We start from the raw sequence: 56,777 nt of genomic DNA on the forward strand, positions 1-56,777 counted from the left end.
GCGCGCAAGGTGCGCGCCTCGGCGGCCAAGCTCGCCTTCGCCGCGGGCGGTGAGCCCCTGCGCACCCTGGACGACGCCCGCGCGGACGACGGCCTCACCCACGACATCACCGGCGCGCAGGCCCGCGCCCACGGACTGTCCATCCCCCTGCGCACGCCCGAGGAGGCCGCCGCCCTCTTCTGGCGCATCTCCGAAGGCGCGGACTTCACCTTCTTCGAGCACTACCTCGCCGACGAGGCCGGGCACGCCCAGGACTTCACCGCCGCGCGGGCCGCGTTGGACACGTTCGATGCGTTCACCCGCGCCATCGCCGCCACCCGCCCCGCCGACGCGCGCGTGCTGGTGTGCAGTGACCACGGCAACGTGGAGGACCTGTCGGTTCGCGGACACACCGTGCACCCGGTGCCCATGCTCTACTTCGGGCCCTCCGCCCCGGAGGTAGCGTCCTTCACCACGGTCGCGGACGTGGGTCGCGCCGTGATGCGCTGGCTTGGGGCCAACGGAGGGGCTCGGGATGCGGGTGGGTGGTAGCGCGGGACGATGGAGCGTCATGCTCGTGGCGCTCGCCCTGCTGTCGGCGTGCGCCTCCATGACCCGCAAGCCCCCCGTGGACGCCGACGCCTCGCTGGAGCTGCCCGGCGGTCAGTTCCGCTTCGCCCACGCCCCCCGGGAAGCCCAGGCCGCGGACATGGTGCGCCGGGCCGTGGAGAACGCCGCCCCCCGCCTCGACCGCTGGGGCACCTTCCACGAGCCTGTCACCCTGGTCATCCACCCCAACCACGCCGCCCTGGAGCGCGCCGCCAACCGCCCCGACCACGACTTCCTGCGCGCCTGGGCCCGCTTCGAACAGGTGGAGCTCCAGAGCCCCCGCACCTGGACGCGCGCCGGGGCCTCCCAGAAGCAGGTGGACGAGCTGCTCCTGCACGAGCTCACCCACAGCCTCATGTACCAGGCGTCCGCCACCCGCATGACCTGGACGAAGAAGGGCATCCCCCTGTGGTTCAGCGAAGGCATGGCCTCCTACACCGCGGCCCAGGGCTACCGCGTCCCCAGCCTGGAGGACCTGTCCCGCTTCCTCCACGACCACCCCCAGGCCGATCCGCTCGCCCGCGCCGAGTCGCTCTACGAGTCCGAGAACGCCACCGTCTACGGCGCCGCCCACCACGCCTTCGACTTCCTCATCAGCCGCTACGGCGAGGAGCGCGTCCGGGGCACCCTCCAGGCCATGCGCCAGGGCCAGGACTTCACGCCTGCCTTCCAGGAGGCCGTCGGAATCCCCGTGGACGCCTTCCTGCGCGACTTCCGCCGTTACGTGTACCTGCGCGGCTTCAAGGGGGGTCGCATCAACCCACCCGAGCCCGAAACAGGTCGGTTTCGCGGCGAAAACCGGGGGCTTCCCTGGATTCCATTGATCTCCAAACCATTGCCCCCACCTTCGGGCCCTCCAGACACAACTCTGGAGGGCACAAGCCCGAAAAGATGAAGACGCCCGCTATGCGTGGGCCGTCGGAGGATTCCCCCCGTGAGTGACTCCAAGATCAACCGCCCGACCAGCGCCCCGGCCCCCGCCAAGGCGTCCCCCACGGTCGACGCCGAAAAGGTGCTTGCCCAGCAGAAGGCCGCCGCCGCCAAGGCCGCCGCCGCCCGCCGGAACACCTCCGCCTTTGAATCCACGCCGGCCGCGGGCGCGAAGGCCCCGGTCGCGGGTTCTGGAACCCTGGCCCGTTCGGGCAACACGGAGGCCCTGCTGGGCGCCGCTCCCACCGCCCCGGTGCGTCCGGGCGCCACGGTGGAGAAGCCCGTCACCCGCACCATCACGTTCACGTACGACGCGGGCCCGCACAACCAACTCACCAACCCGCAGCTCAAGGGGAGCTGGGACGCGGACGGCCGCTTCAGCGCCCAGTGGAGCGGGGGCGGCATCCCCATGAAGCCCCTGGGCAATGGCAAGTACGAGGCCTCCGTGAAGGTGGCGGACGACGGCCTGGCCCGCAACTGGGAGTGGGGCGTCAGCGTGGACGGCCCGTCCGGCAAGGACCAGTGGGCGGTGATGGGCGAGGGCAACCTCAAGCTGGATCTGTCCAAGCCCACCGCGTCCTATTCGCCGACGACGTACCACCAGATGGGCGCGCAGCGCTCCGGCCAGGACGTGTCCTTCAAGTTCTGGGCGCCGGATGCACGCGCCGTCCAGGTGAAGGTCACCGACAAGCAGGGCCAGCAGCAGACAATCCCCCTGACGCGCGACGAGGGCGGCAACTGGACCGCCCAGGCGAAGGGCGCCTGGAGCAACCTGGAGGGCAAGTCCTACGTCTACGAGGTCGTGGACTCCACGGGCGCCGTCAGCGACCGGCCGGACCCGTACGCGCGCCGGATGATGGGCGAGCAGCGCGGCCTGGACCGCCTCTTCCTGGACCCCATGCGCGGCAAGGAGGTGGACCGCTACTTCCCCGGCGCCACGCCCCTCATGCGCTTCGACGTGGACGACGCCGAGGACGCGGACAGCGCGTACCTGGTCCTCAAGGACGGCGACGGCAACCCGCTCAACAAGGCGCAGCTCCAGGAGCGCCTGGGCAAGTTCGACGAGACGCTCATCGACAAGTTCCGGGGCGGCGCGGCGAACAGCGACTTCTGGTCGCGCAACGTCACGGACGACGGCCGCATCAAGATGACGAACCAGGGCGGCGCGTGGACGACGCTCGTCAATGATCCGTCGAAGCTCGAAGGCCTGCGCTACGAGTTCCAGGTGTTCGACAAGGACGCGCAGGGAAAGCTGCACCTGCGCGACGACGTGAACAACGATGGGAAGCTGTCCCAGACGGAGCGCATCTCCTCGTCGGAGAACGACCCCTGGAGCGACCTCATCACCGTGGGCAGCGGCGTGGACTTCCGCGGCTCCGTCTTCACGGACCCCACGGCGTTCGTGTTCAAGAACGACAACGTGCCGCGTGAGAAGGACCCGTCCAAGTGGACGGTGTACCAGCTCCACGCGGGCAGCTTCCTGGGCCAGGCGGGCAACTCCAACCGCTCCACCATGGAGGACCTGCTCAAGAAGCTGGATTACTTCAAGGAGCTGGGCGTCACCACGCTGGAGCTGCTGCCCACGAACGAAGTGGAAGGCAGCCGCAACTGGGGCTACCTGGGCGTCAACAGCCTCGCGGCGGAGAGCTCGCTGGGCTTCGAGGACGACACGGGCCAGTGGGTGGAGGGGGATGAAGCCCTCAAGCGCTTCATCGACGCGGCCCACGGCAAGGGCCTCAACGTGGTGTCGGACGTCGTCTACAACCACGTCTTCGGCGACCACAACGGCCTGTGGAACGTGGGCGGCCCCAGCAATCCGTACTTCAACTGGTCCAAGGAGCCGGGCAAGTTCGAACAGCGCGACACGCCCTGGGGCGCGGTCCCCGCGTACAACACGCCGCAGGTGAAGCAGCTCTTCATCGACCACGCCGTGCAGCAGGTGCAGGAGCTGAAGTTCGACGGACTGAGATTCGACTTCACGGAGCCCATCAAGGGCGTGGGTGGCAAGGACGGCTGGGAGATGCTCCGGGAGATCAACCGCCAGGTGCACTTCGTGAACCCCAACGTGTGGACCGTGGCGGAGCAGTTCGACTACGAGCCGGACATCTCGCGCCCGGCGAAGTCGGACGGCACCGGCGGCGGCTTCGACGCGCAGTGGTACACGGAGTTCCAGCACCGGCTCGTCAACGACAACAGCAAGCCGGGCCTGGTGCAGGCGGCCGCGCGCGGGCTGAAGACGGACATGGACGCGTTCGTCAACCTCATGACGGCGCCGCGCGGGTTGGACAGTTGGCAGAAGGCGCTGTCCATCATCTCCAACCACGACGAAGTGGGTAACGCGCAGCGCACGATGAACACCGCGGAGGGCGAGAAGGCCACCGACTTCCCGGACCAGTGGACGCGCGGCGCGGCCCGCTTCACCGGCGGCATGGGCATGGCCGGTCCCGGCATTCCGATGTTCTTCCAGGGTGACGAGTTCGGCGCGCAGAACGACTTCCGCTGGGGCAACCCCTCCACCTGGGACAGCGACTGGAGCTGGCAGGACGTGGGCAAGGACGTGGACTTCGGCAAGGTCACGTTCAACGACGCGACGAAGGCCACCTACGAGCGCCTCTTCACGCTCTCCCCCGACGCGCAGACGAAGGACGCGGCCTACAAGTCCTTCTCCGCGGACGACAAGAAGCTCTTCCAGGAGATCTCCAGCCTGCCCGCCTCCGAGCGCAAGGACGCGATGCTGGACGTCACCCGCCGGCAGAGCTTCAGCTTCTACAAGGACGCCATCGGCCTCAGGAACAGCAGCCCGGCCTTCAGCGCGGCGGCGGAGGTGAAGCGCGTCTACACCCACAACGACGACAGCGTGATGGCCTTCACGCGCAAGTCGGGCAACGAGGAGTTCCTCGTCGTGGGCAGCCTGAACAAGAAGAACCTGGACGGCTACACCCTGCCGCTGCCTCCCGGGCAGTGGAAGGAAGTGCTCAACAGCGACGCCTCCGCGTACGGCGGCGGCAACTTCGGCAACTTCGGCGCCACGCTGAACGGCGGGAACACCAAGGTGAACATCCCCGCCGCCGGCTACGTGGTGATGAAGCGGGTCGGTTAGTTCGTCCCCTTCGCTTCCGGTCCGGCCGCCGCCTGCTTCGGGGCCGCCGGACTGGGAAGCAGGGGCGGCCGGTCCTTGCCCTCCATCGCCCGCTGGAGCTCCAGTTCCTGGAGCAGCACCGCGGGCGCCACGGTGGACACCGGCACGTTGCCGCTCTCCGCGCCGCAGAAGCCGTTGAACACGCCCAACCGCTGGCCCGTGGCGAGGATGCGGTTCACCGACGACAGCGGCGTGCCGACGATCTCCACGCCTCGCACCAGCGTCTCCTCGCCCGTCTTCACGTCCACGCGGTACACCATGCGCGGCACGCCCTTGAAGGCCTGGTAGCCGTAGCTGGACGTGTTGGTGTTGCCCCCGGTGATGTCGCGGATGATGAGCCCGTACGGCTTGCCCTGCCGCTTCGCCTCCGCGACGAGCATCTTCTTCAGCTCCGCGTCGCTCACCTGCTTCGTGCTGTCCACCAGGAGGTTGCCCATGCGCGCCACCGGCTGGAGCGTGCCCTGGCCGCGCCCATGGCCGTTGGACTTCGCGAAGCCTTCCACCGGGTGACGGCTCATCAGGTAGCCCTTGAGCACGCCCTTCTCCACCAGCGACACCGGCTGCCCCTTCACGCCCTCTTCGTCATAGAGGTAGTAGCCGTTGAGCGGCTCGCCGTTCACCTCGCGCCTGGACGGATCATCCCGCAGCGACAGGAAGGACGGGAGGATCTGCTTGCCCTCCTGGCCCTTGAACGTCTTGCCATCGCTGTCGCCGTCCTGCCGGTCCGCTTCCAGCCGGTGGCCCAGCGTCTCGTGGAAGAGCACGCCCGCGGCCTCCGGCGCCAGGATGGCAGGCCCCGCGTACGGGACGATGGCCGGCGCCTGCCTGAGCGCGAGCAGTTCGTCGATGACCTTCTGCGCCGCCGCGTGCACCTTCACCACGTCCGGCATCCCGGCTTCCGTGGGCAGGTAGAAGCTGCGCGAGTCATCCAGCAACTGCCCGTCCGGCGCGCGCGTCACCGCGGAGACGTGCAGCGCGTACAGCGTCTCCTCGGTGATGAGCTTCGTGCCTTCGGAGGAGACGAACAGCCGCGTCGCCTTGTCCGCGGTGATGCGCACCTCCGAATCGAACAGCTCCGGGTGCGCGTTGAAGCGCGCGGAGACCTCCCGGGCCAGCTTGCGCCACTTCTCGCGGTCAAAGGGAAAGGCCACCGGCGGCTGCACGTAGGTGGAGGGCGTCTCGCGGGAGAAGGACGCCGCCCGCTTGGGGTCCTCCACCGCGTAGACGTCCTCGCCCTTCTTCTTCAGGAACTGGAAGAGCGCGGCCTTGTACTTCTCATCCGTGACGAGCCATAGCGCCGTGCGCAGCGCGAGCGGCGAGTCATCCAGCGGCCCCTCCTTGCGCGCGCTGAAGCTCGAGCCCTTGCTGGTGCTGAAGCCGAAGTCGAGCGAGTCCGCGACGGAGCTGTCGAAGTCGTAGCTGCCCACGCGCACGTCCACGCCCAGCTTGCGCTCGCGGTAGTCGTCGTCCTGGAACACCGCCCCGTAGCGCGCGACGAGCAGCCGCGACTCGTAGTCCTTCACCAGGTAGCTGATGAAGTACGGCGCCTCATGGCCGTTCACCTTGAGCTGCTGCTGGTTGCGCGTCAGCTCCGTGGACATCGCCTCCAGCAATTGGGAGCGGGGGCCTGGCGCGGGCGTCGCGCCCATCAGCAGCGACGCAGCCATGAACAGCGGGAACAAGGGACGAAAGGCGTTGGGCACGGCGCGCACTGTAGCCAGAAACGGGCAAGGGTCCTCCCCTCACGCGCAGCCCCTCCCGGCGGCGCGTGAAGCGAGGACCCTCTCGCCTGGAAGCCTTGCGGCCTCCAGGCGCATGTCGCCTGTCTGTACCTTGAAGCCTTCGGGAAGCCTTACGCCTTGACGATCTTCTCGCGGCCCTCCGTGACGGCCTTCGTCGCGTTGCGCGTGTCGATGACGATGTTCGAGCGCTGGACCAGCTCGTTGTAATCGATGTGCGAGTGGTCGGTCAGGATGATGACCGCGTCGTACTGGTTGAGCGTCTCCGGGTCGAGCGGGACGGACGTCATCTCCATGTTGAAGCCGTGGCCCTTGTGCAGCTCCTTCACGAACGGGTCGTGGTAGCTGATGTCCGCGCCCTTCTCCTTCAGGAGCGTCATCACGCGCAGCGACGGGGACTCACGGAAGTCGTCAATGTCCTTCTTGTACGCCGCGCCCAGGCAGAGGACCTTCGCGCCGTTGAGGACCTTCTTGCCCGCGTTGAGCGCCTCCATCGTGCGCTGCACCACGTAGTAGGGCATCTGCCAGTTCACTTCGCCGGCCAGCTCGATGAACTTGGTGTGGAACTCGAACTCGCGCGCCTTCCACGTCAGGTAGAACGGGTCGATGGGGATGCAGTGCCCGCCCAGGCCGGGGCCCGGGTAGAACGGCTGGAAGCCGAAGGGCTTCGTGCTGGCGGCCTGGATGACTTCCCAGACATCCACGTTCATGCGGTCGCAGAGCATCTTCATCTCGTTGACCATCGCGATGTTCACGCAGCGGTAGATGTTCTCCAAGAGCTTGGAGAGCTCCGCCACGCGCGTGGAGGACACCGGGACGACTTCCTTCAGCGCGCTGCCGTAGAGAGCGACCGCGACCTCGAGGCACGCGGGCGAGTAGCCGCCGACGACCTTCGGAATCGTCTTGGTGTTGAAGCCCTTGTTGCCCGGGTCCTCGCGCTCGGGGCTGAAGGCCAGGAAGAAGTCCACGCCCGCCTTGAGGCCGCCCTTCTCCAGCAGGGGCTTGAGGATCTCCTCGGTGGTGCCCGGGTAGGTGGTGGACTCCAGGATGAAGAGCTGGCCGGGACGCACGTACGGCGCCAGCGCCTCGCCCGTGGCGATGATGAAGCTCATGTCCGGCTCACGCGACGCGGTCAGCGGCGTGGGCACGCAGATGATGACGCAGTCCAGCTCACGCGACTTGGCGAACTCATTGCTCGCCGTGAGCTTTCCCGCCTGGGTGAGCTTCGCCAGCGGCTCGCTGGGGATGTGCTTGATGTAGCTCTCACCCTTCGTAATCTTGTCAATCTTGCGCTGATCCACGTCCAGGCCGGTCACCATGAAGCCGGCGTCCGCGAACGCCATGCCCAGGGGAAGACCGACATAACCGAGACCCACCACGCCAACCTTCGCCTCCCGATTGCTGATCCGCTCCAGCAAGGGGTTGCCAACCATCACGCGCATTGTCGTTACTCCCAGCAATTGACAGGCGGCCTCGCCGGCTCACCTGTCCCGACCCACACCGTTCACCTGAAGACGAACACCCACCCCAGCCTCGCCGGAGGCGTCATCTGCCTCCGGAACTCCACCGACACCGCCGACACCACCCGCCCATACCCGGGCGAATACTGCGACGGAACGAGCGAGGTCTCCAACCCCCGCCCCAGCAACACCCAACCCACGGGCGCTTCCGCCGGTCCAATCTCCACCGCGCGTGCCTCGAAGGAACCAGGTCCTTCTTGCACACGCTGGGCCCGCGCCAGCACCACCGCGTCAGCCTCACACCACCGCGCCTGCCCATCGGGCAGATGCAAACGTCCCACCACCTCATGACGGCCCGTACCGACGAGCCGGTCTTCCACGGCCAGCGCGCGCACGTGCCGGTCCAGGAAGAAAGTCCTCTCAATGCCTACCGGCGACGCCAGGTGCCGGTAGCCGTCGTGCCGCACCACCAGCCGGTCGTGCCGCGCGCCGGGCTGGAAGGCCAGGACGCGAGCCCTTGCATCCTCCGGCAGCGCGAACAGCCGCGCCGGATCCAACGGGGCCTGCTCCGCCCCATCCACCTGAAGCGTGTTGTGCGCCGCGGTACTCCGCATCGCGTTGCGCAGCGCCGGATCCCGCGTGTACGAACCGGTTCCCGGGTCGACGATGACGGGGCGGCCATGAACATGAAGCTCGAAGGAGAGTTTGTCGTTGTGACTGTGTCCCCCGACGCCCCGTTGCCCTTGCTTACCGGCCGACACAGTGAGCACGACTCCCGGGCCGCGCAAGGTGTGAAATCCACCTTCCGGAAAGCTCACCGAAGCAGCTTCCGGCGCCACGGACAGCGCAGCGAAACGCTCCAGGCCCGCGGTGCCCAACAGCCACGCCGCCTCGTCCGGAAACACGCCGTCACGGAGGCCCGAATCATTGAAGAGCGCCGCGCCCAGCCCGGACAGGTAGCCCTGCTCGCGATCATCCCGGTCCTGGAAGGGAAAAGCGCGGCCTGAATCATTGTCGCCCATCTGCGGCGCCAAGCCTGCTTCGGAAGACCAGGCGCGGGACGCGACATACATCAATCGCAGACGCGACTCGTACGCGGGCCCCAGGGACACGCCCGCGCCGCGAGCGACGACATAGGCCAGCGTGAACAGCTCCACCGACAGGCGGTGGTAGGGAATGGAGCCCTCGAAGGACGTGCCTTCCGGATGCACCTGCGCATCCATCTGCGCGCGCAGCCCGTTGGCGGCGAGCGCCACCTGCCGGGGCGCGCCCGGCAGTTCCGGGAAGAGCAGGCCCACCACGGCCAGCCCCACGTAATTGGAGACGAGGTGGTTGTTGGGCACCGCGCCGTGGTCCTCCAGGTGGGCCTCCACCCACGCGGAGTGCTCGGTGAGCGCGCCCAGCACGGGCACCAGGAACTCCGGACGGCGCACCTCCGGCGCGTCCGCGAACATCACCAGCGCCTGCGCGAGGTTGGCCGCGCGCAGGGCAATCTCCATGGGGCACGTCCAGTGGGCGCCCATGCCCACGGGGTTCGCCTGGAGGAAGTCCAGCGTCTGCGCGACGAACGCCGTCGCCAGCCGCGAGCGTCCCACCGGCGAGTTCGTCACCCAGGCGCCCTGCGCCAGCGCCACCAGGCTGTCCAGCCGGCCCATCACCCACGGGTACTTCGGATCCATGCCCTTCACGAGCAGCCGCAGGGTCTCCACGGGCTCGACGGGGTAGCGCTTGCCACTGAGCGGATCCAACGACCAGTCCACCGGACGGCCCTCGCCGAAGGACACCGGCGTGCCGAAGACATTCCACGCCTGGGCGAGCGCCTGCGCCGCTCGGGCCTGCGTGCGCTGCTTCGCGCCCGGAAGCTTCTCGATGGCGGCGCGAACGGACGCGCGCTGGGACACCTCGCACCAGGCCCGCGAGGAGCGGTGGTCGAGCGCCAGCGACACCAGTTCTCCGGCCGACGTGGCACCGAAGGACTCCAGGAGCTGGGCCTCGTCGACCTGCTCACGGCGGCGGTAGAGGGCCTGCCGCGCGACACCCTGGACACGGCGGACCGCGCTCTTCGCCAGTGCTCCTGGCGCCATCCGAGCGATCGCCGCGTAGTACTCGAGAGTTCCCATCCGCCCCTTCCCGAACCGCTTGACGAGGAGGAGCGATAGCAAGTGCTCGGCCAAAACCTTTTCCCAGTGGGAGCAAGGGTTTGGCCAGGGTGTCCTGCCCCCGCGACGGTAAAAATGTCCTCCCGCCGCCGATCACGGTGGGTAAAGAATTCCTGATCGCCGGAGAAGGATTTGCCCAGCGCGGGAGCCGTTGCGCCTCCACCGAGGCATGCCCATTCCTTGGCACGTGCGGGCTGGGGCTTGGATGGGGCGGCGCATCGAGGACGACCTCGATGCCAGGGTGGAAACGACGCTGACGGCGGTGGCCGAGCAGGCGCTGCGCAGAGGAACGCGCGCGGGCCTGGAGGCTCTGCTCAAGGCGACATTGCGGCTGACCGGTGCGACCGGCGCGGCCCTCCATGAAGGACATGCGTGCGTGATGAAGGTGGGGCGAGTGCCCGCCCATCGCGACGGAGACACCGACAAGGCAGCGCGAAGCCCCGTCCTCCAGGTCTGGCCGGCGCCGCTGACGACATCGCAGCGGCACGTGGTGGCGCGCTTCGGTGCGTTCGCCCCTGCCCTGCTGAAGGCGCATGCGCGGGAAGTGGCGCAGCGCGAGAGGCAGTCGCGACTCCTGGAAGCGAAGCTGCGCCTGGAGCGCACCGTGCTGGCGCTGGAGAAGCGTCGCTCGCGCGCGGCCCATGACTTGCGCACGCCCCTGATGGTCATCCGGGGCTACGTGGACATGATGCTCAAGGGCACCGCGGGCCCGCTCAACGCGCAGATGCAGCGCTACCTGGAGCGGCTCGCGAAGTCGGGCACGGACCAGAAGGAGCTCATCGACCGGCGCCTGTCGCCCCTGGTCCCGGGCCTGGACGACCTGCGCCCCGTGCTGGAGCGCGCCTTCGCGCCCACGCCCGGACGCCGCCGGGCAGCGCCCACGCTGACGCTGCCCGAAGCCCCGGCCGTGGCCGTCCGAGGCAGCCGAGCGGACTGGGAGCTGCTCGCCCGCACGGTGGCCAGGAGCACCGCGAACGCGGTGGCCGTGGATGTCCACCTGGGCCCGTCCCTGGACGCCACGCAGTGGCTGCTGCGCGTCCAGGCCTGCCCTGGCGCTGCCCTTCCCCCGCGCACCGAAGCCGTGCTCCGGCACCTCGCGGGGCGCCTGGGGGGCACGCTGGGCGTCCACCGGGAGCCCCGGCTGGAAATCACCCTGCTCTGTCCAAGGGATGACGCCTTCGCGGTGCCGGCCCACCGCTAAGCGGGCGGGATTGCGGGAAACGTCAGGGATTCGCGTGAAAGGTAGGCAGAGGTCGCAACTCGCCTACCTGTGCTTGCGATAAAAGGGAAAGCTGTTTTCCTTCCTACCCTCGAAGGTCGACCCCCCATGAAGCTCTCCCGGAACTCGAGCGTCCGCTCCACGAAGTCCGACTCGGCGCTGTCGTCCCCTCCGCGCCGCAGCAACTCCGTGGACTCGAAGCCGAAGACGAACACGCCGACGTCTTCTACCCCGACCAAACCCACGCGTTCGAACTCGACGCCCGCGCCCACGCGGCCGCAGCCCACGGACGTGACGGGCAGCCCGTCGCGCACCCGTCCGCGCAACCCGGACGGCGCCGCGAAGGTGAACGGCCCGGACGCGGCCTCGGCGAAGAAGCCCACGACCAACACTGAAATCCGCAACTGGTACAACCAGAAGGTCGCCAGCATCCCGGAGACGGACGCGAAGCTGAAGGCCCAGGGCGCGTCCCTGGAAGAGCGCGCGAAGGCGGCGGTGAACACCCGCCACGAGGCCCGCCTGGAAGCGCGCAGCTTCATGAGCAACCCGCTCGAAGTCATGATGCTCAAGGCGCGCGACTTCTTCACGTACGGCCGGCTGGACGGTCCCTCGTTCGACCAGTTGGTCAAGGGTGCCAAGGCGAAGGGGTTGACTGGGGACGCCGTCTACCAGAGCCTTATCGACAGCTCGAAGCGCACCAACCAGACCGTGAACAACCACTTCGCCAATCAGCAGGCCAAGCTATGAACGCTGAGCAACTCCTGAATCAGAAGCTGGAATGGGTGAAGACGACGGACGTGCTGCACCCGCTGCGCACCAAGGCGGACGGGCAGGAGCTGCGCATCCGCATCGGCGACTTCCCCGAGGAGTCCATGTACACGCTGCTCGTCGGGGAGCAGGAGGTCGCGCAGTTCGACGACTGGCCCAAGGCGTGGAGCCGTCCGAAGAAGTGACGTGTCTTCCCCGGGCCTTCCCTGACGGAAGGTCCCGGGCCGCACCCGACGCCCTGTCCCGACGCTCGCGCGGGGACGGGGCGTTGTCGTTCCAACCGCCCGAGCGTCAGCCCGACGACGGCAGGAGCTGCCGCACGAGCTCCAGGAGCTTGCCGCGCTCCACCTCGCGCTTGACGAGGTAGCCGTCCGCGCCGGCCTCCAGGCCCTCCATCCGGTCCTCCTGGCTGTCCAGCGACGTCACCAGGATGATGGGCGTGCGGCGGAACATGGGGTGCCTCTTCATCCGCCGCGCCAGCCCCACGCCGTCCAGCCGGGGCATCTGCCAGTCGCTGACGACGAGCTGGCAGTGGACGCGGTCCAACACGGACCACGCCTCCTCGCCATCCGCCGCCGTCACCACCGGGTAGCCAGCGATTTCGAGCAGCGACTTCATCGCGAAGCGCGTCGTGAGCGAGTCGTCGCACACCAGGATGCGCGGCATCTTCGTCTCGCCCACCGGCGAGCGCATCTCCGGCTTCGCCGCGCGCAGGAGCTCCAGCGCGTTGAGCACCGGCACCACGCGGCCGTCGTCCAGCACCGCCGCGCCCGCCAGGTGGGGGACGCCCTGCAGGTGCTTGCCCAGCGCGCGGACGACCAGCTCCTGCTGCCCCACCACCTCATCGATGGCGTACAGCACGCGCTCCTCGCCCAGCGCCAGCAGCACCGCCGTCTGCCGCCGTCCGGACTCCAGCGCGAGCTCCAGGCGCGGCAGCCCGATGGCCTCCGACAGCGTCAGGAACGTGAGCTGTTCGCCATCCAGCCGCGCCACCACGCGCCCGGCCACCGTGCCGATGTCGTCCTTGTCCAGCCGCAGCACCCGCTTCACGGTGTCGGAGGGGATGGCGGTGATGGTGTTGCCGGTGCGCACCAGCAGGCCCAGCGCCGCGGCCAGCGTGAGCGGCAGGTCCACGATGAAGCGCGTGCCCTTGCCCGGCGTGTACTCCACGTCCGCGGAGCCCTGCAGCCGCTGCGCGGTGGCCAGCACCACGTCCAGGCCCACGCCTCGGCCCGACGTGGAGGTCACTTCCTCCCGCGTGGAGAAGCCCGGCTGGAAGATGAGCCGCGCGGCCTGCGGATCCGTCAGCTTGTCCGCCGCGTCCTGGGTCATCAGGCCCCGGCGCACCGCCGTCGCGCGCACGCGCACTGGATCCAGGCCCGCGCCGTCGTCCTCCACGATGACGCCGATGCGCGTGCCTCGCGCCTCCACGCGCACCGTCAGCCGTCCGGAATCCGGCTTGCCCGCCGCGCGCCGCCCCTCCGGCATCTCCAGCCCGTGGTCGATGGCGTTTCGCACCAGGTGCACGAGCGGATCCTTCAGCGCGTCCACGATGCGCCGGTCCAGGCGCACGTCGGTGCCGCCCAGCTCCAGCACCACTTCCTTGCCCAGCCGCGACGCCGTCTCCCGCACGGTGCGCCGCAGCGGCTCCAGCACCTGCGAGGCCGGCACCATGCGCAGGTCGCGCAGGTCGTCGCGCACCACCTGCGCCACCAGCGCGTGCTGCTCGCCGTCGCGGTGCGCCTCCTTCGCCTGCTCCAAGAGCCGCTTCTGCATGTTGCGCATCAGGCTCACGCCCGCGCGCAACTGCTCCAGCGCCGTGCCCCCACCCGACAGCGCGAGCTGCGACGCGGAGCGCTCCAGGTGCAGCAGCACCTCATGCGCCTGATCCGTCAGCGCGCGGAAGCTCTCCGTGCGCCGGCCCGCCTGCGCCCGTCCCGCCACCAGGTGCTCCACCTGGAGCGCCAGCGAGTCCAGCGTCTTCACCGACACGCGCACCGCGCGGTCCACCGCCCCGGCCCGGCCTTCGGCCGCCGTCGTCGCGCGCGCCGCGGGCTTCGCCACCACCGGCGTCGGGGCCACGGGCGCGGGCGTGGACGACTGGGAATCGGAGGAGTCCTCCGACAGGCCCAGCGCCGCGCGCAGGTCCACCAGCGCGCCCGCCACCTCCGAGGCCGCCTGTCCCGCCGCGTCCCCGCCCTCCTCCATGCGCGTGAAGCCCAGCGCCGCGGCCTCCGCCAGCGCCGCCACCTGCTCCGCCTGCGCGGCCTCCGCGCTCTGGCGCAGGGCATGCGCCCGCTCCACCGCCGCGCGCACCGCGCCCGCCCGGTCCTCCACCTTGGGGGACACCAACCGGCCCAGCGCGGCCTCCAGCGCCGAAAGGATCTTCAGGCCCTCCCCGCCCAGCGCGCCGGAGTCGGTGGCGTCATCCGACGAGGACGACACCTCCCCGCCATGGCCCAGCGCCGTGAGCAGCGCGGCGACGCCGTCCACCACGGGCGCCTCTCCCGCGTCACCGCGGTTGAGGGCGTTCTCGATGGCGGACAGCCCCCGCAGCATCGCCTCCACGGCGGTGCGGGAGATGGGCTCCTCCAGGTTGACGTGCGACAGCCCGTCCTCGATGGCGTGGACGAGGCGTTCGATGTCGTCCAGCCCCAGGCTCGCCGCGGAGCCCTTGAGGCTGTGCACCACGCGCTTGAGCGACGGAAGCAGGTCCGGATCGCGCGAGGCGGCCGGCTGCTCCAGTCCCAGCACCTTCGACCCGATGGCTTGAATCTGCTCGCGCGTCTCCGCGGCGAACACCGGCCAGATGCTGCGCAACAACTGCGGATCCATGAAACCCCAGTCCCCTCTAGCCGCGCCGGGCGGCCGCCGGGTTGCCCAGCTGTGTCAGGTCCAGCACCGTGAGCCGGTCCGGCGTCAGGAACAGGAAGGGGCCCGCCGGCGGCTGGGACAGCTCCGCGCGAGGCAGCTCCTTGCGTCCATCCACCACTTCCGCCGCCAGTCCGAACGCCTCGTCCTCCAGCTCCACCACCACCACCTTGCTGAGGTCGGACATGCCGCCGCCCTCCAGCCCCAGCAACTGCCGCAGGTCCAGCACCGGCACGATGCGCGAGCGGCTCAAGAGCGCGCCCAGCACGTGTCGGGGCGCACCGGGCAGCGCGCACATGCCACGCGCCTCCAGCACGTGGTCCACCAGCTCGATGCGCACCGCGTAGCGCTCGCCACCCACCTGGAAGGCGAGCACCGTGACGACTTCCTGGCGCTCCTCGTGACGCGAGCTGGCCAGCGCCACCGCGCGCTGATGGAGGACCTCGCGCCGCCGGTGGGCGCTCACCACCTGGCCGCCCTCGAGCAGCATCTGCGCCGCGTCGAGCGAAGCCTTCAGCTCCTCGAAGTCGATGGGCTGGAACTTGGTGTCGTCGGCTGGCATCGCTTTAGTACTTGGTGGCCGGCAGCTTGAGGAAGTCCCGCACCTTCGAGCGCAGATCATCCACCGAAACCGGCTTGTTGAGGAACGCGCTCGCGCCCACGAGCTTGCCCTTCTGCCGGCTCGCGTCGTCCTTCAGGGACGTGAGCAGCAGGAAGGGCGTCTCGCTCAGCTTCGGATCGCTGCGGATGGCCGCGCACAGCGCGAAGCCGTCCATCTCCGGCATCTGCACGTCGGAGATGATGAGGTCCGGCTTCTGCTCGCGCGCCCGCTTGAGACCCACCGCGCCGTTGGGCGCGTCCACGAAATCCAGCCCCCACCCCATCAGGTACACCTGGAGGAGGTTGGTGATGGTCTTCGTGTCCTCCACGATGAGCACCTTCGCCGCCTTCTTGGCCCCGCCCGTCACGTTGCTGTTCATAGCTGGTACCTGCCCACTAGATCCGAGAAGCGCTTCGACAAGGTGGAGAGGTTGCCGGCCACCTGCTCGATGCGCCGGGTGCCCTCCACCGAATCACTCATGGCGGACGTCAGTTCGCCCATCGCGGTGGCGATCTGTTCCACCCCGATGGTCTGCTGCCGCGTGTTGCCGGCGATCTGCCGCGCGGCCCCTGAAGACTCCCGGATGACCTCCGAAAGTCCCAGGATGGTGTTGCCCGCGCTGCGCGCCAGCTCCATGGCCGCCTGCGCCCGCCTGCTGCCTTCGTCCGTCGTTGTCACCGCCAGACGGGTGCCCTTCTGCACCTCGCCCAGCAGCACGCGCACCTGCTCCGCCGCCATGCGGGACTGCTCCGCCAGCGTGCGCATCTCCGTGGCCACCACCGCGAAGCCGCGGCCGTGTTCCCCGGCCTTCGCCGCCTCGATGGAGGCGTTGAGGGCCAGCAGGTTGGACTGCTCCGCCACGTCCTTCACCTGACCGATGATGTCGCTGATCTGCAGCGTGCGCTCGTTCAGGTCGGTGATGGCCAGCGCGATGGCCTTCACCTGCTCTCCCAGCTTCTCCATGCCCGTCACGCTCTCCGTGACGACCTTCTGGCCCTCCGCGCTGAGCGTCTCCGACTTCTGCGTCTGCGCGATGACCGCGTCCGCGTAGGACGTGGCCTGCTTGGACGTCTGGGCGATCTCCGCCACGGTGGTGCTGGTCTCGCTGATGGCGGAGGCCTGCTGGTGCGCCATCGCGGACTGCTGCGTGGACGTGGCCAGCACGTTCGCCGCCTCGTACTCCAGGTCCGTCGCCGCGCCCCGCAGGTCGTGCAGCAGGTGCGCCAGCGCGTCCGCCATGGTGGCGAAGCTGCGCGCCAGTTCGCCAATCTCGTCCGTCCCGGCGGTGTCGATCTGCTGGCGCAGGTCCCCCGCCGCGATGCCCACCGCCGCGCGGGCCAGCCGCTCCAGCGGCACGATGAACAGGCCCGCCATGCCGGCCACGGCCAAGAGGCCCACCACCAGCACCAGCAGGCCGATGCCCGCCGTGCGCCAGGTGCTCGCGGCCAGCGACTCCACCAGCGCCTCGCGGTCCAGCGCCAGTTGCACGGTGCCCACGCGCACGGCCGTGGCACCCGCCCTGTTCACCAGGATGGGGGCCGTCGTCTCCACCACGGGCAGCGTGCCCACGGTCAGCAGGCGGTCCACCACCGCGTCGCCGTCCGCCGCGTCCACCGCCGTGGCGCTCGCGAAGCTTTCGCCCGACGAGCGCGCCAGCACCTTGCCGGAGGCGTCGCGCACGACGATGTACGCGATGTCCGGCATGTTCTTGAGCGCCAGGTCGGTGCCCTGTTGCAGCGCCGCCGCGTCCTGGCCAGCGACGGACGCGGACACGTTGGCCGCCATGCCGATGCCTACCGCGCGCGCGCGCCGGGTGAGCTCGTCCAGCAGGCCGTCACTCATCTGCATCCAGAACGCGAAGGTCAGGATGCCGACCAGCACGATGCCGAACAAGCCCGTGCCGATGATGAGCTTCGTCCGCAGGCTGAGCCGCGCCGATTCCAACCCTTCGGGCAGCGCCACCTTCATCCCTTGCACTTCCACGTTGTCTCCACCTCACGTCGGGACGGACGCCGTCAGCGCGCGCCCTGCCAACCCACCTGCGAAGGCCTTGGGGCAAGCGCCTGTCGGAGCCCCCCCGCGGTCATCGTCGTCTCCACCCCTCGCAGCGGGTGCTCGTCATCCAATCCATCCAGCGCGCGCAGCGCGTTCTGCCGCGCGCGCTCCGCGTCCTCCCGCTGATCCAGCCGGCTGTAGAGCGACACCAGCGTGGCATGTCCCAGCGCCAGTTGCGGCTCCAGATACAGCGCCTTGCGCACCGCCTCCACCGCCGCGAGCAGGTCACCCCGCGCTTCGGCCACCATCGCCAGCAGCAGGTACGCCTCCGGGGACATCGTCCGCGCGGCCTCGCGCGCCAGGGCTTCGGCTTCCTCGTAGTTGCCCGCCTGCGCCGCCGCCAGCGCCCGCGTCAGCAGGCCGTTCGGCGCCCCCACGCGCGCGGGTGTCACCGGAGCGGGCGGCAGGGGCAGCGGGGTCTGCCTGGTGACGGGCTCCGGGGTCGGTCGCGACACGAACGCGGACACGGGCGGCGGGGAGACGCGGCGGGACTCCATCCGCAGCACGTTGGCCGGCGGCGGCGTGTCCCGGCGCGCCGAAACGGCGGCGAAGGACGGCGGCGTGTCCCGGCGCGTGGGCGCGGTCGCGGCCTCCAGCGTGGGCCACGACTCCAGGGGCACGCGCAGGACGGGAGTGCCATCCGCGTCCAGCGTCTCCAGCCCCAGGCCGTTGGTCAGCGGCACTTCCGCGGGTGACACGAAGAGCAGCCCGCCTGGCGCGAGCGCGGACACCAGCCGCGCCAGCACCACCTGCACCATCTCCGGCGTGAAGTAGATGAGGACGTTGCGGCAGAAGATGGCCTGGAAGCCCATGGACGGCACCGCGTCCGTGGCCAGGTTGTGGCGGCGGAAGTCCACCGCGCGCATCACCTCTGGCACGACCCCGTGCTGCGGGTCCTGGCCCGGCGGTCCGGGATGCACGGTGAGGAAGCGCCGCTCCAGATCCGGCTCGATGCGGCGCAGCGACCACGGGCTGTACACGGCGGCCTTCGCGCGCAGCAGCGCCCGGCCGGACACGTCCGTCGCCAGCACGCGGAAGCGCCCGCCCTCCCCCAGCCCCGCGGCCATCAACGCCATGGCGATGCTGTAGGGCTCCTCGCCGCTCGCGCAGCCCGCGCTCCACACACTGAAGGTGCCCGGATGCAGGCGGGCCCGCGCCGCCAGCGCCCGCAGGTGCTCGGGGTGGCGGAAGAAATACGTCTCGCCAATGACGGCGTGCTCGATGAACGCCTCCACCGCCAGCGGCTCGCGCAGCAGCAGTTGGCGCAGGAAGGTCGCTTCCGAAAGACCGCGCGCCAGGGCCGCACGCGCCAGCGCGGGCTCCAACGAACGACGCAGGCTGCTCGCGAGCGTCAGGCCGCAGGCGCCCTGGAGCACCTCCTCGACCTTCGCGAGCGTTGCGTCGTCGAGGAGCCCTTCGCTCACAGCGCCTCCATCCCGGCCAGCACGGCGCTCGTGCGCAGGAGCGGCCGCAGGCCTTCAGGCGTCCGGCACAGCCCCGCCATCAGCCCGGTGCCGTCCCACGGCAGGGCCTCCTCGCCACCCGGCGTGCCGTCCAGCAGCACCGGCGTCTCCACCAGGTCGCGCACGCGGTCCACCAGCAGCGCCACCGTGCGGCCCGCCTCCACCACCACCAGATGCGAGTCCAGATCCGGCGTGCGCTTCACACCCAGCATGCGCGCCAGGTCCACCACCACCGCCGGACTGCCCCGGTACACGAACGTCCCCGCGATGTGCGCGGGCGCGCCGGGGAGCGGATCCAAAGCCACCAGACGAACCACCTCGCGCACATGCCGGGCGGGCACGAGCGCGGACGTGTTGGCTGCCTCCACGGTCAGGTACAGACCGGGCAGGCGCAACTCGCCCTGCAGGGAGGCAAGCTCCTGACGCAACTGCACCTGCTCCGCTTCCAACGCCGTCAGCCGCTGCTGCACGGAGACGCGGCGGACCTGGGGTGGGACTGAAGTTTTGGGGGTTTCGGCCATCAGGGAACTCCGCCCACCACGAGGAGGGCAGGAAGAAAAACCGTAATCCGGGAAGCCCGTCCAACGCAATGCGGGCAAACCAGAAGTTGACCCATGCAGGCATGCCCCAGAGCGCCGGGTCTGGGTTGCCCCGACGTGGTGGATTCTGGACCCCCTTGGGGTGCGCCCGACCGGAGAACTGTGCTTGGATGAGGACCTGTCGTGATTGCCGGAGAAACCATGCTGCAAGCATCCAGGGGACACGAATGATCAAGAGCGATTCCCCGAGCCCAGAAGCCCCGGGAACGGATCCGCTCATCGGCCGGACGTTGAACGGCCGCTTCAGCATTCTGGAGCCCCTGGGCATTGGCGGCATGGGCAAGGTGTACCGCGCCCTGCAGGCCCCCCTGGAGCGCGTGGTGGCGCTCAAGGTGCTCAACCCCAACTTCCCGAGCAGCCGCGACCCGGGCTTCCAGAAGCGCTTCCTGCGTGAAGCGTCGCTGACGTCCAAGCTGCGGCACCCGAACACCGTCACCGTCATCGACTACGGACAGACGGACGACGGCATCTATTACATCGCGATGGAGTACCTGGAGGGTCGCACGCTCGCGCAGGTGCTCGGCCAGGTGGGCCCGCTGCCGTGGACGCGCGCGGTGTCCGTCGCGCAGCAGGTGTGCCGGTCGCTGCGCGAGGCGCACAGCCTGGGCATCATCCACCGCGACCTGAAGCCCGCGAACATCATGATCCTCAGCGAGTCGGATCAGGAGCTGGTGAAGGTCCTGGACTTCGGGCTCGTGAAGTCGGTGGCGCCGCAGGAGGGGCCCGTGGGTCCGGAGATCACCCAGAACGGCACGTTCCTGGGCTCGCCGATGTACATGGCGCCCGAGCAGGCGCGCAACGTGGCGGACGCGCGCAGCGACGTGTACTCGCTGGGCATCATGCTGTTCCAGATGTTGATGGGCCGCCCGCCGTTCATCGCGCGCGACCACATCGAGCTCATCTTCGCCCATTACAAGGAGCCGCCTCCCACGTTCCAGGCTGTACGCCCGGACCTCGCGGTGCCGCCCGAAATCGAGATGGTGGTTCGCCGCTGTCTGGAAAAGGAACCTGCCCGGCGCTTCCAGACGATGGACGAACTGCTGGAGGGCCTGCGCGAGGCGCACATGTCCGCGGGCGGCAACAGCGGCGTGTTCCGCCGGATGGGCGGCGCGAGCACCACCGGCCCCTACCCTTCTCCGCCGACGACGGGCCCCTACGCGTCCCCCATCTTCGCCAACGTGGGCAACCACGACGGCAACGACGGGCTCGCGGTGGACATCAGCGTGGAGGTGCCGCGCGACGTGCAGCGCGCCCGCCAGCGCACGCTCCTCATGGGCGGCCTCGTCGGAGGCGTGGTGGTGGCGGGCCTCGTCGGCACGGCGCTCTTCTTCCTGCGCGGTGGCGCGGAGGACAAGCCCGCGCAGCCGGTGGTGCAGGCGGCCCCCGCGCAGCAGGCGCCAGTCGCCGAAGCCCCGGTGGCCCCCGGGACGGGCAAGGTGCGCTTCAAGCTGATGAGCCAGCCGTCCGGCGCGCGCGTCTATTTCAAGGGCAAGGAGCGCGGCACGACGCCCTTCACCCTGGAGCTGCCCCTGGGCAGCGAGGGCAGCATCACCGCGGAGCTGACGTTCGCGCTGGAGGGCTACCAGACGGAGACGGTCATCACCGGCGGCTCTGGTGAGGTGGTGCTGTCGCAGAAGATGACGAAGCGCCGGGGCGGATCCGAACGGCCCAGCCGCGTGGAGCTTGCCAACGCCTCCACCCCCGAGGACTTCGAGAACGTGGCCCCGGTGACGCCGGGCGGACTGGCCGCGCCGGTGATGATGCAGGCGAATCCCGCCGTCGGCGGCGCCGTGCCCGCCACGGTGAGCGACAAGTCCGCGGGCGCGCTTGGCGCGTCGGCCGCGACGGTGCAGGTGAGCGCGGCGGGCAGCCTCGCGGTGCCCTCGCTGACGACCGGAGCGCTGGCGCCCCTCCCGGCCGACGCCGTCGTCCCCTTCAACGAATCCATGGAGCGTCCGGTGATGCTGGAGGAGGGCCGCTCCCTGGCCTACTCACGCGAAGCCCTCGCCACCAAGTCGGAGGGACTCGTGGCGGTGCGCTGCACCATCACCACCAAGGGCCGCGTGGAGAACTGCCGCGTCTTCAAGATGGTGGAGCACATGGAGCGCGCGGTGCTCGATTCGCTCCTGTCGCGCACCTACAAGCCCATCCAGTACCAGGGCCGTGCGGTGAACGTGGACTACACGTTCACCATGCGCCTCGTCGCCCCGAAGCGCTGAAGCCGCGGCCGGCCTCCCGCCGCGTCCCTGGCCTCAGGGACCGGTGGAGGGCAGCAGCGGAGGTGAGGGTGGGACGGATGGGGCGGCGCCTCCGGGAGGCACGCCCCAGTCCACCACCGGCCAGCCCCGCCGTCGGGCCTCGCGTCGCAGGCGGTGGTCGGGGTTCACCACCACCGGACGCCCCACCACCTCCAGCACCGGCAGGTCCGTGTACGAGTCCGTGTAGAAGGAGCACGCGGACAGCGGCACGCCCGCTTCCTTCGCGGTGGCCTCCGCGTAGTAGCGCTTGCCCTCGCCGTAGCAGATGGGGCCCAGCGGGCGCCCGGTGTGGCGCCCCGCCGCGTCCACCTCGAAGCGGTTGCACAGCACGCCGTCCAGGCGCAGCTCGCGTCCCACCAGGTCGGACAGGTAGCTGGAGGAGGCCGTCAGGAGCACCAGTTGGTCGCCCGCCTGCCGGTGGGCCTCCAGCGCGAGCAGCCCGCCCGGCCGGTACCGGCCCCGCACCAGCTCTCCGTAGAAGTCCCCAGAGCGCAGCTCCAGTTCGCGCGCGTCCGAACCGGTGAGCAGGGAGGTGGCGCGCAGGAGCACGTCCTCCATGGCCACGAAGCCCAGGTGATAGCGGGCGAGCAGCACGCTGGCACGAAAGGCCTGCCACCGGGAGATGTGGCCCAGCGCCAGCTCGCGACGCACCCACAGCGACGCGGAGTTGGCGGCGAGCAGGGTGCGATCCAGGTCGAAGAAGGCGACGGCCACGCCCACAGTCTAACCGCGCCGCCGTTCCGGGACAGCCTCGAGCGAGCCGGAAGCCAGGCCCCCAGCCCGCCCGCTCCCGCGTCGCCGCAGGAGCCCCGCGGTCCAGAGCAGCAAGGCGGCCACGGCCGGCCCTCCGCTCGTAGCACCGCAGCCGGAGCCCTTCCCCTCCGCCACCAGCTTGAGGCCCGGATCCTCCGGGATGCGGCACTGGGTGGGGGGCAGGCCGCGCGGATAGGTTGAACAGAAGCCGGCGGCGGAGCCCGCGTCGATGACGCGCTTGGACGTCTCCCCCTTGGAGGCCGTGGCCTCCATGGTGGAGCCCTGGGAGAAGACGTGGTCCAGGCCAACGACGTGGCCAATCTCGTGCGTCATCGTGTTCTGCACGTCCGTGGCGACGCAGGTGGTGGCGGGCTCGCCCCCGCCACACGGCGGACCGTTGACGGTGGTGAAGAGGAAGGCAGGCCCCGCCCATTCCGACTCCGCCGCGTTGAGCTCGATGTCCGAGTCCACCACGCGCCCGTCCTTGAAGCTGAACGACGACGTGGTGAGCCCGATGGTGGCGCCCCCGTGCGACCAGCACTGGTACACGTTGCCGCACGTCTCTTCCTGCCAGCACACGTCGTCCGCGGGGGCGACGTCCTGGCAGTTGCGCTCACGGAAGGTGATGACGTTGTAGTTGTCGAAGGGGTGTTCCTGGTCGTAGCCGATGTCCACCTTCTGCTGCCAGTCCTCGCCCCGGATGAAGCGGAAGTCACTGCACGTCGAGGACAGCGCCCGCCACGCGTCGAACGCGGCCTCGATGGCGGTGAATTCCGTGGCGTCGGGCGTGCGCGTGCTGCCTTTCGCGTCCAGGTGGTAGACGTAGTCACGCCCCGGCCACACGAGACACAGCGGCCGGCCCGGCACGAGCGTGCGCTTGTAGTCCAGCTGCGCTTCGGCCGCCCCCGCGCCCAGGAGCCCCACCAGGAGCAGGAGGCGGCGACTCACCGAACACCCCGGCGGCGGCGGCGCGCGAGCAGCGAGGCGGCGGCCAGCAGCGGCAGCGCCGCCAGTCCCCCCGAGGCCGCGGAGCAGCCATCGTCGTCGTCATCGTCACCGTTGGAGCCAGGCGGCAACGGGATGCAGGGCTGGCTCGCGCTGCCCTTGGGGTACGCGGCGCACACGAAGGAGCGTGAACCGCTGTCGATGTTGCGCTTGGACACCTCACCCGGCGGGGCGCTGGGGTTCATCGTGGAGCCCGTCGCCAGCGTGTGGTCCAGGCCCACGAAGTGGCCCACCTCGTGCGTGGCCGTGTTCTGCACGTCCGTGTCCACGCAGTTCGGGTTGGCCACGATGCCGCACGGCCCGCCATTGCCGGTGGTGAAGTTGAAGGTCGCGGCGTTGAAGGAGATGTCGGAGTCGTACACGATGCCGGTGCGCTCATCGTAGGTCGTGAGCGTGATGGCGATGGTGCCGGCGCTGTCGTCCCAGCAGTCGTACGTGTTCGCGCAGGTGTCCGCCGCGAAGCACGCGTCACCGGAGTCCACGACCTCCCGACAGCTCCGGGTGCGGAAGAGGATGAGGTTGATGTTGTCGCCGGTGCGCGCGTAGCCCACGGTCCGGCTGTCCACGCGCGGCCCCTCCGCCAGCGTCAGGTTGCCGCAGTTGGCGAAGATGTCCTGCCAGCTCTGGAACGAGTCGCTGATGGCCTGGAACTCCGTGTGGTTCGTCACCTTCTGGTTGCCCACGGTGCTCTGCTGCCAGACGACGCGCGCCTGCGTCCAGTACAGGCACTGCGTGGCGTCATCCCCGGGGGACACCCGGCTGCGCACATACGGCGCGGAGCTCTGTCCCAACGCCACCGCCAACACCACCCACGACGCGAGCGCGCCCATCACTTCGTTCCCTTCTTCGCGGGCGCGACCTGCTGCGCCTGGAGCGCCGCGCGGATGGTCGACTTGAGCTGCGCGAGCGTCACCGGCTTCGCGTTCGACTCGGTCTCCTGGCGCGTCTGGGGATCGATGAGCACCGCGTCCCCGGTGGGCGCCGGCACCGCCATCGCGCCCGTCTTGGAGTCGGAGCGCTGCACCTGGTACTTGCCCTGCGCCATGCCCGCCAGTTGGAACGCGGATGCGCCCTTCTTCTCCAGGAAGACGACGACCTCCTCCCCTTCGGAGAACGTCGCCAGCCCGCTCACCACCTGTCCGATGTCGCCCACCCGGCCTCCCGGCTGGGTGACGAGCACCGTGCCGCCGGACGTGCCCTTGAGCGACTCGGTGACTTCGATCTCCACGTCGGTGACGATCCGCCGGTTGTCGCCGCTCCAGCGGCTCTGCACGCGCCGGACAACCCCCTGCACCACCGCGTCGGACGCCTGCGCCATCTGGGGAAGGTCCGCGCGCAGCATCGTCGTGGCCCCCGCCGGAAGCCCCCCGAGCAGGGCGGCCAGCACCAGCGTGCGAACTGCGTGTCGAATCGACATGTGAAGTCTCCTTGGCTTCGAAGCCTAACTCCAAGAGGGCGGCTTGCGTTGACCCTCATGCATCCCTCCTGCTATCGCGCGCCTGTCCTATGGCCCCGTCCAAACCCCGCGTCCGCTTCGCTCCGTCTCCTACTGGATACCTCCACATCGGCGGTGCCCGCACCGCGCTCTTCAACTACCTCTACGCGCGGCGTTACGGCGGCACCTTCATCCTGCGCATCGAGGACACGGACCAGGAGCGCTCCACCCCGGAGTCCGTGAAGGCCATCCTGGATGGCCTGAACTGGCTGGGCCTGGACTGGGATGAAGGCCCCGGCAAGGAGGGTGCCTTCGGCCCCTACTTCCAGACCCAGCGGCTGGACACCTACCGCGCCCACGCCGACCAGCTCATCTCCGAGGGCAAGGCCTTTCGCTGCTACTGCACCCGCGAGGAGATCGCCGCGCGGCGCGAGGTGGCGGACAAGGAGAAGCGCGCCTACCGCTACGAGGGCACCTGCTACGAGCTGAAGGCCCCGCCCGAGGGCAAGAAGCTGGAGGACGCGGTCATCCGCTTCCGCATGCCCACGGGCGACGGAAAGGTGTCGTACGACGACAAGGTCCTGGGCGTCATCACCAAGCCGTACTCGGACCTGGACGACTGGGTCATGATGCGCGCGGACGGCATCCCGCTCTACAACTACGGCTGCGTCATCGACGACCACCTGATGGAGATCTCCCTGGTGGCACGCGGCCAGGAGCACATCAACTCCACCTTCCCGCAACTGATGCTCTACCAGGCGCTGGGGTGGACGCCGCCGGAGTTCGCGCACCTGCCGCTCATCCTGGGGCCCGACCGCGAGAAGCTCTCCAAGCGCAAGCACCCGGAAGCGGACGTGATGCTCCACGCGAGCACCGGCATCCTGCCGGAGGGCCTGCTCAACTTCGTCATCCGCCTGGGCTGGAGCCACGGCAACGACGAGGTCATCTCCCGCGAGCAGATGGTGGAGTGGTTCGACTTCGACGGCGTGGGCAGCACCTCCGGCGTGTGGGATCCCGTCAAGCTCAAGTGGTTCAATCAGGAGTGGCTCAAGCGCCTGCCCTCCGCCGTCATCGCGGAGCGGCTGTTGCCCTTCCTGGAGGCCCGCGGCTTCCAGGCCCGGGGCGACGCGCGGCTGGAGCCGATGGTGATCGCGCTGCGCGAGCGCTCGCAGACGTTGGAGGAGATGGCGAACACCGCGTCCATCTACTTCCGCACCGGCGTCACGCTGGATGAGAAGGCCGCGGCCAAGCACCTGAGCGGGGACTCGCTGGGCCTGCTGCGCCAGGCCCGGGAGCGGCTGGTGGCGCTGCCCGCCTGGACGGTGGAGCTGCTGGATGGCGTGGTGAAGACGGTGAGCGAAACCGCGAGCGTGGGCATGGGCAAGGTGGCCCAGCCCCTGCGCGTCGCCATCACCGGCAACACCACCAGCCCCGGCATCGGCGAAACGCTGCTCTTCGCCGGGCGTGACGAAGCCCTCCGGCGCATCGACGCGGCGCTCGCGCGCGGCGGGTGAGATTGACGGTGGACGCGGGCGTCGCCGGGCCCTATCTTGGCCGGCGATGACGCGACCGCTTGACAGCCTGCGACCCCATTTCTATAAGGCGCGCCCGCTCGGGGCGGTGCTGCTGGCCCTCTGGGCGGCGGCGTCGGGCGCCGAAGTCGTGAACGGCGCCCAACTCCCGGATGGTGCCCAGAAGGTGGGCGAGAACCGGTACCGGGCATCGCGCGATTTCGAGGCGACGCTCGACTACTACAAGACCGTCTATCCGTCCTCGAGCTACCCGAGGCGATCGATCGTCAACCAGCCGGGCGTGAAGGCCGTGCACATCACCAACCCGTCGGGGAAGAACTTCGAAGGGTTGAACATCTACGAGGCGAACGAAGAGGTTCGCATCTACGTCGTCCCGCTGCAGGGGGCCGCGAAGCCGGCGAAGAAAGATGCGAAGCCGGTCAGGAAAACGAAGTAGTTGAAGTCGAGCAGAGAGTTGGATAGTAGAAGCGCCCGCAGCAGCAGGTCCCGCAGGTCTTTGGGGAATCGTCTAACGGTAGGACAGCAGACTCTGACTCTGCTTATCTAGGTTCGAATCCTAGTTCCCCAGCTGAAGTTCCTGGTTGACGTCAGCAACCAGAAAATGTAGGAAGCGTCGGCATCAAAGGCGCGGTTGTAAGCAAGCCGGCCCTGTCGTCTAGCGGTTAGGACGGAGCCCTCTCACGGCTCAAACTCGGGTTCGAATCCCGGCAGGGTCACACAGAGACGCCCACCTTCTGAAAAGAAGGTGGGCGTTTCGCTTTGCGGGCCATGCTTCGAGGACAGGCCCGCTTCGGCCCCTCGGCGGAAGCTGGTTCGAGTCCCAGCCGGGTCGCTGCTGGCGCCCCCTCTTCCGGAAGGATGGAGGGGGGCGCCGCGCCGGCTTCAGGACGTGACGGCGATGCTCTGGCGGAAGGCGTCCAGCGCCGCGGTGAGCCGCTCCTGGGCGCGCTGGATGCCCCGGCGCATCAGCAACATGCGCACCTTCTCCGGAAGGACGCGGGTGGCGTTGGCCTGTCCGTAGCCCACCAGGTCCATGCGCAGGGTGATGGCCTCCAGCAGGTCGCTCAGGTCGGCGTCCGCGCCCGCCAGGAGCACCACGTCGGAGGCGCCTCCCTGGAGGCGTTCCGCCAGCGTGCGCCACTGCGGATCCCCGGTCTCCACCACCACGACGTCCGCGGCATCCAGTTGGGGCGAATACGGCGGCAGCTCCACCACCTCGAAGCGCGCCTCCTTCAGCACCCTCACGGCCTCGCTGCTGCCCACCACCGCGACGCTGCCCTGCTGGACCAGGCGCACCGTCTCCTCGTAGTTGCGCAGCTCCGTCTCCAGCGCCACATGCGCGGGCTCCGGCGCGTCGCGGCCGGCGTCCAGCAACACCGCGGCCTGCCGGGCGACTTCACGCGCGCCGTTGCGCGTGCGCACGCGTTCGGTGCGGCGCTCCAGCGCGGCGCGCACCTTGGCGCGCAGCACGCGCAGGTCATCGAAGGGCTTGAGGATGTAGTCGCTGGCCCCGGCGGCGAACGCGGCGATGACGGACTCGGAGCTGGCGTAGGCGGTGATCATCACCGCCTCCAGCGCGGGCTGCATCCGGCGAGCCTCCGAGATGAGCTCCACCCCGCCCATGCCGGGCAGGTTCTTGTCCGTCACCAGCACGTCGATGCGCTGGTCCCTCAACAAGGTGAGCGCCTCTTCCGCACTGCCCACCGGGAACACGACGAGGTCCGCCTCGCGCCCCAGAAGGCGCACGCAGATGTCGAGCACCACCGGCTCGTCATCCACCAGCAGCACCTTCGAGGCGAGCGTCCCCCGCCCTTCCCCTTCACCTTCACCGGTCTCGAACGGGAGATCCATGAATTGGGAGGATCGCACAGCTCACGTCCAACTTCGAGGGTGGGAAGAGGCCGGTGTGTCTATGCTCGCGGAGTGAGCTTCGAAGACGCGCTCCGGGAGAACCGGGTGCCGCCACTGCTGGGCGACGTGCGGCTGTTCTACGACGGGGGTCGGCTGGTGGGTGAGTCCCTGCCACCACCCTGGACGCTGCGGGTCCTGCCCTCGCTGTGCCTGGGGCTGGCCGGGGTGAGCACCGTCGTGGGCACGGGGCTGCTCGTGCTGGACACCGCCCGGATTCCCGGCACCGCGTCGCTGGCGCTGGCCCTCGCGGGGGCGCTGGTCCTCACGGCGCTCGTGCTGGAGGCGCGGCTCAAGCGCCGCCGCTTCGTGCTGCACTTCAAGACGGAGTCGCTGCGGCTGGAGACGCTCGCGTGGGCGCCCGGGACCGCGAAGACGGAGACGCTGCCCTTCGACGAGGTGCGGGCCGTGCACATCGTCCAGCCTCCGGGCGGGCGCTATTCACTCGTGGTGGAGTACGGCCCCCTGGAAGCGCCACGACGCGCACTCCTGGTGCGAGACGTGCGCCCCCAGGAAGGCGAAACCCTTCACCGGGTGTGGCGCCTCCTGCACAACGCCTTCGGGCTCAAGGGGGCGGGGCTCGCCGGAAGGTGAGCTCGATTTCAGTGCCCTCGCCCGGCGTGGACGTCAGCCGGAGCTGACCTCCGAACTGCGTCACCAGTTCGCGGCAGATGGACAGGCCCAGGCCCGTGCCAATGCCCACCGGCTTGGTGGTGAAGAGCGGCTGGAACACGCGCTCCTGCAACGCGACGGGGATGCCGCACCCGTTGTCCACCACCGACAGCACCACGTCGGATTCGGTCGCCGCCCACCGCACGTCGATGCGGCCCGTGCGGCCCGTGCCCTCCATGGCCTGCGCCGCGTTGACGATGAGGTTGAGCACCACCTGGCACAGCTTCACCGGCCCGAAGACGATGCGCACGGGGTCGCCGCTGCTCGTCAGCCGTGCCCTGTCCCGCACCTCCGCGCGCGCCAGCTTCACCGCGAAGGACACCACTTCGGCCACGTCCGCGGTGGTCTCCAGGTCCTCGCCGCGCGCCTGCGTCCGCAGGCCCAACGCCACCTCGCGCAGGTGGCCCGCGCCCTCGGACAGGTCCTTGATGAGCGACGGCAGGTCCTCGATGGTGGAGGACACCTCCTCGTCCGGATCCGTCGCCAGGTGGCGCGACACGTACTGCACCACCGGCTGCATGTCGCGCTGGAGCGAGGACACGTTCTGCGTGAGGTAGCCCACCGGGCCCATGAGCTCGTGCGCGATGCCCGCGGTCACCTGCCCCAGCGTGGCCAGACGCTCGGACTTCATCATCCGGCCTTCCACCTCGCGGATGCGCAGCTCCAGCCGGGCAATCTTGAGCGCGTCCTCCAGCGCCGCCAGCAGCTCCGCGCGGTCCCACGGCTTGACGAAGTAGCGCGTCACCTGACCGCGGTTCACCGCGTCGATGACGGCCTGCATGTCCGCGTACGCCGTGACGAGCATGCGCTTGGCGTCCGGCGCGATGGTGCGGGCGCGCTCCAGCAACTCCACGCCCGTCATCCCCGGCATGCGCTGATCCGACAGCACCACGCCAATCTCCCCGCGCCGCTGCTCCAGCAGCGCCAGGGCCTCGTTGGGGGACGAGCACCGGAAGATGCGAAACTTCTGCCCGAAGTTGGCGTCGAACACCCTCAGGTTGAGGGCGTCGTCGTCCACGTACAGCACGGCGGGCAGGTCCGAGGCGTTCATGGAGCTCCTCCAGACCGTGGCTTCCTCATCCGGAAGGCAGGCTGGTCGCGCCGAAGATAACGCGCCCTTCCGACCGCGCGCCTATGGGTACCTTCTACCCAGGGCCGGAAACGGGCGTCGAGCGGCAATCCCAGGGACACCGCCCGACTCAGGCGGCGGCGTGCTCGAGGGCGTGGGCCACGGTCTCCACCGAGGGGAAACGTCCCCGAGGCAGCGACCCCAGCAGCGACACCACATGCGGCGGCGCATCGTTCTCGCGCGCCACCCACGTCAACTGTTCGGCAGTGAGCGGGAACACCGCGCCGTGAAGCGCCTGCTGCAGTGAATGCGCCAGGGACACCGTCGGAACCGATGGAACCGGCGAAGGCTCCACCTCCCGCAGTCCAAGCCCCAGGCGCTCGCGAGTCATGTCGTCGTTCATTGGATGAGAAGTTAAGCAGCGAACCGGCTCGGTTGCTGATCTTTTTTCGCCATCCGAAGGGAGTCAGGCGAGCGAGCCCTTCGCACCCACATCCCCCCGGGTAGCCCCTTCGGCGCGGGCATCCCACCGTACCGCCACGGCAGGCACCCTCCACACCCCGGTTCCCGGGGAGAAGGAACGCACCATGGCGGACAAGAAGCATTCCGACGCGAAGCCCGTGAAGCACGTCCAGGCGACCCGGCCGGAGCCGTGGCCCGGCATCCAGGGCCGCTCCAAGGACCACGAGGAGGAGTTGGACACCGACACGAAGCGTGCGGAGCAGTCCAGCATCACCGACGAGCAGCGCAAGCTGGAAGACGACGCCGGGTCGGACACGAAGACGCGGGAGTAGCCAGCGCCCTCCCCCGCCCCCGTGCATGAAGCACGGGGGCGAAGGGCGGCAGGGCTGCTCGACCGCTAGAACAGCAACCGCGTGGGGTGCTCCAGGAGGCCCTTCAGTTCGCGCAGGTACTCCGCGCCGGTGGCCCCGTCGATGACGCGGTGGTCACCCGACAGCGTCACCGTCATCACCTTGCGGACCACGACCTGTCCGTCCCGCGCCACGGCCTTCTCGGCCACCGCGCCCACCGCGAGGATGGCGGACTGGGGCGGGTTGATGACGGCGATGAACTGGTCGATGCCGTACATGCCCAGGTTGCTCACCGTGAGCGAACCGCCCGTGTACTCGGCGGGCTTCAGGGCGCGCTTGCGGGCGCGCTCCGCCATGTCGCGGGACTCGGCGGAGATGGTCTGCAGGCCCTTCAGGTCCGCGTCGCGGATGATGGGCGTGATGAGGCCGTCCTCGATGGCCACCGCGATGCCCACGTCCACGGTGCCGTAGTGCAGCACCTGGTCGCCCTGGAGCGACACGTTCATCTTCGGCGAGCGGCGCAGCGCGATGGCCGCCGCCTTCACGATGATGTCGTTGACGGATACCTTCACGTCCAGCGCCTTGGCCTCCTCGCGGATCTTCACCGCGGCCTCCATCTCCACCTCGACGGTGAGATAGAAGTGAGGAACGCCGGGCTTCACCTCCGCCATGCGCTGGCCAATCACCTTGCGCATGGAGGACATGGGCACGGCCTGCGGCTCCGGGCGCGTGCCGAAGGCGCGGGCCTCGGGCTGCGCACCGGCCTTCTTCGCCTGGGGGGCCGCCGCCTGGGCGGGAGCCTTCGCAAGACCCTGGCCCAGCGCCTGCTCGACGTCGCGCTTCACCACGCGCCCGAGCGGCCCCGTGCCACGGACCTGCGCCAGGTCCAGACCGCGCTCCTGCGCGATGCGCTTCGCCAGGGGACTGGCGCGAAGCCGGCCACCACCGCTCGCCGCCGGAGCGGCCTCACGGCGGAGGGGAACGACCTGTGCCCCGGCGGGCGCGGACGGAGCCGCGGCGGCGGGAGCCTGCTGGGGGGCCGGAGCCTTGGGCGCTGCCGGAGCGGAGGCCCCGGCCTTGGCGCCCTTGGGCGTGAGGAACGCGATGGGCGCACCGACGGTGGCCATGTCGCCCTCGTTCACGACGATGCGCGCGAGCGTGCCGTCGTCGTACGCCTCCACCTCGAGGTTGGACTTGTCCGTCTCCACCTCGGCAATGGCGTCGCCGGAGGAGACCTTGTCGCCGGCTTTCTTCAGCCACTTGACGATCTTCCCCTCCTTCATCGTGGGGGAGAGCGACGGCATCAGGAGGGCGATGCCCTCACCGGAACCCGCGGCGGCAGCGGGCTGCGCCGGAGGCTTCGCGGCGGGAGCTTCCGCCTTGGGCGCGGACGGGGCCGCGGCCTTCGGGGCTTCGGTCTTCTGGGCCGCGGCGGCGGCGGGAGCAGCGGCTCCACCGGAGACCTTCTCGCCCTTGGCGCCGAGGTAGCCGATGGGAGCCCCCACCGTCGCGACCTCGCCCTCGGGCACGGAGATCTCCAACAGGAAGCCGTCGTCGTACGCCTCCACCTCGAGGTTGGACTTGTCCGTCTCCACCTCGGCGATGGCATCTCCGGAGGCGATCTTGTCGCCGACCTTCTTCAGCCACTTGATGATCTTCCCCTCCTTCATCGTCGGGGACAGGCTGGGCATCTGGATGGGCGTCGCCATCGCTCAGGCTCCCTCGCGGTACAGGACCTTCTTGATGGCGGCGATGATCTTGGGCGCGTCCGGCTGGGTCGCGTTCTCCAGATTCGCCGCGTACGACATGTTCACATCGAGCCCGGTGACGCGCACGACCGGCGCGTCCAGCTCGTCGAACGCCTGGGACTGGATGAGGTCCACCACGGACGCGCCAATGCCGGCCAGCGCCCAGCCCTCCTCGCAGATGACCGCGCGGTTCGTCTTGCGCACGCTCTTGAGGATGGCTTCCTCGTCCAGCGGACGCAGGGTGCGCAGGTCCAGCACCTCCACGCTGATGCCTTCCTTCTCCAGGGCCTCGGCGGCCTCCATGCAGAAGTAGTACATCCGGCTCCACGTGATGAGCGTGACGTCGGTGCCCTCACGCTTCACGTCCGCCACGCCCAGGGGGACGATGTGCTCACCCTCCGGCACCTCGCCCTTGAGCGCGTAGAGCCGCTCGCCCTCGAACATGATGACCGGGTTCTCGTCCCGGATGGCGCTCTTGAGCATGCCCTTGGCATCCGCAGGCGTCGCCGGAGCGATGACCTTCAGGCCGGGGAAGTGCGCGTAGTTGGCCTCCAGCGACTGGCTGTGCTGGCTGGACAGACGGCCGCCCGCGCCGCCCGGGCCGCGGAACACGATGGGGCAGCGCAACTGGCCGCCGCTCATGTGGCGCAGCTTGGCCGCGTTGTTGACGATCTGGTCCATCGCCAGGATGGCGAAGTTCCAGGTCATCATCTCCACCACCGGGCGCAGGCCCACGGCGGCGGCGCCCACGCTCAGGCCGGTGAAGCCCAGCTCGCTGATGGGCGCGTCGATGATGCGCGCGCTGCCAAACTTGTCCAGCAGGCCCTGGGACACCTTGAAGGCGCCGTTGTAGCGACCCACTTCCTCGCCAATGAGGAACACATTGGCGTCGCGCTCCATCTCCTCGGCGAGCGCCTGGTTCAACGCTTCGCGATACATCAACTCGGGCATCGTCGGCTCCGAACTCGAACTCGAAAGGGTTGTGCCTGGGGGGATGGACCCGAGCGCTAGCGGCTCAGGCCCGCCTTCTTGTCAGCCGCCTCGGCCTCTGCGCGAGGCTCCAGGTCCCACGTCACCTTCAGCTCCTGGCCCGTCGGGTACTTCGGCCAGTTGGTGACCTTCACGCCCAGCACGCGCTCGCGCGGGCGCACGTCCTCTTCCCCCGGCTCCACGATGGTGTCGCGCCACAGCTCTTCCACGCTGGGCTCGGGCGACTCGTCGGCGAACTTCACCGCCGCGTCCACCGTGCGCTTCTCCTCCTCCTCGATGGATTCGAAGTCCGCGTCCGTCAGCCCGAAGCCCTGCTTCAGCGCGTACTCGCGCAGCTTGGGGATGGGGTCGTTGCGGCGCTCGTCCTCCACCTCCTGCTTGGAGCGGTAGTTGGCCGGGTCCGCCATCGAGTGGCCACGGAAGCGGTACGTGTTCGCCTCCATCAGCACCGGGCCCTTGCCCGCGCGGCAGTACTCCGCCGCGTCCTTCACCGCGTCGTACATCTTGAGCGCGTCCATGCCGTCCACGGCCTCGCCCCGCATGCCGTACGCGGAGGCGCGCTTGTGGATCTCCGGCACCGCCGACGTGCGCGCGATGGCCGTGCCCATGCCGTAGCGGTTGTTCTCGCAGATGTAGATGACCGGCAGCTTCCACTTCTGCGCCATGTTGAAGGTTTCGTGGAACGCGCCCTGGTTCGCGGCCGCGTCGCCGAAGAAGCACACCGTGACGCGATCCTCGTTGCGGTAGCGCGCCGCGAAGGCCATGCCGGCCGCGAGCGGAATCTGCCCGCCGACGATGCCGTAGCCCCCGTAGAAGTGGTGCTCGATGTCGAAGATGTGCATCGAGCCGCCCTTGCCCTTGCTGTAGCCAGAGCCCCGGCCGAACAGCTCCGCCATCACCATCCCGGCGTCGCTGCCGCGGGCGAGCGGCTGCCCGTGGTCGCGGTAGGCGGACAGCATGTAGTCATCCGGACGGATGGCTTCATTGCAGCCCACCGCCACGGCTTCCTGCCCGATGTAGAGGTGACAGAAACCGGCGATCTTCCCCAGCGTGTACTGCTGGCCCGCGCGCTCTTCGAAGCGACGGAGGAGGTACATCTTCCGGTACATCTTCAACAACAGGTCCTTCGAGTACGCGCTGGCCACCGCGGCATGCCTCCGTCTGGGCCGCCCCTGTGGACCCAAGGGGGAAGGGCGGCAACGCCGTGCGCCTCTTAGCGCGCGGCAAAGGGACTTCCAAAGCCTTTCAGAACCACCCTTCGCCACGCCCTTTTTCAGGCGCGGTGCGTCACGTCCTCCAGGGCAAAATGAGGCACCGACACGATGCCCTCCAGCAATTCCACAGCCCGGCCGGAATGATCCGTGGCCAGGTGGATGACCGTCGCCTCCGGGAAGCGCCGACGGTAGTCATTGGCGTGGGTGGGCTCGTTGTCGAACGCGGCCACCACGGTGCCCATCCGGCCCAGGCGCGCGTGCGCCTCGCGCTTGAACGCGTCGTCGTCCTCCTTGAGCGTGGGCTTCATCACCAGGTGCACGCGCCCACCCTCGCCGGGGGGCGTCACCATTCCACAGCGCGCCAGGCACGCGATGGTGCCTTCGCGCATGGCCTCGTGGCGGCCCGTCAGGTAGACGACCTGGGCACCCGTGGCGGCGACGGCCTGCATGAAGGCCCCGGCCCCTTCGATGGCCTCGTCGGACACGCAGTAGGCGCTGGTGAAGAAGCGCTCCTGCCAGAAGGCTCTCGCGTCCGCGAAGAGCGTCTCCACGTCCGGGTCACCCAGGCCGCACGCCCGCATGGCGGCGCGCATGTCCCAGCCCGTCTCCCAGTGGTGGGGCTCGCACGCGGACAACAGGCCCAGGGCCCGCGCGTCGCCGTACTCGCGCAGGATGCGCGCCTGACGGGGCCGGTTGTCGAAGAGCGTGGAGTCCAGGTCGAACGCGAGCACGGCCTGGGGGCCGAGCGAGCGGGCCCTCGCCAGGATGCCCGTGAGCGTGTCGCGCCAGTCCGGCCGCACGCGTTGCTTGAGGTCTTCAAATGCCATGGACGCCGGAAGATACATGCCCCCGGCGCGGGGCTGTTGCTCAAATCACGCGCCGGCGCGCAGGGCGGCTGGCTGGAGGGGCACGGTCCCTGCGGCCTCCGGGGCCGCCACGGGCTGCGGGAAGTTCTGCATGCGCTGGATGCCGTTGCGATCCAACACCAGCCGGACCAACTGCGCGGATTCCTTGCGGCTGCCCGCCTCCAGCACCGTGAAGCGGAACACCAGGTCCACCGGGTAGCGCTTGGCGCCCCGGATGTGGCCCACGGAGAAGTCCTCCAGGTCCACGTATTCCAGCGCGAACTCCGGCTCGTCCATGTCGCGCAGGAACCGGCCCACGTTGAGACGCAGGATGTCGGTGACGCCGGTGAGGCCGCGCTCGGAGCGGGGCAGCAGGCGCGCGTCCAGCACGATGCGCTTCTGGTAGCGGATGACCGCTTCGGACAGCTCCCCCTGGGACACGGTGAGGAAGTCGTCGTGCTGCCGCAGGGCGGACACCCCGGCGGGCACCTTCACCGCCGCGCCGTAGTCCACCCGCTCCTCGCAGATGCCGATGGCGCGCGCCGTGACAGGGTCCACCAGGTCCGTGGTCCGGTCATACAGGTGCGTGGCGGCGAAGCGGCTGAACATGCGCCGCAGGCCTTCCTTGATGCGGTCCTTCATCATGTAGCCGACCACGGCCACCAGGAAGAAGTTGAGGCTCACCTGCGTGAAGCGCACCTGCGCCCAGAGCGCCACCGACGTGGCGAAGGCCATGGCCACGCCCGCCGCGATGGCGAACAGCACCTCCTCCCAGCCCTGCCGGCGCTGGCGCCGACGCGAGGACAGGAAGAGCACGTTCATGCAGAACTTCTTCAGGAAGCCCAGCCGCTGCATGTACTCCTCGTTGTCCCCGGTGGGGCTGAGGACGCTGCGCAGCCGGTGCTCCTTGCGGTAGGACTCCTCGCGCAGCACCGCCTCCATCAGCCCCTTGCGCAGCGGCAGCCACGGCCCGGTGCGCGGCAGCGCGTCCATGTCCGCCACCGCGCGGCGGAAGAACTGCTCCACCAGCAGGCTGACGTACTCGTCCACCAGCCGCAGCGACGCGCGCGTCTTCTCCTGCATCCTCGACTCGCCCGTCGCGCGCAGCCACGCGCGGAAGCGCTCCAGCACCTTCGGCACGCACTCGCCCGCGGAGCGCACCACCAACTCCAGATCCGCGCGCGCCGCCTCGCCCGTCTTCGCCTCGCAGCGCGTCTCCACCGTGGTGGCGAACCGGCGCAGCGCGCCCCGCAGGACGCACGACAGGAGCTTCGCCTGGTAGACGACGTCCGACTCCGGCGCCAGCCCCGTGCGCTGCCACGCCTCCAGCTTCAGGAGCGGAGAGCCCTCCGACGAGAGGATCTCCGACAGCCCCATCACCGGCGTCTTGAAGCGCACGTAGTTGTGGATGTCCGCGTAGAAGTCCGCGCGCGGGTACGTCTCCGAGTCGATATTCAGGCTCGACGGGAGGAAGAGATAGGCCTCCACGAGGTAGCGCGTCTCGTCCGCGCCCGTGGGCTGGTACTCGAGCTTGATTTCGAACTGCTTCCGGTCGTGGACGTCGAACCGGCTGTGGAGCGCTTCGGGAGCCTGGGACACAAGCAGCACTTTACGTCACAGGCCTGTCACACGGGAGCCACCCCCTCCGATGGGGTGACGGAGCGTCCGGGGAGACACACCCGGACGCCGTGGGAGCCTCAACCGTTGGTGCCCGTACGAGAGGATCCGCCCGGCACGGCTCCCGGGACGACGTCGCCCACGGGCAGCGGCGCGGCCTTCGGCTGGGGCTTCGCGTTCCACACGCGCGAGGCCAGCACCAGCCCCACCACCGCCAGGGGCAGCATGGCCAGGGGCCAGGGGCTCCAGTTGGCCGGGTCCTTCATCGCGTCGCCCGTGGGCAGGATGCGCCCGTAGACGAGCGCGTGGATGGCCGTGCCCGCGTACACCGCGCCGTCGATGATGCCCACCACGACGCCCGCGTTCTTCTTGCCGCCGAAGTCCATGGTCGCCGTGCCGGACAGCATGCCGTGCACGCCGATGACGCACAGGGACATGAAGACCACGGCCCAGCCCGCGCCCGGCGTGCCAATCAGGAACACCGCGCCAATGGCGCCCAGCAGCAGGCCCGCGTAGAGCACCGTGGAGACGGGCCCGCGGCGCGAGTCGAAGATGCGGTCGCTGATGACGCCCGCGAACATGCCGCCCAGGATGCCGGCGACGCACGACAACATGCCCCAGTTGGACGCGACGAACGCGCCGCCCTCGCCCACCGCCTTGGCGTACTTGGGGTACCACTGCATCACCGCGTTGCGCAGGAAGCCGCTGCAGAACTCCACGCCCAGGATGATGAGGATGACGCGGTTGCTCAAGAGCTTCTTGAAGAGCTCCGGCACGGAAGGCGCGGGCCCCGTGTCACCGCTGGACGCATCCTGCGTGTCGAAGTCCGGGTGGCCCGTCTGGGAGGGCGTGTCGCGGATGACGAACGAGTCCAGCACCAGGAAGGCCACGAGCATCCCGGCGGGCACGAAGAACACCCACCACACCGGCGCCGCGTCCGCGATGAAGCGGCACCAGTCGAACGCGAAGTACAGGCCCAGCGAGATGAGGATGCCGAACACGCCGCCCAACTGACCGCGCTCGCGCACGTGGAACCAGGACGCGTTCACCTTGACGATGGAGACGGCGCCGAAGCTCTGGAAGTACATGTTGACGCTGTAGAGGAACGCAAGCCACGCGACGACGCCGCCCGGAGGCGCCCAGCCATTCTTCAGCACCGCGTAGACGACGCCGCCCATGGCCACGTTCGCCGCCGCGGAGCCCGCCGCGGACAGCAGGATGGTGAAGCGTCCCCCCAGCTTGTCCGTCAGCGGGCCGTTGATCAGGAAGGCCACGCCGTAGGTGAGCGTCCCCCAGAAGAAGATGGTCGCGAAGTCCGCGTTGGACGTCTGCTGTCCCATGGCGCTGGTCGCCACGTTGAGGTTGTAGCGCCCCATGTAGAGGAACGCGTACGTGAGCCCCAGCGGGAACCAGTTGAAGAAGCGGCGGCGGCGAAAGGCGTCGGTATGCCCCAGCTCGACACGGGGCAGCCGCGAGAGCACCAGGCCAATGGCCCCGAGCAGGATGACGATGGGCAACAGCTGGGTCAGCCACGGGGGCAACGACGACATGCGACGAACCTCGCCTGCAGGGGGAATGGACGGGGAGCACCCTACCCCGTCCGTCCGCGCCCCGGAAAGCAGCAAGCCGCATCCGGTGCATCACCTGCCCCGGCGCATCAGCCCAGCCGGGCGAGCAGCCGCGTGAGGGAGACCTCTGTCTTCGCGTCCGCGATGTCGCCGCGCCGGCACGCGTCCAGCACCGCCGTCACCGGCCGCCATTGCAGGTGGATGCCCTCCTCTAGAGGAGAGCCATCGCCTTCGACCTCGCCCTGCGCGACGCCCGTCACATCCACCGCCGCCGGGAAGACCTTCTCCGACAGGATGCCCGGCGCGAGGAAGAACGCGCCGCCAAGCAACTGGATGTCCTCCGGCCGCACCGCGTAGCCCGCCTCCTCCTTCACCTCTTCCGCCGCGCGGCGGCGAAGCCCCTCCTCGCCCTTGTCGGAGGGCTCCAAGAGCCCCGCAACGATCTCCTCCACGCGCAGGTAGCTCACCGGGTCCGGCACCGTCATGGACGACGTCTGCTCGCGTCGGAAGTACGCCGCCGGTCGCAGGTTCATGCGCGTCAGGACTTCCACGCTTCCGTCTGACGCGCGGCGGTAGACGAGCACCGACACCGCGTCCAACCGGGGACGGTCCACCACATCCACCCGGTACACCGACGAGGACGAACCGTCCGCGCGCCGGTTGCGGCACCGCAGACGCCGCACTCGGAGGAAACCTTCGTCACAACGCGCCGTGGCGGAGAAATCCTCGATGATCTCGATGTCAGTCACATTGGAACTGCTGGGACGCATGTCTGCCTGCTCTCCTGCTGCCCTGGTAGGTGGAGGTGCCACGGTGGCGTTGCTTGCCCGTGCACCCTTGATCCCGTAGGTTGCGCCGTCCTCAAGTCGTCACTCTCTTGAATCACGGATCCGCCACGAATGTGTCGCGCACTGCTCGGCCTCTTCTGTGCCTGCGCCCTGGCCCTCGCCTCGTGCATGCCTGTGCTGGAAGGCCAGGATTACCACCTCGAAGGTCAAGAGGTGCGTCTTACCCTCCTTCATACCTCTGACATCCACTCGCGGCTGGTGCCGTACGACTTCACACCCCTGAAGACGGACCAGGACCTGGAGCTCATTCCGGAGGCCGGTCCCTTTGGTGGTGCGACGCGCATGGCGTCCATCCTCAAGCGCGAGCGCAAGCGCGGCGACCGCGTGCTGCACCTGGACTCCGGTGACTGCTTCCAGGGCGCCCCCATCTTCAACGTGAACACGGGCGAGGCGGAGTTCCGCTTCCTGTCCGAGGTCCGTCTGGACGGCGCCGTGGTGGGCAACCACGAGTTCGACGCCGGCGCGCTCAACTTCACGCAGAAGGCGCGCAACTTCGCCAACTTCCCGCTGCTGGCCGCCAACTACCTCTGGGATGACCCGAAGGCCGCCGGCAGCAACGGCACCTCCATGGTGACGGCCCCCTACTCCATCAAGACCGTGAAGGGTCTGCGGGTGGGCGTCATCGGCATGGCCAACATCTCCTCGCTCAACTCCATCGTGGAGGGTGGCAACAGCCTGCAGGTCACCCCGCTGGAGCAGAACGAGGCCGCGCGCTCCTACGTGGAGCTCTTGCGCCCGGTGACGGACCTCATCGTCATCGTCAGCCACCTGGGCCTCACCGAGGACCAGGACCTCATCCAGGGCTACGAGGCCTTCTATGAGTACGGCCGCGCGAAGCCCTTCGTGAACCGCGCGAAGGACGCGTGGAAGGTGCTGGAGTGGTTCGGTCCGGAGGGCGACGACAAGTCGGTGGTGCGCGTGCACATCGCGGGCGTCAACGGCATGGACGTCATCCTGGGCGGCCACCTGCACGTGGTGCTCAACCCCCCGCAGCTCGTCACCGACCCCAGCGGCCGCAAGGTCGTGCTGGCGCACTCGGGCGCGTTCGCCAAGTACGTGGGCCGCCTGGAGCTGGTCGTGAAGATGCCCCAGCAGATGGGCGCCGATGAGGGCGGCGAGGTCATCAGCCAGGACTACCGCGCGTTCCCGGTGGACGGGCTCTGGTGCAACGAGGCGATGCGCAAGCTGCGCTTCGACGAGAACGAGTTCTGGGATCCGGGTGAGTTCATCCAGCGCGCGGGCGTGCGCGAGGCCATCGAGGAGTGCCGCAAGCAGGAGGATCCGGCCGTCTCCGACATGCTGATCCCCTACGTGCTGGGCATGGACTTCAAGCTCCAGTTGACGTCCATCTTCTCCTACGCGCCGCTCGACGTGCAGCGCCGCAACAACTCCAACGGCGGTGATTCGCCGCTGGGCAACATCGCCGCGGACTCCATGCGCAAGCGCAACCGTGTGGAGGCGGAGATGGCGCTGACCAACTCCCTGGGCATCCGCGACAACCTCTACGCGGGCGTGGTGACGCAGGAGGCGATGTTCAACGTGTTCCCGTTCGAGAACACCATCAACATCATGTACCTGTCCGGCGTGGAGATGCAGGAGATGTTCGACTTCGTCGCCGACCGCTCCGCCGAGCGTGGGTGCGTGAGCCAGGCGCAGGTGTCCGGCGCCCGCTTCACCATGGACTGCGCCCAGGTGCAGCTCAACGACCTGCGCATCCCCTGCACCCCCGCCACCTTCCAGCAGGACTGCCCCCAGACGGGCCGCGAGGGCCACGCGCCCTGGCAGTGCCTGGAGGACACCAGCGGTTCGCGCTGCTGGGCGCACACGGGCGTCGACATCCAGATCAACGGCAAGCCCCTGGACACCACCGGCACGTACAAGATCGCGGTGAACGACTACATCGCCAAGGGCGGCTCCGGCTTCACGGTGCTCAAGCGCAACACCACGCGCATCGAGACGGGCATCAGCCTGCGCGACTCGCTCATCGGCTACATGCAGGGCTTCTGCTCCTGCAAGGACCTGCTCGCTGGCAACGCGACGTCCAGCAACGGCACGCGCTGCGGATCGCTCGTCAACGGCACGTGGACGGTGGATGAGAAGACGCTGAACTCCTGCCGCGTGTCCCAGGCCTTCGAGGACGCGCTCAACAAGAAGATTGGCAGTTGCTCCTGCCTGGACCTCATCAAGCTGCCGGCGGATGCCGCGCAGCGCTGCGGCGTGGCGGACCTGACGCCGGAGTCCATCCAGGCCCAGTGCGCGGTGCCCCAGGGCCCCTACACCGGCCGCTGCACCTGCCGCGACCTGCTCAGCGGTACCAATCCCACCTGCGGCACCGTGACGAGCCAACTGCGCTCGTTCTGTGAGAAGCCCACTGCCATGCCCATCGCGAACGCCATCGAGGATGGCCGCATCGGGCGGAGGGTGAAGTAATGAAGCGACTCCTGCTCTTGACCTCGCTGGCCCTGATGGCCGGCTGCTACACGAAGGAAAACGAGGGGACGACCGGACTCACCTCCTTCCGCGTGGAGGTGACGACGGTGACCACCGGAGATTCGTCCGCCGCGCTGCTGCCGGTGGTGAACTCCTGCGCGGCCCGGTACGGCAACGACCAGGCGGCGGTGCCCCTCGCGGTGCGCGGCACCCCGGAGTGCCTCTACAGCCTGCCTCGGGGCGACATCGACATCGGCCTGACCATCACCGCGCTGGACGGCAACGGCGGGGAGCTCACGTCCTTCAACGGACCGGTCTCCTTCCGCGTCGTCCCGGGCGATCTCACGGGCGACTACAGCAAGCGCTGGGCGCAGTTGACCAACGGCAAGGGCACCGGCAGCGTGCGCGTGGCCCACCTGTACGGCGAGACGCACGTCTGGGTGCAGGACGAGCCCTTCGACCTGGACTACTCGGATGGCGGCATCGTGGGCGACCTGAACCAGGTGCCCCCGGAGCCCGCGACGCGCACGTTCTCCACGGGCCTGTCCAACGCCATCCGGTTCGAGGAGCCCAGCATCGCCAGCCTCCAGACGCCGGAAGGCGGCTTGGAGACGAGCGCCTTCATCAAGCAGTTCCTGCGCATCGGGCGCAACCCGGAGGCCGGCGAGCCGCTGGTGCAGAACTGCGACCCGTCGGATCCGAACAACGGCCAGCAGATGAAGCTGCTCATCACGGGCACGGACTCCAGCGGCTTCTACGTCACGGACATGACGGCCTGCCGCGTGCTGGAGAAGAACGTCACCGGCGCGAACATCCAGACGCCGGAGCCGGACGGCTTCAACCCGGGCCGCTTCAACAGCCTCTACGTCTACAACTACCAGTTCCCGGAAGGCCTGGACGCGGGCGACCTCATCTGGACGCTGTCCGGCACCGTGGCGGAGTTCACCAGCACCACGCAGATCAGCTTCCCGGCGTGGACCCTGCGGGAGAACGTCCGGCTGCTGCCCCAGAGCGAGTGGAACAAGTACCTGGACCAGGTGCCTCCGGTGGAGGTCAACGGCCGGCTGTGCGGCTTCAGCGGTTCGCCCTACCTGGACGACCTGCTGTGCGGCTACAGCTACCGCAACTTCAAGATGGAGAGCCTGGAGTCGTCGCTCGTGAAGCTGCGCCGGGTGAAGTTCCCCCGCGTGTTCAAGAACTGCGACGCCAACGGCAACAACGACATGCCCATGTTCTGCCCGGTGGGCAGCGGCGCCGGGCGCTCGTGGAACAACTGCTTCGAGGAGCCGCCGGATGACCCGGACCTCCCGGAGCGCAAGTGCGTCATCGACTGCACGCTGGGCATCGGCGAGTTCGCCGGGACCATCTGCGCGGAGCGCACGACGTACACGAACTTCGGCCAGTTCGTGGTGGAGATGAACGCCACGGGCCCGGCTTCCGCCAACCTGGACGCGTCCGTGCCCGGCCGCATCACGAAGCTGACGGCGGGCACCACCTCCGTCAACTCCAACAAGCTCTTGAGCGCGGGCGCCCGGCTCAACCTGGTCTGTGATCAGCCGGTGCGCGTGCGCTTCGGCGCCGACGGCGTGACGGCGGCGGCGGGTGACACCCTGCTCGCGGCCAACACGCCCCTGGAGTACACCCTCAAGGGCAACGAGACGGCCGTCGCGGTGGTGCGGGATGCCACGGCCACGGCCAACGCCACCTGCCAGTACGCGCCGGATTCTCGCTCGCGCATCAGCCTGCAGCTCAAGGACGCGGTGCCGGACCTGAACCCGGACTGCAGCGAGACCGACGCGGACGCGGCGAAGGCCCTCCAGTGCAAGCAGATGCGGGCGGCCACCTTCGACGTGGTGGGCCACCTGAAGCACGTGGGTCCCGCGCGGCCCCGGTGGAACGTTTTGCCGCGTGACCAGGACGACCTGTGCTGCTACCCCGGGCCCGGCCTGGAGTGCCCGAAGCCCATCAAGCCGTGCCCGTAGTCTTTCACTTTTAAAAGTCGCATCGCGCCCCGGTGGATGCCGGGGCGCAGGGAGGAGCGGTCTCCCCCGGACCGCTTCCTGGAGGGACATTGAAAACGTTGCAGACGCTGGCCCTGATGGGCCTGACAGCTCTTTCCGCGCCCGCATGGGCCGGAGACTTCGTGGACACCCGTTTGTCGTTCGTCTTCGCGGACGACAACGTGCTCGCGGGCGCGGGTGAAACCACGCCCAACAGCCCGAACGCGCGCTTTGGCGCGGGTAACCAGAACACGCAGTTCTACGACAACTTCAACACCAAGTTCTCCGGGTTCGAGTCGCTGTCGAACATCGTGCTCTACAAGCGCATGCCGGCGTTCTTCGAGGGCCTCACCACCGAGGCGGCCCTCACGTTGCTGGTGCTGGAGCGGCCGTCGGGCGGTGTCGACATCCTCGACAACTCCAGCTACGTGCGCCTGAACTACCAGCCGCCCGGCTGGGGTGAGAAGGAAGGCCTGTCGCTCACCGGCTTCCCGGTGTCCGCGGACCGCTTCCGTCTGGGCTACGCGTACCGCATCTCCTGGGGCGGCAGCCCCATCTTCACCAACCGCGCCGCCGCGGCGGGCGTGCCGGGCGCCAAGCTCCAGCTCACCCGCGACCGCTGGTACGCGTACCTGGGCGGCAAGACGGCGCTGGTGCTCAACGACCTGGTGCTGGAGCAGGAGACGCTCTACGGCGTGATGGGCGGCGCCGGCTGGGACATCCTGGAGACGCTGCGCGTGGAGGCCGGTGGCGGCTTCTTCCAGAAGGGCATCGTCCCGGGCCTGGCCAACCAGGGCATCGAGGCGAACGTCAACGCCGCAGGCGTGTCCGGGCAGATCGTCTACCACGTGGGTGTGCCCGTCGGGACGAGCATCGACTTCCGGCTCTACAAGAACGACCCGGAAATCTACCAGCGCTTCTTCGCGCCGGAGCAGTACCCGGGTGGCCTGTCCTACTCCGTGTCGCTGGAGGGCAGCTACCTGACGCAGACGCTGCAGGACCCCGACACGTTCGGCGCCACCAAGCCCCAGGGCGCCACCGCGCTCGCGCTCCAGGGCCGCGCGAAGCTCAACCTGTGGCGCTTCAACGTGCTGGCGCTCTACCGCAGCCTGTCCTTCATCCAGTTCGACGTGCCGGGCTTCCCCCCGTTCCAGGACTTCCCCACGGGCACGGAGCTGAAGCCGGAGATGTTCGTCGCGGTGGGCGCGGACTACCACCTGCCCAACCTGCACCTGACCCCGGGCTTCATCCTGGGCGTGCAGCAGCCGGCGTCCTTCCGCAGCCCGCAGCCGCTCATTGGTGGCAGCAACCCGCCGCTGGGCATCAGCGGCACGCGCACCGTCGTGGTGCGCGACGCCAACCAGTTGAGCATCCTGCCCAGCACCTGCGGCAGCGGCGTCTGCGAGGCGGAGCCCATCATCTCCGCGAAGGCCACCTTCCGGTGGGACCTGTCGGAGTCCGTGGCCGCCGTGGGTGAGGTCTATTACACCTACGACACCAACCGGACGACGTTCGAGGACGACGTCACCGGCATCGCGCAGCCGAACTTCGAGAAGCCGCACGCGCTGGGCTTCAACACGCTGCTGCAGGCGCGCTTCTAGGCCCTGCCCGGCGTTGTGTCAGTCACCGGGGCCCGCCCGTGCAGCACGGCGGGCCCTTCGTGTTTCCAGCGCGCGGCGCTTCAGATGGCGGACGTCATCCGCACCACCTCGTCGAAGGCGGTGAGCCCCTGCGCCAGCTTGCGCACCGCGGCCTCGCGCAGGGTGCGCATGCCGTTCTTCCGGGCGGCCTTCACCAACTGGTCGTACGGGGCTTCGTTGGCGATGAGCTCCCGCACCTCGTGCGTGGTGGAGACGATTTCGAAGACGCCGGTGCGGCCTGAATAGCCGGTGCCCCGGCAGCGCACGCACCCCACGCCCTTCATCAGCCGCACCCCGCCCGGCAAGAGCGGCAGGGGCGCCTGGAGGGCCTGGAGCTCATCCGACGTGAGCACCGCCTCCTCCGCGCAGTAAACGCAGACGCGGCGCAGCAGGCGCTGGGCCATGACGCCCAACAGGCTCTGCGCCAGGAGGAAGGCCGGCACGCCCAGGTCCTTCATGCGCGCCACCGCGCCCAGCGCGTCGTTGGTGTGCAGCGTGGAGAGCACCAGGTGGCCGGTGAGCGCGGCCTGGAGCGCGTTCTCCGCCGTCTCCGCGTCGCGGATTTCGCCCACCATGATGACGTCGGGGTCCTGGCGCAGGATGTGGCGCAGCGCCCCCGCGAAATCCAGGCCCACCTTGGGCTGCACCTGCACCTGGTTGAAGGCGTCCCACACCATTTCGATGGGGTCTTCAATCGTGGTGACGTTGACGTCCGGGCCCGCCACCGCCTTGAGCGCGGAGTAGAGCGTCGTCGTCTTGCCGCTGCCCGTGGGGCCCGTTACCAGGATGAGGCCGTGGGGTTGATCGATCCACGACTCGAAGTGGCCCTTCTCGTCCGGTTCGAAGCCCAACTGGGCGATGTCCTGCACCAGCGTCTCCGGGTCGAAGATGCGGATGACCACCTTCTCGCCGAAGGCGGTGGGCAGCGTGGAGACGCGCAACTCCACCTCGCGACCGTCGCGCTCCGTCTTGATGCGGCCGTCCTGGGGGCGGCGCTTCTCCGAGATGTCGATGCGCGAGAGCATCTTCACGCGCGACACGATGGGCGGGTGCACCTGCGCGGGCAGCGTGTACACGGGGTGCAGCACACCGTCGATGCGCAGCCGCACCACGCTGGTGTTGCGCTTGGGTTCGATGTGGATGTCCGACGCGCGGTTGTCGAACGCGTAGCGCAAGAGGTAGTCCACCGCCTGCACCACGGGCCTGTCGGACGCTTCCAGCTCCTGGGTGCCGCTGAGCGACACCAGTTGCTCGAAGTTGCCCATCTGCTGCTGCGCCTGCGCGCCGCCGAAGTCGTCCGCCGCGCGCGCCAGCGTCTTCTTGAAGCCGTAGATGTCCGCGATGGACTTGAGGATGTCCGCCTTCGCCGACAGCACCGGCTCCACCGGTTCGCCGGTGAGCCGGTGGAAGCTTTCAAACAGCTCGCGATCGAAGGGGTTGGCCACCGCCACGCGCAGCCGCCCCTGCTCCGTGCGCTCCAGGGGCAGCAGCACGTGCTTCTGCGCGTAGGGCCGGGACACGGTGCGCGTGGCCAGCGCCATGTCCATCTTCAGCGGATCCAGCTTGCGGTATTCCAGGCCGGCCGCGCGCGCGGCGGCCTCCGTGACGCGGTCCTCATCCAGCACGCCCCGCCCACCCGGCGCGGGAATCTGGAAGGCCGCGACAATCTCCACGGGCGACACGTCGTAGCGGGCCGCGTCCTTGCCCGCCCCACCCTGCGCCTTGAGCACGCGGGCCCGCGCCGCGGGCTCACGCACCAGCACCTCCTGCGCCTGCTGGGGGGTGAGCAGCCGCTGGGCCACCATCGCCTCCAGCACGAAGGCGATGGTGAAGTCCGTGCTGCTCCGGGACGGGACGCTGCCACCGGGGGAGGATGCCTGGGTCAACCGTTCCTCCTCTTGCGGGTGGCCAGCAGCAGCACCCCGAGCCCCGCGAGGAATGCCGCGGCGGACGTGGGCGCGCCCTGGCAGCCACAGCCGTCCGGCCCGTTGGTGGACGGGCCGGTGCCGCCGTCCGTGGGCGGCGGCGGCGGAGCCCCTCCATCACTGCATAGGGCGCAGGTGCCGCCGTCCGACTGGGTGAACGGGTCGTAGCACTGGCCGCTGCTGCCGCAGTAGAGGCCATTGGGGCAGTCCTGGTTGAAGCGGCAACTGGCGATGCAGGCCGCCCCCTGCCCGAACGGGGTGCACTGCAGCGGCGAGGGGCAGGTGCCCTGCTCGCAGTCGCGGAAGCAGAAGCGCTGCCCGCCCGTGCCCGCGGGACGACAGGTGTTGCCCGGGCTGCACGTGCACGCGTCCACGGAGCACGCCTCCGAGCAGAAGCCTTGCGGGTTGCCATTGAGCTTCAGGCATTGCTGGTTGGTGCCACACTCGGTGTCCTGCGTGCAGGGCTCGCCCACGGTCCGCGAGCCTTGCCGCGCCTGGATGCACGCGTGGTCGCAGGTACGGCAGGCGAAGGAAGAGCCACAGTCGTTGTCGGTGGCGCAGTCGGCGATGCACGCGTTGCCCTCCGGCAACGGCGCGCAGGAGTACCCCGGGCGACAATCCGAGGTCCCCGGGCGGCAATCATCCAGACATCGCTTGCCAACCGTGCCCACGTTGGCGCAGGTGGATCCACGAGGGCAGTCCGTGTTCGCCGAGCAGGACTGGGAGCAGTAGCCGTCCCGCCAACCGGGGAAGCCCACCGTCTGCTGGGAGGCGGTGAGACAGCGCGACACCGTGGCGCCGCACTGGGAATCCGCCGTGCAGGCGGCGCCCACGTTCGTCACCGCGCCGCCCACGGCGGGGAGGCACGCGAACGAGGACCCCGGCACGGCACTGGAGGCGCGGCACTCGTAGGGCGCCGGGCACGCCCCCGGCACGCCATCCGGACAGGCCTTGCTGCAGACGTTCAGCGTGGCGCCGCTGGTGGTGGACTGGGTGGTGACGCACGTCAGGCCCTGCCCGCAGGAATTCGCCGTGCAGGGAGAACCCACCGCGCCCGTCTGCGGATAGCGCTGGCACAGCGCACCCCGGTCGTATGTGGAAAGGGTGCGCCGGGACTTCCCGGGACCGAGCAGCGCGTACATGACCGCGTTGAAGCCGGAGTTGTAGGTGTCACCCAACCCCAGGCAGTGACCAATCTCACGCATCATGATCGTCTGGAGGTCCAGGAATCCCGCGGGCGTGGTTTCGGCCGTGGTGAACTGGAAGTCCACGGCGTTGAGGAAGATGTCGCACTGATAGACGTAGCCGTTGCGGGACTGGATGACGGCCTCGGAGGTGCTCGAGTCCCCGTTGAGCACGTCCGAGTACGCGCTGTCCGAACGGTCCGTCACCCAGATGGCCGCGACGTTGAACGTGTCGAGCCGGTCGCGCACGTCCTGGATGGAAGCGGAGCTGGAGCGTCCGGCATAGCTGAAGGCGGGCCAGGCACAGTTCACGTCCTGCCAGGCCTGGAAGGCCTTCTGGACGGCGGTCTCCACCGGAGTCAGCTCATTGCCCCCGGGCCGGCTGACGCGGGAGTCCACGTAGTACCGGAACGGGTCCTGGCTGTTGTTGAGGATCCAGTGGTCCAGGTACTGGTAGTCCGCCGGGATCGGATCGGTCTGCGCGCTCGCCGTCGCGGCCAGCGCCAGCAGTCCGAGCAGGAAGACACTCCGCTGCAAGCCACGCATCATCACCCGCACCTCTTCGCGTCACGCACGCGCGGGCACCTGACTGGCACCCGGAGCGTCACCGGGCGGGCATTCTAACCGTGAACGGCGCGGACGGTGGCATCCACGAGCGCTTCGGGCGTGGGGCGCTCCGCGACCGTGGCCACGTCGATGCCCAACTGCCCCAGCGCGGTCGCCGTGGTGGGGCCAATGGCCACCACCTTCGCGGACGCCAGCGGCTCACGGCCCGCGCCCTCCAGGAAGGCCTCCGCGGTGCGCGGCGAGGCGAAGAGCACCACCTGCGGCGGCGCCTCGGACAGGTGCGCCAGGGCCTCCGGCGGCAGGGGCGCGGGCGTGGAGCGGTAGGCCGTGACGCGCGTGACGCGCACGCCCAGGTCTCTCAGGCCGTCCTCCAGCTCGCGCCGGCCCTCCTCCGCGGACGGCAGGAGCACGTCGTCGTCGGGGCCGAGCAGGTTTCTCAGCGCGGTGAACAGCGCCACGCCCGTGCCCTCCGTGGGCTCGGCGGACACCGTCAGGCCAAAGGCCTCCACCGTCCTCGCGGTGCGCGGCCCCACCGCGGCCAGCTTCACGCGCGACAGCCGGTCCAACGTGCCAGCGAGCCGCAGGGCCTCCAGGAAGGACTCCACGGCGGAGGGACTGGCGAACACCACCCAGTGGTAGCGCTGCACGTGCTCGGCCGCGGACGCGAGCGGCCGGGGGTCCTCCGGGGGGCGCAATTCCAGGAGCGGGAGGCTGAAGACCTCCGCGCCTTCGTCCTCCAGCAGGAAGCACAGCTCCTCGGCCCGCTCACGCGGGCGTGTCACCAAAACTCGGATGCCTTCCAGTCGCCGGTCCACGGGCCGGCACTCTAGGCGCGGGACGCGCCGTCGCGTCGGCCGAAATCGCGCAGGATGTCACCCGCGCCCTGCGACAGCAGCTCGTCCGCCAGCGCCTCGCCCAGCCGCTCGGCCTCCGGCACGGGGCCCTTCACCTCGCCCCGCACCACCCGGGTGCCATCCGGACGGCCCACCAGCCCGCGCAGGTGGACCTGCCCGCCCGCCACCGTCGCGTGGCCCGCCAGGGGCACGGTGCAGCCGCCCTCCAGCTTCGCCAGGAAGGCGCGCTCGGCCCGCACCGCGCCGCGCGTGGTGAGGTCCTCCAGGGGCGCGAGCAGCGCGCGCACGTCCGCGTCCGCCTCGCGGCACTGGATGGCCAGCACGCCCTGCCCCACCGCCGGCAGGCTGTCCGCCACGGACACCACCTGCGTGATGTGGTGCTCCAACCCCAGGCGCTTCAAGCCCGCCGCGGCGAGCATCGCGCCCGCGAGCCCCAGGTCGCGCGTCTTCTGAAGCCGCGTCTGCACGTTGCCGCGCAGGGAGACAATCTCCAGGTCCGGACGGCGCGAGCGCAGGATGCAGCTTCGGCGCAGGGACGACGTGCCCACCTTCGCGCCCGGCGGCAGCAATTCCAGCGTGTGTCCATCCGGGCTGCAGAACGCGTCGCGCGGATCCTCGCGCACCGGCACCGCCGCCAATATCAGACCGTCTGGAAACACCGACGTCATGTCCTTGAGGCTGTGCACCGCCACGTCCGCGCGGCCATCGAGCAGGGCCTGCTCGATCTCCTTCACGAACAGCCCCTTGCCGCCCACGGCGGACAGCGGCGCGGACAGGAAGCGGTCGCCCTCGGTGGTCATCTCCACCAGCGACACCTCCAGGCCCGGGTTGCCCGCGGTGAGCAGCGACGCCACGTGGCGCGCCTGCCAGAGCGCCAGCGGGCTCTGCCGCGTCGCGATGCGTACGGCCTTCATCGCCGGCTCCCGGTGGCCACCACGGTGTTCACCAGGGATTCGGACTCTGGCTCCGGCGCGATGGCGGCGGCCTCCGCCTCCGTCAGGCCAAACAGCTCCGCGGCGGCGCCCGCCAGACGGTTGCCTTCACCCTGCGGTCCCACGGCGCGAAGCCGCGCGGTGGGCTCATGCAACAGCTTGTTCACGATGGCGCGCCCCATGGCCTCGATGCTCTTGCGTTGCTTGTCGGTGAGCCCATCGCCCAATGCCAACAGCGTGCGCTCCACCTCCGCCCGCGCGATGCCCTCCGCGCGCTGACGCAGCCGGGCCAGCACCGGCATGCCCTCGCGCAGCGCACGCTCCCGGGCGAAGCGCGCCACCTCCTGCGCCACCAGTCCGCCCGCCTTGTGCGCTTCCTCCGCGCGCTGGGCCGCGTTGTCCGCGACGAACTTCTGGATGTCGTCCACGTCGTACGCGTGCACCCAGTCCAGCGTGCCCACCGCCGGGTCGATGTCGCGCGGCACCGCGAGGTCCACCATGAACAGCGGCCGGCCCCGGCGCGCCTTGCCCAGCGCCCCCACGTTCTCGCGGGTGAAGATTGGCACCGGCGACGCGGTGCTCGTCACCACCACGTCCGCGGACAGGAGCAGCGTGAAGAGCTCCTCGAAGGGCCGGGCGACGCCGCCCACCTCCGCCACCAGCGCCTCCGCGCGCGCCAGCGTGCGGTTGGTCACGACGAGCCTTCCCGCGCCCGCGTTCATCAGGTGCCGCGCGGCCAGCTCGCCCATCTCACCGGCGCCCACCACCAGCACCGTCTTGTCCTTGAGCCCGTCGAACACCTTGCTCGCCAGTTGCACCGCCGCGGACGCCATGGACGTGGCCGCGCGCCCCACCGCCGTCTCCGTGCGCACGCGCTTGGCGCAGCCGAACGCAGCAGCGCACGCGCGCGTCAGCTCCCCGCGCACCGCGCCCGCGCCCTGCCCCCGCTCGAAGGCGTCCTTCACCTGCCCCAATATCTGCGCTTCACCCAGCACCACGGAGTCCAGGCTGGAGGCCACCCGGAACAGGTGCACGAGCGCCGCCTCTCCCTGGTGTTCATAGAGGTGCGCCAGCGCCTCCTCGCCCCCCACGGATTGCAAGGCTTCAAGCGCGCGCTCCCGGGCCTGCTCCGCGCTGGGTGCGGCCAGATACACCTCCACTCGGTTGCACGTGGACACCCAGAGCGCTTCGACAGGCGCCTGCGCCAGCCGCTGCAACACTTCCGTCTGCCGCGCTTCGGGCAATGCCAGGCGCTCCCGGATGCCCAGGGGAGCGGTGCGGTGGGAGACGCCGATACAGATGAATTCCATGGCTACGGCATCCCCGGGCCAGCGGCGGACAGGTCGTAGGACGACAGGAAGGAGACCAGCACCAGGCAGAAGCCGGCCATGGTCAGCAGGGCCACGCGGCGACCGCGCCAGCCAGCGAAGATGCGAGCATTGACGAGCGCGGCGAAGACACCCCAGGCCACGAACGTCGCGACCTGCTTGGCGTCGAAGTTCCACGCCAGCCCCGGCACCGTGGAGACGAACAGCGCCCCGGTCGCCAGCGTCAGCGACAGCGCGATGAAGCCCCACACCACCAGCCGCCGGTTGAGCGTGTCCAGGAACTCCAGCGAAGGCAGCCGCGCGAAGAGCAACCCGAAGTGCTTGGTCTTCACCTGCCGCTCCATCAGCAGGTACATCACGCCCACGCCTGCGGCCACGCCGAAGGCCGTCATTCCCAGGAGCGCGATGGTGACATGCACCGGCAACAACGGCTGACGCACCGCGGCCGGCAGCGGCGCGGGCCCCCCATGCAACAACATGCCGATGAGCAGCACCGCCACCGCGAGCGGCGTGAGGAACGCGCCGATGACGGGTTTGCGGTAGCGCACATCCAACGCCAGGAACAGCGCCAGCAGGAGGAAGGCGAACGTGGACAGGCCCTGCGCGGGTCCCACCAGCCGCCACCCCTGGCCCCCCACCAGCTCGATGAGGGCAACGCAATGCATCAGGAGCCCGGTCCCCACGAGCACCCGCCCGGACACGGCGAGCACCTGCGACTGGCGCACCAGGTAGGCAAGGTAGACGAGCGCGGCCAGCCCGTAGGCATGGCAGGCGAGTGAGACGAGCGTGTGGCTCATGGCGGCAGGCTCATAACTCCGGCCGAGGAGGCATTCAGCCCGTCCTCAACCCATTTTATTGAGAATGAAGGCCGCCAGCAGATCGGTCTCCGAGTTCGGCTTGCGCTCCGGAGAAGGGGCGCTCACCTCCGCGACATAGCCCGGAACGACCTCGTAGGCGGAGTCCCCCACCAGGATGGAGTCGGCCATCTGTTCGGCCCCCAGGCGGCCAAGCTGTTCCTCCGTCTTCACCTTCGACACCAGTTGGTGGGTGTCCTCCCCCGACACCAACTGGACGACATGGACGGCGGGGGTGAGGGGCCAGTCGGTCCCTCCCTCGGCGGCCACCACCAGGCGTCCCTCGCGCAGGTCTGCTTTGTCCGCCAGCGCCCACTCCTCGAGTTGTGCCTGGGACAGGAAGAGCTTCGTCACGCGGGCCAGTCTACACGAGCGTTCCCCCCAGGGGGTCGCGAAATGGGTGCAACCCCCTGGCGCCCTCCGCATCCGTTGTGCGGGGGGCACGGGCCGGATCCCGCAGCTTGCGGGGCCCCCGGACGCGTACTAACAGGGCGCGCGTCGGCAGGTGTGGACCGCCCCGAGGAGACGACATGGCTGGCGAAGTGAAGGACATCAAGGATTCGGACTTCCAGAAGTTGGTGCTGGACTCACAGGAGCCCGTGCTCGTGGACTTCTGGGCCACCTGGTGCGCGCCCTGCCGCGCCATCGCGCCCTCCGTGGAGGCGCTGTCCACCCAGTACAAGGGTCAGGTGCAGTTCACGAAGATGAACATCGACGAGAACCAGGACACGCCGCAGAAGTACAACATCCGCTCCATCCCCACCCTGCTGCTCTTCAAGGGCGGCAAGGTCGTGGAGCAGATCGTCGGCGCGGTCCCCAAGTCGAAAATCGAGGACGCGGTCAAGAAGAGCCTCGCCTAGCCAGACGGCGAACGGGCCCTCCCGTCCGCCCCACGTCCCCTCCTGCCGTTGTCGCACCGGGTATCCACCCGGGTTCGCGCGCGGTGCGAGGGGACGTTTCGCGTCCGGCCCTCCCACCCTGACACGGCAGAAGACACCCGGCTGTGACACGGTGCGCGTTCGATATGTCTGTAGAAAGACAACTCACCGCGACGGTAAGGGCTTTCACGTACCGGGTGCCAACCGCCCCTCGTCGGTGCCGTTTCTCTGGTGTTGAGACAAATGCCCAGGCAGCACGGCGGGGCGATCCTCCCGTCATGTTTTGTTCAACAGACATTGAAATTGCATTGCGAGTCAAACAAGACCCCAACGTGTCTTGTTGACAGAGTTCGCCACACCAGACAGAAGACAAAAGTACACGCCTGTCTTGATTGGCGAGTTTCAACAGGAGTTCTTCATGGCACGCCTTCGCAAAGAATTGACCTCGCAAGCGCCGCTGACCCCTGCCCTGACGTCGTGGGCGGAGGCGTTGGGTGACGCCATCGGCCGCGGCATGCTGCGCGCGCTGAACACGGGGATGCCGCAAATGGGCAGCGTGGCGCCGTCGCCGGGCAACGGCGCGGTGATGGCGGGCCGCCGCCGGGGCCGTCCGCCGAAGACGGTCGCGGGTGGGCCGGTGCCCATGGACCGCCGCTGCACGGTGAATGGCTGCACCCGCGAGCAGCGCTCCAAGGGCCTGTGTTCCGCGCACTACCAGGCCGAGCGTCGGCGGCAGATCGCCACCGGCAAGCCCGCCTGAGCGTCGGGAGACCTACTCACCGCGCCAGGGGTCTCCGGGCGTGGTGGCCTTGAGCAGTTCCCAGGCCGCCATCACGTCGATGACCCGCTCCAGCTCATTGGGCAGGGAGCGGGCGCGTGCGGATTTGAGATAGTCCTCCGTGAAGGCTCGCAGGCGTGCGCCCAGGAAGAGCCGGGCCAGCGCCACCTCCGTCTGACCGGAGAAGTCCAGGAAGCGCAGGGCGAAGCCACTCTTGCCCTCTTCCTCCGGACCCCGCTCCTCCCGGACGATCTCCGCGCGGGTCTCCACGGGCGCGGCCCCCTCTTCCAGGGCGAAGCGCGCGCGCACCACAGTGCCCATGGGCAGGAAGAACGTGCTCGCCAGGAAGGCGCCGCTGACGCTCACGTTGATGGAGACGAGGTTGGCGGAGAAGCGCCGGCCCCCGGCTTCATCATCCACCCAGAGGTCGAAATGGGTGGCCAGGTTCGCGCGCGGGAAGTGCCGGTGCTCCGGCTCGCCCTGATTCATTTCGATGCGCGGGACCACGCCCGGCGTGGGCACGACACGCGAAGCCCCAACACCCACCGGCGGGACGAACGCGCGCGGCGCCTCCGCGCCCTCCAGGCCCCGGACACCGGGGCTGGACTTCACGGCACCCTTCCTCTGCATCATCGAAGCCTCCGGCCGTCGTCAGAACATGTGACGGCGCATGCTGATGTTCACCAGCAGCCCGATGCACAACATGACCGACAGCATCGAGGAGCCACCGTAGCTCATGAGGGGCAGCGTGATGCCCGTCACTGGCAACAGGCCAATGACCATGCCGATGTTTTCGAACACCTGCCAGAAAAGTGTGGCCACCACCCCTACGGCAACGAACGCTCCAAAACGATCTCTCGCGCTGAAGCCCACCCCCAGCCCGAGGATGAAGATGCCGCCGTAGAGCAGCAAGAGCAGCAAGCATGAGAAGAAGCCGTGCTCCTCGGCCCACACGGAAAAGATGAAGTCCGTGTGCTGTTCCGGCAGGAAACGCAGACCTGTCTGGGTTCCCTCACGCCAGCCCTTGCCGGTGAGGCCACCGCTGCCCACGGCGATTTTTGATTGCGCGGCGTGGTAGCCGGAGCCGCGCAGGTCCGCCTCCGGGTCCAACCATCCGGAGATGCGCTGGCTCTGGTGCTTCTTCAGGTGGTGGCGCACGACGGTGGAGCGCGGTTCGGGCATCTCGCGCACGTAGTCGTTCCAGATGATGAGACCGCCCACGAGCACGCCCAGCACCAGCGTGCCGGCCAGGTACCAGCGCACCTTGCCGAAGAGGATGACGGTGCCGGAGGACAGGAAGATCATCAGTGCGGTGCCCAGGTCCGGCTGCACCAGCACCAACGTGAAGGGCACCATCACCACCAGCAACGGCTTCCACAGACGCATGAGCCCATAGGACGGTTGGTTGGGCTGGAAGTCGTCGTGGTAGACCTTGGCGAGCATCAGCACGACGCCAATCTTCATGAACTCCGCGGGCTGCAGGCGGAACGGGCCGATGACGAACCAGCTCTCCGCGCCCTTCGCCGTGTGTCCGAAGACGCG

The 56,777-nt window shown here is 69.2% G+C and carries 47 protein-coding genes, 2 tRNA genes and 1 pseudogene (1 of these 50 running past the window's edge); 18 read left to right on the forward strand and 32 right to left on the reverse strand.

The window, feature by feature from the left end:
* The 3 genes and pseudogenes from D7V88_RS02610 to D7V88_RS02620 all read left to right on the forward strand — a co-directional run.
* A pseudogene (locus D7V88_RS02610) lies at positions 1 to 531 on the forward strand (metalloenzyme); the annotation flags it as partial.
* A 19-nt stretch (positions 532 to 550) separates the two neighbouring features.
* The gene (locus D7V88_RS02615) at positions 551 to 1,483 is read left to right on the forward strand and encodes a gluzincin family metallopeptidase (protein WP_244237931.1); all 933 of its coding nucleotides are present in this window, start codon (positions 551 to 553) and stop codon (positions 1,481 to 1,483) included.
* Positions 1,484 to 1,522: 39 nt separating this feature from the next.
* Positions 1,523 to 4,618: an alpha amylase C-terminal domain-containing protein gene (locus tag D7V88_RS02620; protein WP_120538996.1), complete on the forward strand. Its 3,096-nt coding sequence runs from the start codon at positions 1,523 to 1,525 to the stop codon at positions 4,616 to 4,618.
* On the opposite strand, the gene D7V88_RS02625 is transcribed toward D7V88_RS02620, so the two are convergent.
* From D7V88_RS02625 to D7V88_RS02635, 3 genes are all read right to left on the reverse strand, one after another.
* The gene (locus D7V88_RS02625; protein ID WP_120539031.1) at positions 4,615 to 6,324 is read right to left on the reverse strand and encodes a TldD/PmbA family protein; all 1,710 of its coding nucleotides are present in this window, start codon (positions 6,322 to 6,324) and stop codon (positions 4,615 to 4,617) included. The genes D7V88_RS02620 and D7V88_RS02625 overlap by 4 nt on opposite strands.
* Before the next feature lie 185 nt (positions 6,325 to 6,509).
* Positions 6,510 to 7,829 (reverse strand): nucleotide sugar dehydrogenase, encoded by a 1,320-nt coding sequence (locus D7V88_RS02630; RefSeq protein WP_120539032.1) that lies wholly within the window; start codon positions 7,827 to 7,829, stop codon positions 6,510 to 6,512.
* A 71-nt stretch (positions 7,830 to 7,900) separates the two neighbouring features.
* A complete protein-coding gene (locus tag D7V88_RS02635) occupies positions 7,901 to 9,976 on the reverse strand; it encodes an alginate lyase family protein (protein WP_120538997.1) in 2,076 nt (691 codons plus the stop codon).
* 244 nt (positions 9,977 to 10,220) lie between these two features.
* Here D7V88_RS02635 and D7V88_RS02640 point away from each other — a divergent pair, with 244 nt between their 5' ends.
* The 3 genes from D7V88_RS02640 to D7V88_RS02650 all read left to right on the forward strand — a co-directional run bounded on the left by D7V88_RS02640 (position 10,221) and on the right by D7V88_RS02650 (position 12,187).
* Positions 10,221 to 11,216 (forward strand): histidine kinase dimerization/phospho-acceptor domain-containing protein, encoded by a 996-nt coding sequence (locus D7V88_RS02640; protein WP_158624972.1) that lies wholly within the window; start codon positions 10,221 to 10,223, stop codon positions 11,214 to 11,216.
* Between the two features lie 126 nt (positions 11,217 to 11,342).
* Positions 11,343 to 11,981 (forward strand): hypothetical protein, encoded by a 639-nt coding sequence (locus tag D7V88_RS44185; protein ID WP_244237932.1) that lies wholly within the window; start codon positions 11,343 to 11,345, stop codon positions 11,979 to 11,981.
* Positions 11,978 to 12,187 carry a hypothetical protein gene (locus tag D7V88_RS02650; RefSeq protein ID WP_199741768.1) on the forward strand — a complete coding sequence of 70 codons (210 nt, stop codon included), beginning with the start codon at positions 11,978 to 11,980 and terminating at the stop codon, positions 12,185 to 12,187. Before D7V88_RS44185 ends, D7V88_RS02650 begins: the two co-directional genes overlap by 4 nt.
* A gap of 106 nt (positions 12,188 to 12,293) precedes the next feature.
* Here the strand turns inward: D7V88_RS02650 and D7V88_RS02655 are convergent, their stop codons facing one another.
* The 6 genes from D7V88_RS02655 to D7V88_RS02680 are packed head-to-tail and all read right to left on the reverse strand — an operon-like array spanning position 12,294 to position 19,513.
* Positions 12,294 to 14,837 carry a hybrid sensor histidine kinase/response regulator gene (locus tag D7V88_RS02655; protein WP_120538999.1) on the reverse strand — a complete coding sequence of 848 codons (2,544 nt, stop codon included), beginning with the start codon at positions 14,835 to 14,837 and terminating at the stop codon, positions 12,294 to 12,296.
* Between the two features lie 16 nt (positions 14,838 to 14,853).
* A complete protein-coding gene (locus D7V88_RS02660) occupies positions 14,854 to 15,435 on the reverse strand; it encodes a chemotaxis protein CheW (RefSeq protein WP_120539000.1) in 582 nt (193 codons plus the stop codon).
* A 4-nt stretch (positions 15,436 to 15,439) separates the two neighbouring features.
* Positions 15,440 to 15,853 (reverse strand): response regulator, encoded by a 414-nt coding sequence (locus D7V88_RS02665; protein WP_120531825.1) that lies wholly within the window; start codon positions 15,851 to 15,853, stop codon positions 15,440 to 15,442.
* On the reverse strand, positions 15,850 to 17,457 hold the full coding sequence (locus D7V88_RS02670) for a methyl-accepting chemotaxis protein (RefSeq protein WP_372241063.1): 1,608 nt from the start codon (positions 17,455 to 17,457) through the stop codon (positions 15,850 to 15,852). Before D7V88_RS02670 ends, D7V88_RS02665 begins: the two co-directional genes overlap by 4 nt.
* 32 nt (positions 17,458 to 17,489) lie before the next feature.
* Entirely contained in the window at positions 17,490 to 18,953 is a 1,464-nt protein-coding gene (locus tag D7V88_RS02675; protein ID WP_120539002.1) for a CheR family methyltransferase, read from the reverse strand.
* Positions 18,950 to 19,513, reverse strand: a complete 564-nt coding sequence (locus D7V88_RS02680) for a chemotaxis protein CheW (protein WP_120539003.1) — start codon at positions 19,511 to 19,513, stop codon at positions 18,950 to 18,952. The genes D7V88_RS02675 and D7V88_RS02680 overlap by 4 nt, the downstream gene beginning before the upstream one ends.
* A 245-nt stretch (positions 19,514 to 19,758) precedes the next feature.
* On the opposite strand from D7V88_RS02680, the gene D7V88_RS02685 reads away from it, so the two are divergent.
* Positions 19,759 to 21,810: a protein kinase domain-containing protein gene (locus D7V88_RS02685; RefSeq protein WP_120539004.1), complete on the forward strand. Its 2,052-nt coding sequence runs from the start codon at positions 19,759 to 19,761 to the stop codon at positions 21,808 to 21,810.
* A gap of 33 nt (positions 21,811 to 21,843) precedes the next feature.
* Here D7V88_RS02685 and D7V88_RS02690 read toward each other — a convergent pair whose 3' ends face one another.
* The 4 genes from D7V88_RS02690 to D7V88_RS02705 are packed head-to-tail and all read right to left on the reverse strand — an operon-like array spanning position 21,844 to position 25,024.
* Positions 21,844 to 22,563 carry an HAD family hydrolase gene (locus tag D7V88_RS02690; RefSeq protein WP_120539034.1) on the reverse strand — a complete coding sequence of 240 codons (720 nt, stop codon included), beginning with the start codon at positions 22,561 to 22,563 and terminating at the stop codon, positions 21,844 to 21,846.
* A 9-nt stretch (positions 22,564 to 22,572) separates the two neighbouring features.
* Positions 22,573 to 23,550, reverse strand: a complete 978-nt coding sequence (locus D7V88_RS02695; RefSeq protein ID WP_120539005.1) for a myxosortase-dependent metalloprotease, MXAN_2677/MXAN_2678 family — start codon at positions 23,548 to 23,550, stop codon at positions 22,573 to 22,575.
* Positions 23,547 to 24,437, reverse strand: coding sequence for a myxosortase-dependent metalloprotease, MXAN_2677/MXAN_2678 family (locus D7V88_RS02700; RefSeq protein ID WP_120539006.1), 891 nt, complete (start codon positions 24,435 to 24,437; stop codon positions 23,547 to 23,549). Before D7V88_RS02700 ends, D7V88_RS02695 begins: the two co-directional genes overlap by 4 nt.
* The gene (locus D7V88_RS02705; protein WP_120539007.1) at positions 24,437 to 25,024 is read right to left on the reverse strand and encodes a hypothetical protein; all 588 of its coding nucleotides are present in this window, start codon (positions 25,022 to 25,024) and stop codon (positions 24,437 to 24,439) included. Before D7V88_RS02705 ends, D7V88_RS02700 begins: the two co-directional genes overlap by 1 nt.
* An 89-nt stretch (positions 25,025 to 25,113) precedes the next feature.
* Here D7V88_RS02705 and gltX point away from each other — a divergent pair, with 89 nt between their 5' ends.
* From gltX to D7V88_RS02725, 4 genes are all read left to right on the forward strand, one after another.
* Positions 25,114 to 26,556 carry a glutamate--tRNA ligase gene (gene gltX, locus D7V88_RS02710; protein ID WP_120539008.1) on the forward strand — a complete coding sequence of 481 codons (1,443 nt, stop codon included), beginning with the start codon at positions 25,114 to 25,116 and terminating at the stop codon, positions 26,554 to 26,556.
* A 46-nt stretch (positions 26,557 to 26,602) separates the two neighbouring features.
* Positions 26,603 to 27,010, forward strand: coding sequence for a hypothetical protein (locus D7V88_RS02715; RefSeq protein ID WP_120531815.1), 408 nt, complete (start codon positions 26,603 to 26,605; stop codon positions 27,008 to 27,010).
* Positions 27,011 to 27,071: 61 nt separating this feature from the next.
* Positions 27,072 to 27,142, forward strand: a tRNA-Gln gene (locus tag D7V88_RS02720).
* 76 nt (positions 27,143 to 27,218) lie between these two features.
* Positions 27,219 to 27,290 (forward strand) — tRNA-Glu (locus tag D7V88_RS02725).
* A gap of 166 nt (positions 27,291 to 27,456) precedes the next feature.
* On the opposite strand, the gene D7V88_RS02730 is transcribed toward D7V88_RS02725, so the two are convergent.
* The gene (locus D7V88_RS02730; protein WP_208726073.1) at positions 27,457 to 28,425 is read right to left on the reverse strand and encodes a response regulator; all 969 of its coding nucleotides are present in this window, start codon (positions 28,423 to 28,425) and stop codon (positions 27,457 to 27,459) included.
* A gap of 72 nt (positions 28,426 to 28,497) precedes the next feature.
* Between D7V88_RS02730 and D7V88_RS02735 the strand changes: the two genes are divergently transcribed.
* Positions 28,498 to 29,076, forward strand: coding sequence for a hypothetical protein (locus D7V88_RS02735; RefSeq protein WP_167509806.1), 579 nt, complete (start codon positions 28,498 to 28,500; stop codon positions 29,074 to 29,076).
* On the opposite strand, the gene D7V88_RS02740 is transcribed toward D7V88_RS02735, so the two are convergent.
* Both D7V88_RS02740 and D7V88_RS02745 read right to left on the reverse strand, forming a co-directional pair.
* Positions 29,048 to 30,205: a sensor histidine kinase gene (locus D7V88_RS02740; RefSeq protein WP_120539011.1), complete on the reverse strand. Its 1,158-nt coding sequence runs from the start codon at positions 30,203 to 30,205 to the stop codon at positions 29,048 to 29,050. The two genes, D7V88_RS02735 and D7V88_RS02740, sit on opposite strands and share 29 nt — an antisense overlap.
* 148 nt (positions 30,206 to 30,353) lie before the next feature.
* Complete coding sequence (locus D7V88_RS02745; RefSeq protein ID WP_120539035.1) at positions 30,354 to 30,614, reverse strand: DUF2795 domain-containing protein; 261 nt, start codon at positions 30,612 to 30,614, stop codon at positions 30,354 to 30,356.
* Between the two features lie 196 nt (positions 30,615 to 30,810).
* Between D7V88_RS02745 and D7V88_RS02750 the strand changes: the two genes are divergently transcribed.
* Positions 30,811 to 31,017, forward strand: a complete 207-nt coding sequence (locus tag D7V88_RS02750; protein ID WP_120539012.1) for a hypothetical protein — start codon at positions 30,811 to 30,813, stop codon at positions 31,015 to 31,017.
* Positions 31,018 to 31,082: 65 nt separating this feature from the next.
* On the opposite strand, the gene D7V88_RS02755 is transcribed toward D7V88_RS02750, so the two are convergent.
* The 7 genes from D7V88_RS02755 to D7V88_RS02785 all read right to left on the reverse strand — a co-directional run bounded on the left by D7V88_RS02755 (position 31,083) and on the right by D7V88_RS02785 (position 39,787).
* Positions 31,083 to 32,744, reverse strand: a complete 1,662-nt coding sequence (locus D7V88_RS02755; RefSeq protein WP_120539013.1) for a pyruvate dehydrogenase complex dihydrolipoamide acetyltransferase — start codon at positions 32,742 to 32,744, stop codon at positions 31,083 to 31,085.
* A gap of 3 nt (positions 32,745 to 32,747) precedes the next feature.
* Positions 32,748 to 33,734, reverse strand: a complete 987-nt coding sequence (locus D7V88_RS02760) for a pyruvate dehydrogenase complex E1 component subunit beta (protein WP_120531808.1) — start codon at positions 33,732 to 33,734, stop codon at positions 32,748 to 32,750.
* Positions 33,735 to 33,790: 56 nt separating this feature from the next.
* A complete protein-coding gene (gene pdhA, locus D7V88_RS02765) occupies positions 33,791 to 34,918 on the reverse strand; it encodes a pyruvate dehydrogenase (acetyl-transferring) E1 component subunit alpha (protein WP_120539014.1) in 1,128 nt (375 codons plus the stop codon).
* A gap of 128 nt (positions 34,919 to 35,046) precedes the next feature.
* Entirely contained in the window at positions 35,047 to 35,814 is a 768-nt protein-coding gene (locus D7V88_RS02770) for an HAD family hydrolase (protein ID WP_120539036.1), read from the reverse strand.
* Between the two features lie 45 nt (positions 35,815 to 35,859).
* Positions 35,860 to 37,431: a hypothetical protein gene (locus D7V88_RS02775; protein ID WP_120539037.1), complete on the reverse strand. Its 1,572-nt coding sequence runs from the start codon at positions 37,429 to 37,431 to the stop codon at positions 35,860 to 35,862.
* 98 nt (positions 37,432 to 37,529) lie between these two features.
* On the reverse strand, positions 37,530 to 38,999 hold the full coding sequence (locus D7V88_RS02780; RefSeq protein WP_120539015.1) for an MFS transporter: 1,470 nt from the start codon (positions 38,997 to 38,999) through the stop codon (positions 37,530 to 37,532).
* Between the two features lie 107 nt (positions 39,000 to 39,106).
* A complete protein-coding gene (locus tag D7V88_RS02785; protein ID WP_120539016.1) occupies positions 39,107 to 39,787 on the reverse strand; it encodes an NUDIX hydrolase in 681 nt (226 codons plus the stop codon).
* Positions 39,788 to 39,916: 129 nt separating this feature from the next.
* On the opposite strand from D7V88_RS02785, the gene D7V88_RS02790 reads away from it, so the two are divergent.
* The 3 genes from D7V88_RS02790 to D7V88_RS02800 all read left to right on the forward strand — a co-directional run bounded on the left by D7V88_RS02790 (position 39,917) and on the right by D7V88_RS02800 (position 45,896).
* Complete coding sequence (locus tag D7V88_RS02790; RefSeq protein ID WP_120539017.1) at positions 39,917 to 42,295, forward strand: bifunctional metallophosphatase/5'-nucleotidase; 2,379 nt, start codon at positions 39,917 to 39,919, stop codon at positions 42,293 to 42,295.
* On the forward strand, positions 42,295 to 44,277 hold the full coding sequence (locus D7V88_RS02795; RefSeq protein ID WP_120539018.1) for a single stranded DNA-binding domain-containing protein: 1,983 nt from the start codon (positions 42,295 to 42,297) through the stop codon (positions 44,275 to 44,277). The genes D7V88_RS02790 and D7V88_RS02795 overlap by 1 nt, the downstream gene beginning before the upstream one ends.
* Positions 44,278 to 44,366: 89 nt before the next feature.
* Complete coding sequence (locus D7V88_RS02800; protein WP_208726075.1) at positions 44,367 to 45,896, forward strand: hypothetical protein; 1,530 nt, start codon at positions 44,367 to 44,369, stop codon at positions 45,894 to 45,896.
* Positions 45,897 to 45,976: 80 nt separating this feature from the next.
* Here D7V88_RS02800 and D7V88_RS02805 read toward each other — a convergent pair whose 3' ends face one another.
* The 7 genes from D7V88_RS02805 to D7V88_RS02835 all read right to left on the reverse strand — a co-directional run bounded on the left by D7V88_RS02805 (position 45,977) and on the right by D7V88_RS02835 (position 53,933).
* Positions 45,977 to 47,740 carry a GspE/PulE family protein gene (locus D7V88_RS02805; protein WP_244237936.1) on the reverse strand — a complete coding sequence of 588 codons (1,764 nt, stop codon included), beginning with the start codon at positions 47,738 to 47,740 and terminating at the stop codon, positions 45,977 to 45,979.
* Between the two features lie 77 nt (positions 47,741 to 47,817).
* Positions 47,818 to 49,593, reverse strand: a complete 1,776-nt coding sequence (locus D7V88_RS02810) for a zinc metalloprotease (RefSeq protein ID WP_120539021.1) — start codon at positions 49,591 to 49,593, stop codon at positions 47,818 to 47,820.
* A 71-nt stretch (positions 49,594 to 49,664) separates the two neighbouring features.
* Positions 49,665 to 50,426: a uroporphyrinogen-III synthase gene (locus D7V88_RS02815; RefSeq protein WP_120539022.1), complete on the reverse strand. Its 762-nt coding sequence runs from the start codon at positions 50,424 to 50,426 to the stop codon at positions 49,665 to 49,667.
* An 11-nt stretch (positions 50,427 to 50,437) separates the two neighbouring features.
* Positions 50,438 to 51,379 carry a hydroxymethylbilane synthase gene (gene hemC, locus D7V88_RS02820; RefSeq protein ID WP_120539023.1) on the reverse strand — a complete coding sequence of 314 codons (942 nt, stop codon included), beginning with the start codon at positions 51,377 to 51,379 and terminating at the stop codon, positions 50,438 to 50,440.
* Positions 51,376 to 52,707: a glutamyl-tRNA reductase gene (hemA, locus tag D7V88_RS02825; RefSeq protein WP_120539024.1), complete on the reverse strand. Its 1,332-nt coding sequence runs from the start codon at positions 52,705 to 52,707 to the stop codon at positions 51,376 to 51,378. Before hemA ends, hemC begins: the two co-directional genes overlap by 4 nt.
* A gap of 2 nt (positions 52,708 to 52,709) precedes the next feature.
* Positions 52,710 to 53,522: a cytochrome C assembly family protein gene (locus D7V88_RS02830; protein ID WP_120539025.1), complete on the reverse strand. Its 813-nt coding sequence runs from the start codon at positions 53,520 to 53,522 to the stop codon at positions 52,710 to 52,712.
* A 45-nt stretch (positions 53,523 to 53,567) separates the two neighbouring features.
* A complete protein-coding gene (locus D7V88_RS02835; RefSeq protein ID WP_120539026.1) occupies positions 53,568 to 53,933 on the reverse strand; it encodes a hypothetical protein in 366 nt (121 codons plus the stop codon).
* Positions 53,934 to 54,109: 176 nt separating this feature from the next.
* Here D7V88_RS02835 and trxA point away from each other — a divergent pair, with 176 nt between their 5' ends.
* Positions 54,110 to 54,439 carry a thioredoxin gene (gene trxA, locus D7V88_RS02840; protein ID WP_120539027.1) on the forward strand — a complete coding sequence of 110 codons (330 nt, stop codon included), beginning with the start codon at positions 54,110 to 54,112 and terminating at the stop codon, positions 54,437 to 54,439.
* 436 nt (positions 54,440 to 54,875) lie between these two features.
* Entirely contained in the window at positions 54,876 to 55,217 is a 342-nt protein-coding gene (locus D7V88_RS02845; RefSeq protein WP_120539038.1) for a hypothetical protein, read from the forward strand.
* Positions 55,218 to 55,229: 12 nt separating this feature from the next.
* Here the strand turns inward: D7V88_RS02845 and D7V88_RS02850 are convergent, their stop codons facing one another.
* Together D7V88_RS02850 and rodA are read right to left on the reverse strand one after the other, a co-directional pair.
* On the reverse strand, positions 55,230 to 55,847 hold the full coding sequence (locus D7V88_RS02850) for a PilZ domain-containing protein (RefSeq protein ID WP_244237934.1): 618 nt from the start codon (positions 55,845 to 55,847) through the stop codon (positions 55,230 to 55,232).
* A 39-nt stretch (positions 55,848 to 55,886) separates the two neighbouring features.
* Positions 55,887 to 56,777: the 3' portion of a rod shape-determining protein RodA gene (gene rodA, locus D7V88_RS02855; protein ID WP_208726077.1), read on the reverse strand. Its footprint extends 237 nt past the window's final position; the window shows 891 of its 1,128 coding nt (coding positions 238-1,128); the start codon falls outside the window, past its right edge; it ends in the stop codon at positions 55,887 to 55,889.

It is taken from the genome of Corallococcus terminator (assembly GCF_003611635.1).
Classification (GTDB): domain Bacteria; phylum Myxococcota; class Myxococcia; order Myxococcales; family Myxococcaceae; genus Corallococcus; species Corallococcus terminator.

What these genes read in the sequence shown, in the direction of transcription:
- D7V88_RS02615 (WP_244237931.1), top strand. Translation starts at nt 551, where the DNA reads ATGCTCGTGGCGCTCGCCCTGCTGTCGGCGTGCGCCTCCATGACCCGC.
- D7V88_RS02625 (WP_120539031.1), bottom strand. Translation starts at nt 6,324, where the DNA reads ATGGCTGCGTCGCTGCTGATGGGCGCGACGCCCGCGCCAGGCCCCCGC.
- D7V88_RS02630 (WP_120539032.1), bottom strand. Translation starts at nt 7,829, where the DNA reads ATGGTTGGCAACCCCTTGCTGGAGCGGATCAGCAATCGGGAGGCGAAG.
- D7V88_RS02635 (WP_120538997.1), bottom strand. Translation starts at nt 9,976, where the DNA reads ATGGGAACTCTCGAGTACTACGCGGCGATCGCTCGGATGGCGCCAGGA.
- D7V88_RS02640 (WP_158624972.1), top strand. Translation starts at nt 10,221, where the DNA reads ATGGGGCGGCGCATCGAGGACGACCTCGATGCCAGGGTGGAAACGACG.
- D7V88_RS44185 (WP_244237932.1), top strand. Translation starts at nt 11,343, where the DNA reads ATGAAGCTCTCCCGGAACTCGAGCGTCCGCTCCACGAAGTCCGACTCG.
- D7V88_RS02650 (WP_199741768.1), top strand. Translation starts at nt 11,978, where the DNA reads ATGAACGCTGAGCAACTCCTGAATCAGAAGCTGGAATGGGTGAAGACG.
- D7V88_RS02655 (WP_120538999.1), bottom strand. Translation starts at nt 14,837, where the DNA reads ATGGATCCGCAGTTGTTGCGCAGCATCTGGCCGGTGTTCGCCGCGGAG.
- D7V88_RS02660 (WP_120539000.1), bottom strand. Translation starts at nt 15,435, where the DNA reads ATGCCAGCCGACGACACCAAGTTCCAGCCCATCGACTTCGAGGAGCTG.
- D7V88_RS02665 (WP_120531825.1), bottom strand. Translation starts at nt 15,853, where the DNA reads ATGAACAGCAACGTGACGGGCGGGGCCAAGAAGGCGGCGAAGGTGCTC.
- D7V88_RS02680 (WP_120539003.1), bottom strand. Translation starts at nt 19,513, where the DNA reads ATGGCCGAAACCCCCAAAACTTCAGTCCCACCCCAGGTCCGCCGCGTC.
- D7V88_RS02685 (WP_120539004.1), top strand. Translation starts at nt 19,759, where the DNA reads ATGATCAAGAGCGATTCCCCGAGCCCAGAAGCCCCGGGAACGGATCCG.
- D7V88_RS02700 (WP_120539006.1), bottom strand. Translation starts at nt 24,437, where the DNA reads ATGGGCGCGCTCGCGTCGTGGGTGGTGTTGGCGGTGGCGTTGGGACAG.
- D7V88_RS02705 (WP_120539007.1), bottom strand. Translation starts at nt 25,024, where the DNA reads ATGTCGATTCGACACGCAGTTCGCACGCTGGTGCTGGCCGCCCTGCTC.
- gltX (WP_120539008.1), top strand. Translation starts at nt 25,114, where the DNA reads ATGGCCCCGTCCAAACCCCGCGTCCGCTTCGCTCCGTCTCCTACTGGA.
- D7V88_RS02715 (WP_120531815.1), top strand. Translation starts at nt 26,603, where the DNA reads ATGACGCGACCGCTTGACAGCCTGCGACCCCATTTCTATAAGGCGCGC.
- D7V88_RS02730 (WP_208726073.1), bottom strand. Translation starts at nt 28,425, where the DNA reads ATGGATCTCCCGTTCGAGACCGGTGAAGGTGAAGGGGAAGGGCGGGGG.
- D7V88_RS02740 (WP_120539011.1), bottom strand. Translation starts at nt 30,205, where the DNA reads ATGAACGCCTCGGACCTGCCCGCCGTGCTGTACGTGGACGACGACGCC.
- D7V88_RS02745 (WP_120539035.1), bottom strand. Translation starts at nt 30,614, where the DNA reads ATGACTCGCGAGCGCCTGGGGCTTGGACTGCGGGAGGTGGAGCCTTCG.
- D7V88_RS02750 (WP_120539012.1), top strand. Translation starts at nt 30,811, where the DNA reads ATGGCGGACAAGAAGCATTCCGACGCGAAGCCCGTGAAGCACGTCCAG.
- D7V88_RS02755 (WP_120539013.1), bottom strand. Translation starts at nt 32,744, where the DNA reads ATGGCGACGCCCATCCAGATGCCCAGCCTGTCCCCGACGATGAAGGAG.
- D7V88_RS02760 (WP_120531808.1), bottom strand. Translation starts at nt 33,734, where the DNA reads ATGCCCGAGTTGATGTATCGCGAAGCGTTGAACCAGGCGCTCGCCGAG.
- D7V88_RS02770 (WP_120539036.1), bottom strand. Translation starts at nt 35,814, where the DNA reads ATGGCATTTGAAGACCTCAAGCAACGCGTGCGGCCGGACTGGCGCGAC.
- D7V88_RS02780 (WP_120539015.1), bottom strand. Translation starts at nt 38,999, where the DNA reads ATGTCGTCGTTGCCCCCGTGGCTGACCCAGCTGTTGCCCATCGTCATC.
- D7V88_RS02785 (WP_120539016.1), bottom strand. Translation starts at nt 39,787, where the DNA reads ATGCGTCCCAGCAGTTCCAATGTGACTGACATCGAGATCATCGAGGAT.
- D7V88_RS02790 (WP_120539017.1), top strand. Translation starts at nt 39,917, where the DNA reads ATGTGTCGCGCACTGCTCGGCCTCTTCTGTGCCTGCGCCCTGGCCCTC.
- D7V88_RS02795 (WP_120539018.1), top strand. Translation starts at nt 42,295, where the DNA reads ATGAAGCGACTCCTGCTCTTGACCTCGCTGGCCCTGATGGCCGGCTGC.
- D7V88_RS02805 (WP_244237936.1), bottom strand. Translation starts at nt 47,740, where the DNA reads ATGGTGGCCCAGCGGCTGCTCACCCCCCAGCAGGCGCAGGAGGTGCTG.
- D7V88_RS02810 (WP_120539021.1), bottom strand. Translation starts at nt 49,593, where the DNA reads ATGATGCGTGGCTTGCAGCGGAGTGTCTTCCTGCTCGGACTGCTGGCG.
- hemC (WP_120539023.1), bottom strand. Translation starts at nt 51,379, where the DNA reads ATGAAGGCCGTACGCATCGCGACGCGGCAGAGCCCGCTGGCGCTCTGG.
- hemA (WP_120539024.1), bottom strand. Translation starts at nt 52,707, where the DNA reads ATGGAATTCATCTGTATCGGCGTCTCCCACCGCACCGCTCCCCTGGGC.
- D7V88_RS02830 (WP_120539025.1), bottom strand. Translation starts at nt 53,522, where the DNA reads ATGAGCCACACGCTCGTCTCACTCGCCTGCCATGCCTACGGGCTGGCC.
- trxA (WP_120539027.1), top strand. Translation starts at nt 54,110, where the DNA reads ATGGCTGGCGAAGTGAAGGACATCAAGGATTCGGACTTCCAGAAGTTG.
- D7V88_RS02845 (WP_120539038.1), top strand. Translation starts at nt 54,876, where the DNA reads ATGGCACGCCTTCGCAAAGAATTGACCTCGCAAGCGCCGCTGACCCCT.